Genomic DNA, 56,120 nt, shown 5'->3' with positions numbered 1-56,120 from the left:
CCAGCCCCGGGTGATCGTTGCCGGGATCCGGTCGCTATAGCGACGCACGATGGGCAACGATCACCGGGTGGGAGGGCGGAAAAGCGGCAACGATCACCGGGCGGTCACGAGACGGGTGGCTGTTCCAACATCTCGGTGACCAGGGCGGCGATCGGTGACCTTTCGGAGCGGGTCAGGGTGACGTGTGCGAACAGTGGATGTCCCTTGAGCTTCTCGACCACCGCGACGATGCCGTCGTACCGGCCGACTCGTAGATTGTCGCGCTGGCCGACATCGTGGGTGAGTACCACTCGGGAGTTGCTCCCGATCCGCGACAACACCGTCAACAAGACGTTGCGTTCCAGCGACTGGGCTTCGTCGACGATCACGAATGCGTCGTGCAGAGACCTGCCCCGGATGTGGGTCAAGGGCAACACCTCGAACATGTCGCGTTCGATGACCTCGTCGACGACGTCTTGAGTGGTCAGCGCTCCAAGAGTGTCATATACGGCCTGCCCCCACGGACTCATCTTCTCCGTCTCGCTGCCCGGGAGATAGCCGAGCTCTTGGCCGCCGACCGCGTAGAGCGGGCGGAAGACGATCACCTTCTTGTGCAGCCGCCGCTCCAGCACCGCCTCGAGCCCGGCGCAGAGCGCCAACGCCGACTTGCCAGTACCTGCCCGTCCGCCGAGTGAGACGATCCCGATCTGGTCGTCGAGCAGCAGATCGAGTGCGATGCGCTGCTCCGCCGACCGCCCATGTAGGCCGAACGCCTCACGGTCGCCCCGAACCAGCTGAACGGATTTGTCCGCGGTGACCCGGCCCAAACCACTGCCTCGCTCGCTGTGCAACACCACCCCGGTGTGACAGGGCAGCTCACGGGCCGCTTGGAGGTCGACGGTGCCGCCCTGGTACAGCTCGTCCAGGACCGACCCACCGACGTCGATCTCGGCCATGCCGGTCCACCCGGACTCGACGACGGCCTCCGCACGGTACTCCTCCGCCTGCAAACCGACCGACGATGCTTTGACGCGCATCGGCAGATCTTTGGAGACGAGTACGACGTGCCGGCCGTCCGCGGCGAGGTTCAGTGCCACGGCCAGAATGCGGGAGTCGTTGTCGCCAAGCCGGAAGCCGGCCGGCAGCACCTCTGGATCGGAGTGGTTGAGTTCGACGCGCACCGAGCCGCCGTCGGCTCCGACCGGCAACGGCTCGTCGAGCCGTCCATGCTCGATGCGAAGCTCGTCGAGCAGCCGTAACGCGCTGCGCGCGAAGTAGCCCAGCTCCGAATGGTGTCGCTTACCCTCCAACTCGGTGATGACGACGATCGGAAGCACGACCTCGTGCTCGGCGAAGCGCAGGATCGCGTACGGGTCGGCCAGCAACACGCTGGTGTCGAGAACGTACGTCGTGCGCTGGCTGGATGGGACCGGGTGATGACGAGTGTGAGTCCTGGAAGCGGCCACGTCCGTCTCCCTCGTGCCTGAGCGCACCCGACTCAGACTTCCTAGTCGCGTGAAGAGCCGGGACCGGGCCACGAGGGCCGGGTGCCGGCCCTCCCATCGCGCCGTGGTAGCAGCACGTTGGACGAGCCTCCCGAACGGCTGGTTCACTCCCCAACCGTCACTGACCAGGGTACATGGGATGGTGCCGGGTGCGCCCGGACACGCCAGAACGGGTGGTGAACATTGCTGTCCGCTGGTGAACACTCCGTAGCGGGTGGTGCGGGGTACCGGGGTTGTGCTCGGTCCGTGGCGCCCGTCCCTGGATCTGGATGAGGAACGACGACGAACCTGGATGAGGAACGACGACGAACCTGGATGAGGAACGACGACGAACCTGGATCAGGTACGACGACGGACTCGACCGTCCGCGCTGCCACGTCCTCAGTGGCCGAAGCGGCGCTCCCGCTCGCTATACGAACGCAACGCACGGAGGAAGTCGACGTGACGGAAGTCCGGCCACAGGGCCTCGCAGAAGTAGTACTCGGAGTTCGCGCTCTGCCAGAGCAGGAAACCGGACTGCCGCTGCTCGCCGCTAGCCCGGATGACCAAGTCCGGGTCGGGCTGGCCCTTGGTGTACAGGTGCTGGGCGATGTCTTCGGCGGTGATAGACGTGGCGAGTTCTTCCAGCGAGGTACCGCGCTCGGAGTGTTCCAGCAGCAGCGCCCGAACCGCGTCGGCGATCTCGCGCCGGCCGCCGTATCCGACGGCGACGTTGACGTGCATCCCGACGACGTCGCGGGTGGTGTCGGCGGCCTCCTTCAACACGGTCGCGGTGCGGTCGGGCAGCAGGTCGAGTGCGCCTACTGGGTGTACCCGCCAACGGCGGGCTCCGGCGAGTTTGTCGATGAGGCCTTCGATAATCCCCAGCAGGGGTACAAGCTCACCCTCCGGCCGGTCGAGGTTGTCAGTGGAGAGCAGCCACAACGTCACCACCGGGATGCGCAGTTCGTCGCACCAAGTGAGGAACTCTTGGGCTTTCTCGGCTCCAGCCTGGTGGCCACTGGCGGTGGGAGCACCGAACGCTCGCGCCCAGCGCCGGTTGCCGTCGAGGATAACCGCCACATGTTCGGGAAGCCGGGCCGGCTCCAGTTGCCGTTGCAAGGTGCGTGCATAGACCCGGTAGACCACCTCGGACAGGCCCATGACCACCTCCTTCCGCCGCCGGTGCGTACCGCTCCGGCGAGAAGACTACCCCGTTCACATCTTGGACGGTTGAGCCCGCGGTTTGGTTGTCCGGTGGCCGCCACGGGTGTTGGGCGGACGGTCGGTGTTGTGGTTTACCGTGGAAGCATGCCGATCGACGCGCAGGTTCGCGATGCTCTAGCCGCGGTCCGTCCCAAGCTGCGCGGATGGCTGCACGCTGCGACGTTCCCGGTGGCGGTCGTGGCCGGGCTCACGCTTGTCATCCTGGCACCGACGGCGATGGTTCGGGCCAGTGCGGCGCTCTACACGTTGACCGCCGCGCTGCTCTTCGGTATCAGTGCCCTCTACCATCGGGGGCACTGGTCGCCTCGGGTAGCGGCGTCGCTCAAGCGGCTTGACCACGCCAACATCTTTCTGATCATCGCAGGCACTTATACGCCGTTCACGCTGCTGATCTTGCCGTCGGAGTCGGCCCGCGTGCTGCTCTCACTGGTCTGGATCGGTGCCTTGCTGGGCGTCGGATTCCGGGTGTTCTGGCTGAGTGCGCCGCGGTGGTTGTACGTCCCGATCTACATCGCGCTGGGCTGGGCCGCGGTGTTCTGGCTGCCACAGTTCGCAGCCCACGGGGGTGCCGCGGTGGTGGCGTTGATCATCGCCGGCGGGCTTCTCTACACCGCGGGAGCGGTGGTGTACGGGGTGAAGCGTCCTAATCCATGGCCGCGCTGGTTCGGCTTCCACGAGGTGTTCCACGCCTTTACCCTTGCCGGCTTCGCCAGCCACCACGTCGGTATCTGGCTCGCGGCATTCGGTGTGGGAGCCGTCGCGGCACACTAGCGTCGCTAGGGCGCTGGACGTCCGGCACGGCGGCGGGCGAGATAGACGTAGTACTCGATCTGTCGCCCCTCCCGGCGGACCGACCGGACGAGCTCGGTGACCTCTCCAACTACGTCGGCTAGGGCTGAAGCGAGGTAGGGCGCAGGCGCGGCCGCCCAGATGGCCAGTATCCCGTCCGGGGCTAACGCGTCTGCTGCCGCTCCGAGTGACGGCGGCTCGTAGACGGCGGCGTTCGTCTCTCGGACCAGGAATCCTGGACCGTTGTCGACATCAAGAAGGATGCCGTCGAAGCCAGCGGGCGGTGCCGTCCGCAGGACGTCATTGATATCGCCCGTTGTGGTCACGACACGTGGATCAGCAACGACGTGCTCCGTCCCAGGTACTAGGCCGGCCCTGATCCAATCGATCAGTAGTGGTTCGATCTCCACCACGTTGATCCGGTCGACACGTGCGTCGGCCAATAGTGAAGCCAGGGTGAAGCCGAGCCCAAGGCCCCCGACGAGTACCCGGCGAGGTGCCGGGTGACGCTCGAGGAACGCATCCGCGAGCAGTTGTTCAGTGGAGGTCTCGGCGGTGTCCATCAAGAACGTGCCGTTGATGATGAGCTCGTGGACGAGTCCGGACGACGCGATTCGGCGACGCAGCACGACCTCTCCAGAGTTTCCGTCGCCACGGGCGATGACCTCGGGAAGTTCGTGCACCAGTCCACCGTATGCCGAGTCGGTTCAGGCTTGACATCTGGGCAGCGCGGCGGACGAAACCGGTCGTAGCACAACGAGTTGTCGAGTGTCGTGACTACCACTGTGATGTTGCTTGCGCGAAACGCTTGGCCAACGTTCGGCTGTGGCGTAATGTGCCTCACACGTCGCCCGGAGCCGTGGTGACACAGCTAAACCCGGGAGTGACGTGAAGATCGCTTCAGGGAGGTAAGCGTGGGTCGAAGAAGCGTCGCCGTGGGCGCGGTCATCGCCATGACAACCGCCCTCGTCGCATGTGGAAGCGACGACGGGCCACCCACACTCACCTGGTACATCAACCCCGACGACGGTGGACAAGCTGCGATTGCCGCGCGGTGTACCGACGAGGCCGACGGCCAGTACCGCGTCGTCACCTCCTTGTTACCGCGTGAGGCATCAGCCCAGCGTGAACAGCTCGCCAGGCGGCTAGCGGCCAAAGACAGCTCCATCGATTTGATGAGTCTGGATCCGCCGTTCATCCCAGAGTTCGCCGAGGCCGGTTTTCTCGCCGAGATCCCCGACGATGTCGCAGCGGCGGTCACCGAAGACGTCGTGCAAGGTGCCATCGACGGCGCCACCTGGAAAGACGAACTCGTCGCCATTCCGTTCTGGGCCAACACCCAGATCCTGTGGTACCGCAAGTCGGTTGCCGAGGCGGCTGGACTCGACCCGGAGAACGAGCCGGTCACCTGGGACGACGTCATCGATGCCGCCCGCGACCAAGACAAATACATCGGCGCCCAAGGGGTCCGGGCCGAGGCGTTGACGGTGTGGATCAACGCGCTGGTCGAGTCGGCAGGTGGGCAGATCATCGAGAACCCGGACGAGCCGGTCGAGGACATCCGTCTCGGTATCGAGTCCGACGCGGGCCGGGCGGCAGCGGACATCATGAGCACCATCGGCCGCGAGGGACTGGGTGGGCCCGGTTTCTCGAATCAGGACGAAGGCCTCTCGATGTTCCAGTTCCAGAGCGACCGGGGTTCGTTTATGGTCAACTGGCCATTCGTCTGGGCCGCTACCAATGCCGCCGTCGACGAGGGCAACGTGGACCAAGAGGTGCTCGACGACATCGGTTGGGCTCTGTACCCAGCGATGAGTTCCGATCAGCCGGCTCGACCCCCGTACGGCGGCATCAATATCGGCATCGGCACCCATACCGATCACCTTGATGAAGCGTTGGCGGCGGTCCAATGCCTCGTCTCGCCGGAGAATCAGGCGTTCTACTTCGTGAACGATGGCAACCCGGCGGCGCACACCGCGGCCTACGAAGACCCGGACGTGCAGGCGACGTTCCCGATGGCCGACGTGATCCGAGACTCGCTGGAGGCGGCTGCGCCGCGGCCGCAGACGCCTTACTACAACGAGGTCTCTACCGGGCTGCAGAACACGTGGCATCCACCAGGGAGTGTCCGGCCGGAATCCTCCCCTGAGACCGCGACGGATCTGATTGTCGCCGTGCTACGAGGGGAGAGGCTGCTATGACTACCACTGAGCAGCCCGTACAGACGTCGCCTCGAGGAGCGGGCCGGGCCCGGATCAGCGACCGAGCCCGATCCGAGCGTCGGCTCGGGTGGTGGCTCGCCGGTCCCGCCTTCGCCGTGATGCTGCTCGTCACCGCCTACCCGATCGGGCAGGCGGTCTACGAGTCGTTGTTCCAATACCGGCTTACCGACCCGGACGCACGCGAGTTCAACGGGCTGGGCAACTACGCGGTGATCCTGACGGACAGCGTGTGGTGGCAGGCGGTCGGAGTCACCGTGTTCATCACGGTCATCACGGTGGCCATCGAGGCCGTGCTCGGGTTCGCCTTGGCCTTGGTGATGCATCGAGCGCTGACGGTCCTGCGGCCATTGCTGCGGACCGCGATCCTGGTTCCGTACGCCATCATCACCGTCGTTTCCGCCTTCGCCTGGCTCTATGCATTCGGTAGCGGTACCGGGTTCATCAACCAGTGGTTCGGTTGGCTGCCGGGGATCAACGAAGACCTGGACTGGTTCGGAAGCTTCGGTACGTCGGTCACGGTGATCATCGCATCCGAGATCTGGAAGACCACCCCCTTCATCTCGCTCCTCTTGCTGGCCGGCCTGGCCCAGGTGCCAGAAGACCTACAAGAGGCAGCCAAGGTAGACGGCGCCACGTGGTGGCAGCGGCTGTACAAGGTGACGATCCCGAACATGAAGGCGGCCATCATGGTCGCCCTGCTGTTCCGGACGCTCGACGCGTTCCGCATCTTCGACAACGTGTTCATCATGACGCAAGGTGCACAAGGCACCGAAGTGGTGTCGTTCCTTGCCTATAGACAGACGATCAGCCGGCTGGAGATCGGCATGGGGTCGGCGGTGTCCGTCCTGCTCTTCTTGTGCGTAGTCCTTATCAGCGTCACCTTCATCAAGCTGTTCAAGGTCAATCTGGCCAGCGCGAGAGGGGAGGGCTGAGATGAACGACCAGAAGACCGGCCGGCAGGTGGCGCTGTGGTGGATCGTTGGGGCGGCGGTTGTTGTCTACGCACTGTTCCCGGTGGCCTGGATCGTGTCGTTGTCGTTCAAGAGCGCGGCTGATCTCAGCAATCAGCAGTTCCTGCCGACCACCTTCGTCTGGTCCAATTACGAGGACATCCTGGTTGGCGACGCACAGGATCTCTTCCTTTCGGCGCTGCGGAACTCGATCGGCATCTGCCTGATCGCCACGTTCATCGCGGTCCTGTTGTCTACCTTCTGCGCCTATGCGATCGCGCGGCTGGACTTTCCCGGCAAGAGGGTGATCCTCACCACTGCTCTGGCGGTCGCCATCTTCCCGGTGATCTCCATCGTCACACCGCTGTTCAATCTCTGGCGCAACATCGGCCTGTACGACACCTGGCCAGGCGTGATCATCCCCTACCTGTCCCTGACCTTGCCGATCTCCATCTGGACCCTGTCGGCGTTCTTCCGTCAGATTCCTTGGGAGCTCGAACAGGCCGCCCAGGTGGACGGAGCCACCACCTGGCAGGCGTTCCGCCGGGTGATCGTTCCACTTGCTACTCCGGGTGTATTCACGACGGCGATCATCTCGTTCTTCATCGCCTGGAACGACTTCGTCTACGGCATCTCGCTGACCTCGACTGAGGCGGCGCGGCCGGTGCCGGCGGCGCTGGCCTTCTTCACCGGTGCTTCGCAGTTCGAGCAACCGGCTGGGGGAATCGCGGCGGCAGCCGTGATCGTCACCATTCCCGTTGTCATCCTCGTCCTTCTGTTCCAGCGGCGCATCGTCTCTGGACTCACCCAGGGTGCTGTCAAGGGCTGACTCGTTTAGGAGAAATATCCATGGCTGCCATCACAATGAAGAACATCGTCAAGCAGTACGGCGACGGATTTCCAGCGGTCAACGACGTCAGCCTCGACATCGCCGACGGTGAGTTCATGATCCTGGTCGGTCCATCCGGCTGCGGTAAGTCGACGCTCTTGCGGATGATCGTCGGGCTTGAGGACATCACCAGCGGTGACATGCTCATCGGGGACGAACGAGTCAACGAGAAGGCGCCGCGAGACCGCAACCTCTCGATGGTGTTCCAGAACTACGCCCTGTACCCGCACCTGACGGTGTTCGAGAACATCGCCTTCCCGCTGCGGTTGCACAAGGTGTCCGACACCCAGGTGAAAGAACGTGTACAGAAGGCTGCCGCGCTGCTAGAACTGACCGAACACCTCGACCGCAAGCCGGCCAATCTCTCCGGCGGTCAGCGCCAGCGGGTGGCGATGGGCCGGGCTATCGTGCGGGAGGCCCAGGCGTTCCTCTTCGACGAGCCTCTGTCCAACCTCGACGCTAAGCTCCGTGGGCAGATGCGCACGGAGATCTCCAGGCTCCAGAAGCGACTCGGGATCACCACGGTGTACGTCACCCATGACCAAGTCGAGGCCATGACGCTCGGCGACCGGGTGGCAGTTCTCCGCAAGGGTGTGCTCCAGCAGGTAGCCTCGCCTCGCACACTGTACGAAGAGCCCGTCAACCTGTTCGTCGCCGGGTTCATTGGGTCGCCGCCGATGAATTTCATTCCGGCGGCGGTCGCCGACGGCGAACTCAGAACTCCGTTCGGGCCGATGCGGCTACCGCAGACCCGATCAGTTGACCTGTCCGGCCGGGAGATGGTGCTCGTGGGGGCGAGGCCAGAGGCGTTCGAGGACGCAGCCGTCGTCTCCGACACCGTACGAGACCACGGCATGACGTTCGACGCGAATGTGGACGTCATCGAATGGCTAGGCAACGAACAATATGCCTACGTTCCTTACGAAGCCCCGGACGACATCCGCAAACGGCTCGCTGAGCTGGAACGTGAGCTCGATAGCGAAGCGATGCGTACCCAGTTGGTGGTCTCATTGGACGCCACCAGTCGGCTCGCCGAAGGTAGCGCCGCACCCTTGTGGCTCGACCTCCGCACCGTACATATCTTTGATCCAGCCAGCGGTGACAACCTGACCGTCAGCCCGACGCGGGGTGTCGAGGCCCCGGCCCGCCAGTCTGGCCAATCCACCGCCGACCGGGGCAGCGAGGCCGGCGCCTCAGACGAGGACAGCCGCCCGCAGACACCACAAGCAGGCGCCGGGGAAGGTACCGCAAGCGGGTGATCTTCTCCTACCCAGGGAGGGGCCTAGGCATTGTAGGGTCGCATGTGTGAGTGACAGCCGAGATCAACGAGGGCTGCGCGCATCCGACGCTGATCGTGATCAGGTGGCGGAGCGGCTGCGAGAAGCAGCCGCGGAAGGCCGGTTGACCCTGAGCGAGCTGGATGACCGCATCGAGGCGTTGTATGCCGCCAAAACATATGGCGATCTGGAGATCGTCGTCGACGATCTGCCGGGTGTCCTGGAGCACCGGCCGGTCGTAGCGCCCGCACGGCATATAGACGTCGCGCAGGTGAGCGGTGAGCCGAGAGTAGGCGGAACCGCTGGTGCCCGCTCCACCAAGGTCGTGTTCAGCGGAGCCCAGCGGCGGGGCCGTTGGGTGGTGCCCAACCAGTACCGGGTCATGGCCGTCTTCGGTGGTGCCGAACTGGACCTGACCGATGCACAGCTGGAGAGCCGCGACGTCGACATCGAGATCAAAGCGGTGTTCGGCGGTGCTGTAGTGATCGTCCCACCCGATGTGCGTGTCGTCGTAGAGGGCAACGGAGTCTTCGGCGGATTTGCCGACGAGGCCAGCACTCATCAGCCACCGCCGGGCGCCCCGGTCGTTCGGATCGGCGGTAAAGCCGTCTTCGGTGGGGTAGCGGTCAAACGCACGCCGGTGGAGCGGCCATGAGCCCCGACACCCCTGACCGGCCAGCGGAGAACGTGCCGCATGTCGACAGCCCGGCAGACCTGCGCTGCTCAGACGTCGACCGGGAGCGGGTCGCCGAAGCGTTACGGGAAGCCGCCGGTGAAGGACGGTTGACGCTGACCGAGTTGGAGGAACGTCTCGACGCGGCGTTCAAGGCGCGGACCTACGGAGACCTGCAGCCGATCACCCGCGACCTGCCCCAAGGCCCATATCCGGTCCCGGGTGCCACGACGGAACCCCAGTGGGCTGGACGTTCGGCGCACCCACCATCGGCTGCGGCTCCATCACCACCGGCGGACAACTCCCGCGCACCAGTGCGGAAAGAACAGATCAACGCCATCCTCAGCGAGGAGAAGCGCTCCGGTCGGTGGGAGGTGCCCGCGCGAGTTGACGTCACCTCCATCCTCGGCAGTGTGGAGTTGGACTTCACCGAGGCCATCGTCCGGGCGCCGGAGGTGGACATCCGGCTCGGAGTGGTCCTGGGGAGCGCGACGATCATCGTGCCCGAAGGCATCGATGTCCGAATGGACTCCATCACCAACGTGCTGGGCGACCGAAAGATGAAACTGGAGACCACGGTGACTCCGGGGGCACCGATCCTGCGCATCGGTGGGTTCATGCTGCTCGGCGAGGTAACGGTACGGGCCCCCAAGCGTCGCCGCCGCTAACCCCGTTGTGCACCTGATCTCCGTTTTGTCACCTGATCTTTTCCGTGGGAGCGATCAGGTGTGCTGAAGGCGGCAATGGCCGACCGTGGTGCATCTGATCTCGTCTCACAATGTGAGCGTAAAATGATCAGATGCATAAGTGGCCGCTGTGAGCCGATTCATGCATCTGATCGTCGGGGCAGCCAGGTGGTAATCATCTGGTAGCTGCAAGCCTTTCCTTCGCCGCCACGATGACGGCGCCGCCGGTCCCCGGCCCGCTGCTTCCGGTCACACACCCATCGGCAGCGTTGCACATCGATCGAGCTCACAGCGGTGGTTCAGTTGAATGGGCACGAGACGACTCGAGCCGCATCCAACTGCCCGGAGCCACGGAGAACTGCGCGCCGTTCGACACAACTGCGCCTCGAGCCCGACGATCAGATGCATAAGTGGCCGCTGTGAGCCGATTCATGCATCTGATCATTTTACGCTCACATTGTGAGACGAGATCAGATGCACCACGGTCGGCCATTGCCGCCTTCAGCACACCTGATCGCTCCCACGGAAAAGATCAGGTGACAAAACGGAGATCAGGTGCACAACGGGGTGGAGTGAACCTGCCGTGTTCGGGCCATCGGGCGCCTGGGAAGATAACCCATATGGCCGGGAGAGCACGAGGCAACGCGAGCACCGGCGACATGGTGCGAGCCATGGCCGTGTTGGTCGGACTATTGGCCTTGGTGGCTGGATTTTTCGCCATCAATCGGCCGGAGCGGTCGCTGCCCGATCCAGTGGACTACGAGGGTGTGCTCGCCGTCGTCCGGGAGCAGTACCCGTACCACGTCGAGGCGCCCGAGTCGGTGCCATCCGAGTGGCGGGCCACTAGTGTGCATCACACTCTGGATACTGCCGGACACCAGTGGCGGATTGGCTTCTTGATCGACGGAGAGCAGTTCGTTGGCCTCGAGCAGGCTGACGGTGAGGTCGCCGCGTACGTCCGTGACCGACTCGGAGACTTCGAGGAGGACGGAAACGTCGACGTGGCTGGGGAGCGGTGGGAGCGGCTCGCCCAACGCGGCGGCGCTGATCGTGCCCTGGTGCGTACTGCCGACGATGTCGTCACCATCGTCCGTGGAACGGGACCCTACTCGATGTTGGAAGAGTTCGTTACCTGGTTGCGGTGATCAACACAGGGGACGCATCACTCGTCCGGCCGGCTCATGTGGGTCAGCCATTGGCGTGGGCGTCGTTGGTACTCGTGTTGGTGACGGCGTCCAGCTTGCTGCGGGCCCCCTCGAGATAACGCTCGCACAACGCTGCCAACTCCTCGCCGCGTTGCCATAAGGTGAGCGACTGTTCCAGCGTGGTGCCGCCGGCCTCCAGTTTCGCGACGATCTGGACGAGCTCGTCGCGGGCCTGTTCATAGGTGGGCTCGGTGGTCGAGCCAGAACCGGCCGGTTGCGCCGCGGCTGGCTCGGTGGCGTTGGCCTCGCTCATAGCCCGTCAACCTATCAGGACACTCTCGGCTACTCCTGGTCCGCGGTGGCGGTGAAGGCACCACCAGCGACGTGGATACGTAGCCGCTCCCCGGCGGCGACGTCGTCTGGGGTGCGAATGACCGCGCCGTCGGTGGCCGTCACATGTTGAACCACGGCATAGCCGCGCTCCAGTGTGGCGGCGGGGGACAGAGCGCGGATCCGGGCGCGGGTGTGCTCGACGTCGACGGCGGCGCGCTCCAAGGTGTGCCGCAGGCTACGACGAGACCGCTCGCGCAGCATGGCGAGGTCCTCCGCGCGGATCCGGATGCTGTGGGCGGCGTCGGCGAGCGCCGGGCGCGACGTGGTGGCGTCCAGCCCGGCCTGCTCGTGGTCGATCCACTGGCGTAGCCGTGCCCGTAGTCGTTGCCTGGCCTGCGTCACCCGGGTGAGTTCGTCGAGGACGTCGGGCACGGCACGCTTCGCGGCGTCGGTGGGGGTGGAGGCCCGGACGTCGGCGACGAGGTCTAGCAGCGGGCTGTCCCCCTCGTGGCCGATGGCGCTGATCACGGGGGTGATCGTGGCTGCCACCGCCCGCAGGACGGCCTCGTCGGAGAACGGTAGTAGGTCTTCGACCGAACCGCCGCCGCGGGCGATGATGACGACGTCGACGTCGGGATCGCGGTCTAGCGCACGTAGCGCCTCCATCACCTGGCCAGCCGCGGACGTGCCCTGCACCGCGACGTTCTCCACCCGGAACCGCACACCGGGCCAGCGTCGCCGGGCGTTTTCTAGGACGTCGTGTTCGGCCTTGGAGTCGCGGCCGCAGATGAGCCCGATGGTCCGGGGCAGGAACGGCAGCCGGCGTTTACGGTCGGCGGCGAACAGACCCTCGGCGGTCAAGATCTTGCGCAGCCGCTCTAGACGGGCCAGCAGCTGCCCGAGTCCGACCGGGCGGATGTCGTCGGCGGCCAGCGATAGGGTGCCGCGGGTGAAGTACCAGGAAGGTTTGGCGTGTACGACGATGCGGGTGCCTTCGGTGAGTGGCGCCTCGAGTCCGTCGAGCACCCGAACCGGGCAGGTGACCTGGAGGGACACCTCGGCGGCCGGATCACGCAGGGTGAGGAACGCGGTCTGGGTGCCCGGGCGGCGCGAGAGTTGTGTCACCTGGCCCTCCACCCAGACGGCACCGAGCCGGTTGACCCACTGGCCGATGGCCTGCGTGATGACCCGGACCGGAGCGGGTTTCTCCGGTGAGGTGTCGAGCGCCATAGTCGCCAACCGTACCGGGCGTTCGGCGGCGCCGGGGTCAGGCACCTACGATGGAGGCCATGACGGCTGAAGGACGGGTACTGCTCGCCGCGCCCCGCGGGTACTGCGCTGGGGTCGATCGCGCGGTGGTCACCGTCGAGAAGGCGCTCGACCGCTACGGGCCCCCGGTTTACGTCCGCAAACAGATTGTGCACAACCTCCACGTGGTGCAGACGCTGGAGAAGCGTGGTGCCATCTTCGTCGAGGAACTGGAGGAAGTACCCGAGGGGGCGCTGGTGGTGTTCTCGGCCCACGGGGTGTCTCCCATGGTGCACGCCGAGGCGGCCGAACGTGGGCTGCGCACCATCGACGCTACCTGTCCGCTGGTCACCAAGGTCCACAACGAGGCTCGACGGTTCGCCAAGGAAGACCTCGACATCGTGCTCATCGGCCATGAGGGCCATGAAGAGGTCGAAGGTACGTCGGGCGAGGCGCCGGAGCACATTCAACTGGTTCAGAGTCCCGATGACGTCGCCGATGTCGCCGTCCGAGACCCGTCCCGGGTGGTGTGGTTGTCGCAGACCACCTTGTCGGTGGATGAGACGTATGAGACGGTCAACCGATTGCGTGAGCGGTTCCCCGACCTCATGAGTCCACCGAGCGACGACATCTGCTACGCCACGCAGAACCGCCAGGTGGCCATCAAGGAAGTCGCCGCCCAGTCGGAGCTGGTGCTGGTGGTGGGATCGGCCAACTCGTCCAACTCGGTGCGGTTGGTGGAGGTAGCCCTGGAGGCCGGCGCCACGGCCGCCTACCGGGTGGACAACGCTTCCGAGATCGACGAGGCGTGGCTGGAGGGTGTCACCACCGTGGGGCTGACCAGCGGCGCCTCGGTGCCCGAAGAGCTGGTGAGTGGTGTGGTGCACTGGCTGGCCGAACGTGGCTTCCCCACCGTCGACGAGCACCGCACGACGGAGGAGTCGCTGATCTTCTCGCTACCCCGGGAGCTCCGCAAAGATCTCAAGGGCCAAACCGACGGGTGACGCCCCAGTAGGTCGACATTGGTAGTCGGCTCACCACCGGTAGTGGTAGTCGTCGTCGTCTTCCTCGTCGTCTCCTTCATCCTCGGCCTCATCGTCGCTGCTGCTGGAGCCGAAGATGCCAGCGACGATCAACACGATCGCCCAGATCCCGATGGGAACCGCGGGCCAGAAGTGGATCAGCTCACCCCTGACGACGCTGATCACCGCCCAGATGCCGACCATGATGGCGGCGCCACCCAGCCAGTGCTGCCACTCGCCGATGTACTCCGCCAGGTCGCGGCGTTTGCGTTCAGCCTCTTCCGCCGCGTGCCGCTCGGCCTGTTGACGTTGGATCCGCTCGATCGGAGGGGGGAGATCAGCCGTCAAGCGATCCAACTCTCCGTAGGTGCGGGCCTGCCAGACGGCGTCCAATCGTTGCCGGTACTCCTCAGCGGTGAGTCGCCCTTCACCGAACGCTTCGCGTAGATCCTCGGCTACTGTGTCACGATCATGGTCGGCGGCCCGCTGTTCGCGGCGCTCGGGTAGGTCTGGCTCAGCCACCTACGCCAGCCCGAGACGTCTGGCTAGACGCCCGACGTTCACCGACCATCCGATGCCGAAGACATGTGGGGTGAACAGGCGCTCGTCGTCTGGCGCCCACAGCCGCTCGCGCAGCCGGTTGGCGGTAGGCGGGCGCAGGTCATACGGGATGAGCCCACCCAGTGCGCCTTCCCATGTGCGCTCGTCCGCCGGCTTGCGTAGCTCGGTGGTGACAACTGCGGTGACCAGTCCGGCAGCGACCAGCCCGGCAACGGTCTTGGCCTTGCTCATGCTGGCACTCTAGGCGAAGCTCAGCCGGCGGTGCCATCTCGGAGCGTGGTGTCGTCCGTGGACTGCTCGTTGCCGTCGACGTCCACGCCGTAGCGGCTGTCGATGTCTTCAATGGCGACGAGTGCATCGTCGACGGCGGCGACCAACTCAGGGGCCTGAACCTGCCTAGCGGCCCGCTCGACCTGCGCCGGAGACTCGAGTTCATCGTCGACGACCTTCAGGTCCGCCATCTTTCGAGCGCTGACCAGCACCCGGCTCTCCAATGAACTGACCGTGCTGTTATACGAGCTGACGGCGCTGTCGAGCTGGCGACCGAGCTTGGAGATGTGCCGTCCCATGGTGGCGAGCCGCGAATGGAGCTCGCGGGCGAGGTTGAGCACCTGCTGGGCGTTCTTGGCTAGCGCATCCTGCCGCCATGTGTAGCCGACCGTGCGCAAGAGAGCGACCAGGTTGGCCGGTGTGGCCAGCACGACGTTGCGTTCGAAGGCGTATTCGTAGAGAGTCGGCTCCTGCTCGATGGCGGCGCTGAGGAACACCTCCGAGGGCACGAACATCACGACGAACTCCGGTGTCGGCGCGAACTGCTCCCAATACTCCTTGTTGGCCAGGGAATCGATGTGATCGCGGACATGGCGGGCATGCGCGGCCAGCCGTGCGGCGCGGGTGGTGTCGTCCCGCGCCTCCTCGGCCTCCAAAAACCCACTGAACGACACCTTGGCATCCACGACGACGTTCTTGCCACCGGCGAGTGTGACCACTAGATCCGGCCGCAACCGACCATCGGCGGTTTCGGCGGTGGCCTGCTCGGTGAAGTCGACGTGTTCCACCATGCCCGAGGCCTCGACCACCCGACGCAGCTGGAGCTCACCCCAGCGACCTCGGACCTGCGGCGCCCGTAGCGCTGTGACCAGCTGTTTGGTCTCGGTGCGTAGCTGCTCCGAACTCTTACCCATCGCTTCGATCTGGGTGCGCAGCTCCACGTAGGCCTTGCTACGGGCCTGCTCCAACGTGCTGACGTGCTCGCTCACCTTGCCCAGCTGCTCGTTCAGCGGCTTCACCAGAGCTTCGACCGCGGTACGGCGCTGGTCCAGCTCGACCTTGACCCGATCCTCGGACCCCTTGAGCCGCTCCTGGGCGAGCTGCAGGAACTCGTCCCGATTCTGCCGCAGCGCCGCCGCCGCCAGCCGCTCGAACTCCTGCCCCAGCCGCTCCTGCTGCTGGCGAAGGAACTCCAGCCGCTGCTCGGCATCGGACGTGGCATGGGCGAGCTCGGATTCGAGCTTGGCCCGGGCAGCCTCCGCAGTTTGGAGCTGGCGCGCGGTGTCGTCGTACTTGGCCATGAGAGCGGCCCGCTCGGCGCGTACCGCGTCTCGTTCGGTCCGCGCGGCGTCCCGTTCGGCGACGACCGTGGCGGTAGTGCCGACGGTGCGTGCGCGCACCAGCAGCGCCCCGAGCGCCAAGCCGACGAGCAGGGCGAGGAGTGCGACGAGAACGGCGGTTCCATCCATAGCCCTTACTCTGCCGGATAGCACAGACAATGTTGCGCAGACGCGGCGAACGCACGCCCTGTTCGTGCCGCCCGGCCGGTGTGCGGACCGTCGGATTACGTGCCAGGCAGCACCCGCACGTACTCTTGTGCATCGTGAGTCTCACCATCGGCATCGTCGGGCTACCCAACGTCGGCAAATCCACGCTTTTCAACGCGTTGACCAAGAACGACATCTTGGCGGCCAACTACCCCTTCGCGACGATCGAGCCCAACGTCGGCGTCGTCGGCGTGCCGGATCCTCGGATCGAGACGTTGGCGACGATCTTCGGCTCCGCGCGGCAGCTGCCAGCCACGGTGGATTTCGTCGACATCGCGGGCATCGTCAAAGGTGCCTCCGAAGGGCAGGGATTGGGTAATCAGTTCCTGGCCAACATCCGTGAGGCGGATGCCATCTGCCAGGTCATCCGGGTCTTCAACGATCCCGACGTGGTGCATGTCGACGGTCGGATCTCACCGAAGGACGACATCGAGATCATCGAGACCGAGCTGATCCTGGCCGATCTGCAGACCATCGAGAAGGCGCTGCCGCGGCTGGCCCGCGAGGCCCGGGTGGCGAAGGAGAAGCAGGCCGCGGTCGATGCCGTCGAGCAGGCCAAGGCGGTCCTGGAGGATGGCCGCACGGTGTTCGCCGCCGGCCTCGACATGGAGCCGTTGCGTGAGCTGCATTTGCTGACCGCGAAACCTTTCCTCTACGTGTTCAACATGGACGACGACGAGCTCACCAACGACGCGCTCCGCGTAGAGCTGCAGGAGCTGGTCGCGCCGGCCGAGGCGATCTTCCTCGACGCGAAGATCGAATCAGAGCTGGTGGAGTTGGACGACGCCGAAGCTCTCGAACTGCTCCAGTCGATCGGACAAGAGGAGTCCGGCCTGGACATGCTGGCCCGGGTCGGCTTCGACACCCTCGGCTTGCAGACCTACCTAACCGCTGGGCCGAAGGAAGCCCGCGCCTGGACGATACCCAAGGGTGCGACGGCGCCCGAGGCCGCCGGCGTCATCCATACCGACTTCCAGCGGGGATTCATCAAGGCCGAAGTGGTCTCCTTCGACGACCTCGTGGCCGTCGGTTCGATGGCCGAAGCCAAGGCCAAGGGTGTGCTCCGGGTGGAGGGCAAGGACTACGTCATGCAGGACGGCGACGTGGTCGAGTTCCGCTTCAACGTCTGACGAAGGCTGAGACGATGACTCATCGCTTCGTGCACTTCGGCCGGCCGCACCGGACGTGTTCCACCTTCTAGGCTGACGTCATGCACATCGAACAAGTCCACATCAAGCGCCTTTTGGGCTTCGAGGTGCTGTCGCTTGACGTGGACCCGGACCTTCAACTCATCGCAGGACCGAACAACGCAGGCAAGTCGTCGTTCATCCGTGTGCTCGAGACCTTCTTCTCGGACCCGACCGCGGACGATTTTCAGGTGGCTGAAGCCGCTGAATTGACTACTACGTCGATGGCGGCCCCAGGATGCTGTCGAGCATCAAGGTCCACTTCGGTGGACTCACCGAAGCCGAGACCGACGAGCTGGACGGCACGCTCGGCCGCGACGGGACGTTCTGGGTCCAGATCACCTGCTCGAGGAAGGGCAAGATCAGCTACCGCACGTGGAGGGGCACCGATGTACGATCTCGCGAGATCTACGAGTGGGCGCTCCAGTCGTTCGACTTCGTGAAGATCCCCTCCATCAGGGTGAGCGGTGCCGACCAGGGTGATGCAGACCAGTCGTTGACGCGGCTCCACGACACCCTGGAAGGCGTGCTAGTCCGCTCGGGTAACTCCCGCTCTACGCAGCTCCAGAAGGACTTCGCCAAGGCGATGGCTCCTGTCGAGAATCTCGTGGGGGAGGTCCTCAGCGAGCCAGTGAAGTCGGTGGCGGCCGAACTCCCGTTCCAGGATCCGGTTCTCGGAGCCGCCCTGCCTGCGCCCCAGCACGCGCTGCGCGGAATGCTCAGAGAAGCCGTGATCACCAGTCACGACGACGTCGTGGTCCCGATCGCCGAACGCGGCACCGGATTCCAGTCCGCCCTGGTGCTCGGAATCCTTCGCTACGTCTCGTCGAAGAGCAGGCAGGCAGGCACCAACGTCATCTTCGCCATCGAAGAGCCGGAGGCGTTTCTCCACCCGCAGACGCAGCGAGCCATGGCCAAGATCCTGAAGGACATCTCGGAGGAGGCCCAGCTGCTCGTGACGACCCACAGCCCGGTGCTCGTCGACTCGTTCTCGGTCACGAGGATCGCGCGACTTCCCCTCAGTCCGGAAGGCATGACGTACTCGGCGTGGAAGCCGGAACTGGCTGTTGACGAAGAGGGGCGGTTGACTCGCTACTGCGACGCGACCAACAGCGAGCTCGTATTTGCCAGCTCGGTGATCCTGGTCGAGGGTCACGGCGACAAGCTCGTCGTCGACTACCTACTGGAGAGCATCACCGGTGGTCCGGGTGGACACTATGCCCTCGGCATCGCCGTCATCGAGGCGTCCGGGATCACAACGATTTCGCACCTGCTTCGGCTCGCTCAGCTCTTCGGCGTCCGCGCCTATGTGCTCACTGACAAGGACGGCATCCATAAGAGCGGCGACAGCAAGCGTGCGTTGGTCGAGATTCTAAAGAGCAAGGATCCGAAGCCATCCACGCTCTCCCTCAATAGTCTGCGCGATCTGGCGGACAGACGGGTGACGACCCTCAAGGATGCACTCAAGCACCAGGAGGAGCTCAACACGATGCTGCAGCCTTGGGATGCGTTCGTGCTGAGTTCCGATCTCGAAGGTATGCTCCTCGACGTGGTCGGGCAGGAGAAGCTGGCGAGAATGCTCGGCCCTGACGAGACGGGGGAAGTGAGCAAGGAGACCGCGGAGGAGTTCGCGAAGGGTGTCTCCGGTCGCGAGGCGATGGCTGCCCACCTCGGCGCGAAGGGATGGAACTCCGACCGCAAGAAGTGCGGCAAGGCGAAACCACACATTCCGTCGGGTTGCTGCGACAACACCTCGGCTCGGCGTCGGGCCAGCATCGCGCCATCAAGCCGCTGACGAAGTGGCTGAGCGAGATCGTGGACGCGCACAAGCGCGCGCCGCTCTGATTCTTCCCGCTGACACGAGCTCGAGCTTCGGTCCTCTGTACGTCACAGGTTGGTATGTACCGGAACTCGGTGGAATTTCGTTTCGCGCTTTAACCTCTGGCGACCGGCATTGCACGTCTTGTCCCGCTTGCACTTCTGTCGGGTGATGGTCGTTGACTATGCGGCCAGAGATGGGAGCCGCCGCCCACCAAGCCTTTCTAAGGACGTTCGCTTCGCCAGGACGAATCGTGCGTTCATGATCCGACTCGGGTCGTGTCGGGAGCCGAGTATCCATCCGGCAACGCTGAACAGAGGTACTTGAGTGCCTCGTCGATCAGGTCTCGGACGTCGACGGCGTCGACCCGGTTGGACTGGATTTGGCCCGATGCCTCGAACCGGAGGACCCCGTCACCGACGAACCCCGGGTTCACGGATCTCCTAGTCGTATTTTTGAGACCATGCTCGACTACCGGGAGCCAGATCTCGTCGTTCGGGTCGCTCCGACCGCCGCCACCGCGGAAGGTGATGAACTCGCCGAGGTCTGGCCGGACCTGCCTGAGGTGGACACCGAAGGCATCGATACGGATAGCGGTGTCCATGTTCTTCGCGAGAGCCCACGATTCGTAGCGCGTCTCTCGGGTTTCGCCCAAGTCCGAGAAGTCAACGCCCAGCCGGAAGTTGATCTGTTGCAGCCCTTCAACCCAGCGAGCTTCGGCGACTAGGCAACGGGCCTCGTCGCCGTTGAGTGCCGCGAACCCCTGGACCAGTGCGAGTCCGCTCGACCCGGAGGAGACCCCGGCGAGGGACAGCCACCCGTGCTCATTCAGATCGTGCTTGAGCCGACGGGAGACGAGGATCGCCATAATATTCTCCTGGAGTTCGCTGAGCTTGGCTGCTCCGGTAGCCGGGCGGAAGACGGAGCCGACGAGGCTGTCCCATCTCCGCATCGACTGCGCCGCCATTCGTGCAAGCAGCGCTGCATGCTCGTCGCAAGACCCCGACCATGCGTTGAAGACATCGGCGAGGGAATGGAAACTCCATCGAGGGTAGCCGTTGACCAGCGTGCTGTCTGCGGCCATGCCGAGTAGGACTCGGTTGCCGTCGCTCGAGGCCTCATAGCGCTGACGCTGGTCCTCTGAGAATTGGTGAGCGACCTTGACCTCGATCGCGACCTGATCGCCTTCAGAAGACGTGAGCAGAAGGTCAATGGACCCTCGTACCGGATTCTTCCCCTTCAGCCTCGCGAACGGGCGTTCGCGGTCAGCGGCGACGGGGACCATACCGATGACTCGGCCCCACGGCGTCGGATCGCGGTCGGTGAGCTCCTGGAGAAGATTGGATACGTGGACCTCGGTCGTCAGAATCCTCTCGAATCCCCTGAGCTCACTTCCCTGCGACACCGTGCTTCACCGTCCTTGAGTATGCGTCGTACGGTATAAGCCCATTGATGTGTGATGATCGTCCGGCTCGTCAGGGTGGACAGACCGAGTCCGATGGGGCGCGCGTCGAGAGGGGGACTCAGGCCTTCGCGGGTTCTCAGTGCAGAGGTTGCTCTGTGCCGGAACTCGGTGGAGTTCCGGTTCAACAACTAGTCGGTCTCGGCCGCACGGAAGAACTCCCGGCACAGCTTCACAGGGACACCGGAGAATTCACCTGCGGAACGTCAGAGGTGTGAGAGATGGCCGGTGTCGCTCACGCTCGCGACTGCCCACTCGCCATACGGGCGCGACTGGAGTTCGGTGATGCTCGCGTTCGCGATCGGGAGTCTCAGCCAGGCAGCGGCCGGAGCGCCGAGCGCGTGACCGACGAACGAACCGACGACGAACGCGTGCGTGACGGCGATGAGCACCTGATCCGTGCTCAACTCGGTGAGCTGACGCCACGCGGCGGCGATGCCGGCACCATTGATGTCTCGCTCCTCGACGGGCGTCTCGTGGAGGAAATCCCTGCGGTGTAGCGGGTAGTCACCTAGTCGCTCGGGTGAGGGATGGGGTGTTCGGTCACCCAGAAGGCCTGTCTGCTGCACCGGACAGCCGAGCCGACTGCCCAATACTTCGGCAGTCTGATGCGCCCGGCGACGGGGCCCGTGCAGAATGGCATCAGCGCGGGAGTTCCCGAGCCGCGCGGCCAGGCAAGAGGCCTGTCGTCGCCCCGTGACACTCAACGGCGGGTCCGCCGTCTCGTGCCCCGCGGCCTGCGCATGTCGGATCAGGATGATTGTCGACATCAGGTCATGGTAGCGAGGCAGTTCGTGTGAACGCCCGAAAGAGCTCGAATCGTACGTCGAGATGCCTGTCACTGACGCGATGCGGTGGAGTTTAGATTCAACGTGTAGTCGCATTCCCGTTCAATGTGGATTGCAGGTGTTGGCGAGCGCCTGCAGCCTGCTCAGGCGGAGCGACGCTCTTGGCGGAGCCCGATGGCAATCCCCGCGTCGATGACGAACAGTACGTACATCGCGACGGCGTTGTGTCGGCGATTGCTTCGCAAGTACTCGCGCGCGAACAGCAGGTGGAGCAGGGCTCGTGCCGCCACGGCACGCCACCGCCGAGGTGACGATCGGCCGGCAATGATCGCGATGCCGAGGACTAGGTCCGCCACTCCTAGGAGGCGTCGATGTGTGATATCGGTGTTCGTAAGGCCGAGTCGTCGGCCACCCGTGAGCGGTGCGATGGTCAGGAAACCTCCGAGGCTCGCAGAGACCGCCCCGACACCATCGGCGGCGACGGTGAGGGTGGCGTTCTTGGAGGCCGGCATGGGGAGACTCTAGCTGAGACGGCGCGACGGGGAGGGCGGGCTCCACGCCATAGCTGTAGCCACAGGTTGTCGGTGCCGGAACTCGGTGGAGTTCCGGTTCAATGTGTGACCGAGGGCGTCCTACCCGGGATAGACGGATGCAAGCTCGGTCGACGACCTGTGGCGGAGTCCGCCGATGCGGTTGAAGTGCTTGCATCGTGACCCGCTCGCCGCTGCGCAGGACGCGGCACCGTGCGCACCCTTGAGTGACACCGGGTGGGCAGCCTCTTGAAGCTGGCGACGCAGCTCGTGGGTCGTATGAGGTGGTTGCGGCTCGGCGCAGATGGTCAATCTGTGACTCCTGCCCGCCCGGCGTTTGAGTGATATCGTGATGTCAGCGATGTGTGGAGGTGGTTGCCATGACGAACGTGCTGATTCGTGGGCTCAGTGACGAGACGGTTGCCCGGATCGACCGGAGTGCTGAGGAACTGGGGCTGTCCCGAAACGAATACCTGCGTCGTCGGCTTGAGGGTGACGCTCCTCGGCCGGTGACGAAGACGACCGAGGAGGACTGGAAGCGTTCCGGTGAGATTTTCGCCGATCTCGCTGACCCTGATGTCATGGCCGACGCATGGCGGTGACGAACTGGCTCATCGACAAGTCGGCTCTGGTCCGCCTTCAGTTCGACCAGGTGTCTGATGCTGAGAGCTGGCGTACCAGGGTCGATCGTGGACTCGTCCGGATGTCGACGATCACCCGCCTGGAGCTCGGGTACTCGGTACGGACCGGTGCTGAGGGGCGCGAAGGCTTTCGGCGGCCGCCGCTCGCCCTGATGCCTATCGAGCGGATCACACCGGCAATCGAGGACCGGGCCGAGGAAGTGCAGATGCTGCTCGCGGACCGTGGTCAGCACCGGGCTCCATCGATCCCAGACCTGCTGATCGCTGCGACAGCGGAGAAGGTCGGGCTGACGGTACTGGCTATGGATAAGGACTTCGATCTGATCGCTGACATCACGGGACAGCCGGTGGAGACGCTCGAGCTGCGCTGATCGCGCAAGGCCTCTGCGTCAGACTGTCCTAAGTGTGGGCACGTGGTCGAGTTCCGCTTCAACGTCTGAGCCACCGCGACCCCGGAGTCGCACGCCGCCCCGGTCGCCTCGTCAGGAGGTGGTCGGGGCGGTGCCGTATTGGAGGAGCGCCACAGCCTCTGGTGCGGTCCGTGCGGGCGACGCTATCATGGTTGATAGCAGGGGAGGTGAGAGCCCGATGTCATCCATCATCGTTCGCGGTCTCGATGACGCGGTGAAGCAACAGCTCGCCACGCAGGCGAAGAAGCACGGTCGCTCTATGGAGGCAGAGGTTCGCGACATCCTGACCAAGGCGGCGCGGCGGCCCCACATCGGTATGGCGCTACTGTCCGCTGCGCAGGAGGTCGGCGGCGTCGAAGACCTGCCGATCCCGGCGCGTGACGACGTCGCGCGGGCGGTGGACTTCGAGTGATCGTCCTCGACACGAACGTCATCTCGGAGATCTTCCGGCCGTCGCCGGAGGCTCGCGTGGTCGATTGGCTCGAGTCGCTCGCGGGTGATGTCGCGATCGCATCCGTCACGCTCGCGGAGTTATTGACGGGTGTGCGGCGGCTCCCGGACGTTCGGCGCAAGGAAGCATTGACGAGGCGCATCGAGGCCGCGCTGGGGCCGTATCGGGGAAGCCGCTCGGTGCTGCCGTTCGACGACCTCGCGGCCGACCGCTATGCCGACGTGCTCGTGGCCCGTGAGTCGGCAGGAGCCGCGATCAGCACGGCCGACGCGCAGATTGCCGCGATCTGCCTGGCGCACGACGCGATCTGCGCGACACGCAACGTCAAGGACTTCGCGCACACCGGCGTCGAGCTGGTCGACCCGTGGAGTGTTGAGACATGAGCCGGATGGTGGGCGCATATGCGCCCACCATCGACACGCCGATGCGCGGCTGCGCTTGCCGCTTTCGCCTCGAGCGCCGATATGCAGCGGCAAAGGTGATGTCGCGACGATCCAGGATGCGGCACGCTACGTGTCGCCCCATGAGGGTCTCCCTATTCGGGGCGGAGGTCGGCCGAGCGGGTAGCGCAACGGCGTCACGCGTTCTCGGCGCGCGGGTGCGCTTGCACCTGTGGAGGCGTGGTTCGTGGTCGCGCGTCGCGTCGTGCCGCGGCGCGACACACTAGCCGCGCAGCGGGCGCAGGAACTCGCGGATGTCGTGGAGCAGGGCTTCGGGCTCCTCGAGGGCTGCGAAGTGTCCGCCGCGATTCTCGATATCGGTCCAGCGGACGATCGTGTTGTCCGGTTCGTCGACGAACCGCAGTCCGACGTCGTGCGCGAAGGCGATCACCGCCGTGGGCACACCCGAGTTCTGTTTCTGCTCTCCCCAACCACCTTCTTGCGCATAGACGACCGAGGCCGATGATCCGGCCGTTGCGGTGAACCAATACAGCGAGGCGTTATCCAGCACGAACTGTTCGCCGAGCACGTCCGTCGCGGCGGCTTCGGCCGGGTGGGTCCATGCCTGGAGCTTGTCGAGGATCCAGGTGAGCTGAGCCAGAGGGCTGTCAGATGCCATCGCGCCGATGACACCCGGTCGGGTGGACTGGATGGCGATGTAGCCGAACTCGGATTCCATGAACTGACCGATGCGCGCGATCCGGTCCTGCTCCAGGGGCGTCAGCGCGGCAGCGGTCTGCTCGTCCATCTGCCCGTCGAAGAAGCCGATCCCGCCGTTGACGTGCACGCCGATCACCCGTTCGGGCGCCATGCGCGCGATCTCGGGTGCGATGCTCGCGCCGTGATCGCCGCCCTGCACAGCGAACCGCTCGTATCCCAGCCGAGACATCAACTCCAGGTAGACGGCCGCGTGCCGTTCGACATTCCAGGGCCCGGCCGCCAGCGGAGTCGAGAACCCGAACCCGGGATGCGAGACGATCACCACATCGAAGGCATCCGCCGGGTCGCCGCCGTGGGCTGCCGGGTCGGTCAGCGGGCCGATGAGGTGCTCGAACTCCAGGAACGAGCCCGGCCAGCCGTGCATGAGTAGTAACGGGATCGCGCCCGGATGCTCCGACCGCACGTGCACCGCATGGATGGGCTGTTCATCGATCGTGGTCAGGATCTGTGGCAGCGCGTTCAGACGTGCTTCGGTCGCGCTCCAGTCGTGCTCGGCCCATCGGTCGACGAGTTTGCGCAGCGTCGTACCGGGCACGCCGGTGCTCCAGTCATCCGCGGGAAGTGGTGTGGGAAAGCGAGTGCCGCGCAGGCGCTGGCGAAGGTCGTTGACCTCTGAAGAGGCGATCTGGATGCGGAATGGAAGGACGAGGTTTTCGGTGTTCTGTGTGTTCATGGCCCTACCGTCCCGCACTAAGCGGCCAGAATGTGACCACTTATCAAATATGCTGGCGATATGGCTCGTACCACCGGACGCTCCCTCGCCCTGCTCGCATTGCTGCAGGCACGTCGGGACTGGTCCGGCGTCGAGCTTTGTGAGCGTCTCGAAGTCAGTCCGCGTACGCTCCGCCGAGACATCGACGACCTGCGCGAGCTCGGTTACGGGATCGAGGCGACCCGGGGCCGCCACGGCGGATACCGGCTGGGCGCCGGGGCGTCGGTTCCGCCGCTGACGCTGACCGTGGATGAGTCGGTCGCGATCGCGGTCGGGCTACGCGCCGCCGCAGCGGGGGTGATCACCGGGATCGAGGAATCGTCCGCGCGAGCGCTCGCGAAACTCGAGCAGTCGCTATCAACGGCGGCCAGACGGCAGATCGTCGACGTCGAGCAGGCGATGGTGCCGCTGCGCGGCGCGCAGGACGACATTGACATGGACGTCGTGACGACCGCGGCGAGAGCGATCGCCGAACGGCGTTTGTTGCGTGTCGACTACACCCGACACGACGGCACCGGATCGCGTCGCATCATCGAGCCGCACCGCATCGTGCACACCGAACGGCGCTGGTATCTGATCGCACGAGACACCGAACGTAGAGCCTGGCGCACCCTGCGCCTCGACCGCATCCAACAGCCAAGAATCCAACCCGAGACCTTCACTCGACGGGTCATCCCCGATGACGCGCTGCGCACCTTCACCACCCGCAGCATCACCACGTCGCCCTACCGGTGCCGGGCGAAACTGCGGATCCACGCCCCAGCGTCCGCCGTATCGGGCGCCTTCGGCCCGACGGTCGCCGAGGTGACCGCCGAGACCGAACACACCAGCATCCTCACGGCCGGAGCGAACACCCCAGAAGAATTCGCCAGCTACCTCGGTGCCTCCGGCTTCGAATTCGAGGTCATCGAAGGCGACGAACTCCGCACCACACTGACCGCAATGGCACAGCGGTTCCGTCGTGCGGCTGGAACATGAGCGGCTCCTCGACCCGCGGCATCCAAGTCGCGGTTCCTTCTCTGGCCGGCCGGGGGCACTTGACCGATCTATAGGCCTCGCGGCCGATCTATAGGCCTCGCGTCGGCCGCTGCTGTTAGATTTATCTTGATGTCGAGATAAATTGGAGGCGGAGATGAGGCTCCACCATGTTCAGATTTCCATGCCTCGCGGCGAGGAGGATGAGGCGCGTCGTTTCTATGGCGAAGCCCTTGGGCTGCAGGAGGTCCAGAAGCCGCCATCCCTGGTCGGTCGCGGTGGCTGCTGGTTCCGCGCCTACGACGGCGAAACCATCGTTGCGGAGATCCACCTCGGAATCGACGATCCGTTCAGCCCTGCTAGGAAGGCCCACCCGGGCCTCGTCTGTGAGTCCCTGCGCGAACTGGAAGCGACGGCTGAGCGCATCGGGCGCGGAGGTTACGAGCTCTCGTGGGCGGAGCGGGACACGTTCGAGAGATATATCCGCTTCCATGCGCGCGACGGTTTCGGGAATCGTGTCGAGGTGATGACGCCCACCGCGCGAAAGTAGAACGCCGTCGAGGAGCCTCGCGCCAGAGATTGTTATGCGCCGAACTCGGTCGAATATAGATTCAATGTGTCGTCGCGTTCCGTTTCAACGTCACGATCTGTCACGACGCCAGAACGTTGGCCGCCACCAATAGAGGGCAGTGAGGTCCTTGGGCCAGTCGGCTTCACGAATTCCAGGCTCTTCGAACGAGTCCACGTCGACGTCGATCGGCCGCCAGCTCGCGTCGAGTGGTTCGTCGGCCTGTGCGGTGCGAACGAGGCGAATGAACCGGCGCTCGATTGCTCCGTCCGCGGCGTACACGCGCTGTGAGTCGATCAAACTCGGTCGGTTTGCGCCGCCTTCGTAGGTCGGCCAGCGAAGCTGTACCGCGTCGTCTTCCCAGAAACAGACCGGGCAGATCTCGTACGACCCAGGTGGTTCGTCGAAGGTCAGGTAGCCGCAGCAAGGACATGGGTGACCGGTTGAGACGAGGACGAGCTCGACTGCGAACCGTCGGGGGTCGTCCGGCCACTGCTCGATCGCTCTGAGCGCAATGGATGCGTTCGTTCGTGGGTCGCGCGGGGAGACAGCCGACAGATCGAGGATGTGTTCGCGGCTCGGCCGATGACCGTCGGAGTCCAGCCAGAAGCCCGCTGCTCCCAGACAGATCTGCCGTGCCTCGGCGGCGTTGCGGAGAATCGCCACCGAGTCAGCGACTGGCAAGAGATCTGTGGCGGGCACAGGACGAGACTAGGTGTTCTGCGTAACACGTTCTGCCGACACCGCGCCGCGTCCTGATAACCTGGCGCAAGCGTCGCGTGCCGGTGGCAGATCGTGTCAGGCATGGAGGCGTGGGACCCGAAGGAGGACGACGATGAACGCGTCTGCCCCTTCGCCCTCGTGTGTCTGAGGGCGAGAAGACCAGGCTGGTGGCCTGGAGTCATGAATTACGCAGCGTCCATGAGCGGTTGCGGGCGGCCTTGTCGATCGTGCAGGACGCGCTGGCCTCCGGTGAGCCCGCGCAGGCTGCGAGCCGTGACCTGTTGCTTTTCTGCCACGGCTTCTGCACCGCGCTGACGGGACACCACGAGGGTGAGGATCGCGAACTGTTCCCTGTGATCGCGGCTGCCCACCCAGAGCTGCGGGAGACTCTGCGGAAGCTCGAGCAGGATCACTCGATGATCGCGCATTTGATCGCGGGTCTGCAGGCGGCAGTATCGGCCTCCGAGCCACCGGCCAGACTGGCCAACCACTTGGAGGGTATCGCCGCGATCATGGAGAGCCACTTCCGCTACGAGGAGCGGCAGTTGCTCTCAGTGCTGGAGACCCTCGCACTCGACGCCGAGCCGAGCCAGGTGCTCGGACCCCTCTGAAACAGGTTGCCCAGCTGCGACGTAAAGCGGCCCAACTCAGGTGATCCGTCCGGCCGCAGATGTACGAGCGGGCCGCGTCCACCGACAAGAAGCTCCTCGAGGTCGACGGTGCTTCACACTCTGACCCTGATCGTCGTGCACTCCGCTACCGCCAGATGGTGTTAAGACCCGAATTCGGGTCTTAACACCATCTGGCGGTAGCGGAGTGCCCATTTTGACGCCGGGATCCGGTGCTCCAGGGCCGGGGCACTGGAGCGGGCTCAGGCGGAATCGCGTGCCACAGGAGCATTCCAGCGCCGCCAGAGTGCCAGCAGACGCACTGCCACGACGGTGGTGGCCGCGACCGCGGTGACTGGTCCCTCGGGCAGGCCGAGCACGTGGCCGAGCCCCACCATGCTGGCACCGAGCAGCGCAGCCAGGGCGTAGATTTCCTTCCGCAGGACGAGCGGTATAGAGCGCAGCAGCAGATCGCGGATCACGCCGCCGCCGATGCCCGTTGTCATACCAATGAGGCAGGCCGTGTAGACCGGGGCGTCGAGTTGTAGCGCCACAGCGGTTCCCGCGGTGGCGAACACCCCCAGACCGACGGCGTCGGCCACGAGAACGGCCTTGTGTAGCCGGGCGACATGGGGATGGAAAGCGAAGACGATCAGCGCCGTCGCGGCCCCGGCCGACAGGTAGTACCAGGTCTGCAACGTGGTCGGGGGCTGAACGCCCAGCAGGACGTCGCGGATGATGCCACCACCGAGCGCGGTGGCCAGTCCGACGACGACGACGCCGAAGATGTCGAGCCGGGCGCGCACACCGGCCAGGGCCCCCGAGGCGGCGAAAGCCACGAGCCCGACCAGCTCCAGGACGTTGAGCACCATTGTGCAGCGAGGTTACCGTGGGGCCGGGGAGCGTCGGATCGCCACCACTCCGCGCCAATGGGGGTCGGTGCCAAGGGCGGGCGCCGTTGTTCCATGCCGTGCCAGTAGTGAAACTGCCTCGTGGAAAACTGATCGGCATGCGAGGCAGGCTTAGGTTGCGTGGAGTAGTTGTTGCGGCTGCGGTGTTGGTTGCAGCCGGGTGTGGAGGCGACGACGAAGATCCGGTCGAGGACTTCGGGGCGACGACCGGGCCGGAGACGCCCACGCCGGAGACGCCCACACCAACGGCGGAACCGACCGAACCCGCCGAACCGACCGAGGCTCCAACGCAGTCCGCGGAGCCGACCGAGGTCGCCGAGCCTGACGAGTCAGGTGACGGTATCCTCAGCATCGACCTCGCCTGCATCGAGGTAGATGCCGTCTTCACCGTGCGCGGCCCTGGTCTCGACCCGGAGAGAACATACTGGCTGGCCTACGAAACCAATCCCGCACCCGGCCAGATTGAAGACGTCGCGCCGTTCGACGTGGACGACGACGGGGTGGGTGAAGTTGCCGCCGTCATTTCTGAAGGTGCCGGCGCGGAGTTCGGCCGCTACGGCATCCAGTTGTTCCAGGAAGGGCGCGACGAGCCGCTCGACACGGTCGAGTTCGAGCTGGTCGAGTCCTGCTGACGGACGAGCGGCCGGAGGTACTAACACCAGCGCACGTATCGTTGAGCCGTTCGGCCGTCGGCTAGCGGCGGGCGAGAATTTGCTCGACCAGAATGTCGCCATGTCCGGCGTGTCTGGCGAACTCGGCGATCATGTGGCCGTAGATGAAGCGCAGCGTCACCGGCCCCTGATGCCACGGGAACTGCTCGTCGAGGTCATGAGCGGCGGCCACTTGCCGGGAGTGCTCGCAGGCGTCGAGGAAGGCCTGACGGACCGTGTCGATCGTGTCGGCCGGCTCGAGGATGAAGCTGTCGTCGACGGCGTCCGGTAGACCGAGCGAGGTGCGGGACACTCCGGCGACCCGTGAGTGGAACCACACCTTCTCGACGAAGATAGCGTGTTTGACGAGGCTTAACGGGGTGGTGCGGGAGGGGACCAGGCGTAGGCGGGACTCCGCGTCGTCGATGTTGTCGAGAATTCCCGCGATCTGGGCCCGTTGAATATCGAGCATGCCCATGAGCAGCGTCCGCTCGTCGGCAGTATGAACGTCCATGAGAAGAACAGTAGAGAGGGAGCCCGGGGCGCCGCCGTCCGGCCCTGCTTCAATATGTCGAGGTCGCGGGATCTTCCGCCGGGAGAGCGTTCGACGTGGCCCGCGACCCGTGCAGCCGAGCGGAGGGATACCTGTCATGATCGAACGACGACATGTCCAGAGTTTGGATGGCGCCCGTCAAGCGCAGGTCGTGGCTACCGACGAGTTGATCTTCTTCTCGGGTATACATCCGGAGTCCCCCGATGGTGACGTGAAGGAGCAGACCCGGTCGGCGTTAGCCCGCGTCGATGCGCTCCTCGCTGAGATGGGGGAGAGCCAAGCGTCGATCCTCATGGTGCACGTCTGGTTGAAAGACATGCGCTACTTCGGGGCCATGAACGCAGCCTGGAACCACTGGGCCGACCCCGACGATCCGCCGGCCCGGACGTGTGTGTCCGGTGAGTTGTACCGGCCCGACCTGCTGGTGGAGTTCGTCGTCACAGCGTGCCGGACCACCCGGGAGCAGGCGTGAACATCACGAAGATCGGCCGGGTCAGTGGGCCGCCGGCGCCCAACATCCACCTTGGTGCCGCGGGTCCGACGATGGTGTCGGTCTGCCTGACCGCACCCGACAAGTCCGGCACGCTCGGCGAGCAGACACGGGAGATCCTGGAGATCATCGACGGTTACCTGCACAGTGCCGATTCGTCGCGACAGCAGATGCTGATGGCGCAGGTCTGGTTGGCTCACATCGACGAATTCCCGGCCTTTCGGGATGTGTGGAACAAGTGGATCGACCCTGAGCACGTACCGGCCCTGTCGGTGGTCGAGGCGGCTGCCTCACGGCGCGACTCACTGGTGGAGATCCGCGTCTACGCGGCCCGCTAGTGTTCGTGACACCACTGTCCGTGGCGCTAGCTTCACTTGCGGGAGCGGTTCGGGCCGGCGACGGGTTGCACGCTGGCGCCGACGTGGGTGTCCATCCACTGCTTGAGGGGCTCGGCTGCCCGCCAGATGCCGCGGATCGTGTCGAGTGCTTGTCGGGTGTACATCCAGTCCGCTCGGTCGTACTCCTTGACCATGGCCGCCCCCTTCCACCGCAGGTGCTCGATCCGGGGATGGGTCTTCGGATAACCCGGCGGTGAGGTCTTCAACGGAGGTTCGGCGCCGAAGGTGACGGGCAACGACGCCGTGGCGAGCTGGGTGGTCAGCTCCTCGAACTGGCGGCCGCTATGGTCATCGTCGATCGCCGCACGGAAGCGTCGCAGCTGATCGCGGGCCAGCACCATCGACCCGTAGCCGGTCGCGAGGCCGGATTCGTCGACCCGGAGGTAGTAGCCCGTGCCCCCGATGGCGCGGGATTCGCTCGTCGCCCCGACCCATAGTTTGTACGGCGACTTGTCTTTGGAGAAACGCACGTCGCGGTGTGGCCGAAACATCCGCATGGGCGGGAACTCACCGGCGAGTTCGGCGAGGAGTGCCTCAAATGGGTCGTGGACCATCGTCACCCAGGTGCTCTTGTTGGCGTCCCAAAACTCCCTCGAATTATCCTGCCGCAATCGCTCGAAGAAGGTGAACAGTTCGGGCGGCAATCCGTCGAAGCCGCTCATCGCGTCGTCCTTTTTCGGCTGTCTTTTGCGCGGGCATCTTTCTCGTTGAATTCCAGGGCCACGCCGAGCCAGAAGTCGAATTCCTGCTCAGCCGCGATGGCTTCTGGACTGACCGCGATCCAGCCGTTTTTCATTGGACGCCCAGCGCCCATTTCGGCTGGTTCCGCCCCCTCCAACGTGAGTAGCTCGGGAGCCCGTTCAGGATCGGCGCGTACCAGTAGAGCGCCATCTCGCATGACACTCACGACCATTTTCTCGTTCGCCATAAAAGAAAGGCCGCCGAACATCTTGACCTCACGGACCGACGCGTGGGGTGCCAATGCATCCCTGATGCGGTCCGCAAGTTCTGTGTTCTCGTCCACCGCCGTAGATCCTTTCTGTGTCGTGTTGGCCGTGCCTCCTGCTGCTCCACGCGGAACAGCAGGAGGCACGGGCTGATTCTTACTGCTCCGCTGGGGGTGCGTACGAGAGCCGATCGAAGGCCAGCAGGTTCTCGACGATGAGCCCGTCACGGATCGTGAAGTGCTCGCCGGCAGGCGCGGTGCTGGTTGTTGGCGTCTGCGGGTAGTAGAAGAGCACCGCGTGCTCGTCGTCGCCGAAGGCCGCGACATCGGCCACGCCGGAGAACACGTTCAGGAAGTTCTCCAGATAACCGCGGTAGGCATCCTTTCCTTTGAGGTCGCCATCGGGCACCCGCCAGAAGACGTCATCCGCGACGTAGGTCATCGCCGCGTCGAGGTCTCGACTGGTCCACGCCCGGTGGTAGGCGAGGGCGATCGCGAGGGCAGGGCTCGGGTTGTTGTCAGTCACGTCGTTCCCTTCTTGTGAAGTGGTCTACATCTAGTAAGACACCGGCGACCGGGGAAACGGAACGGTCGCGGCAGGACGGCCTGGTTCGTATGAGACGATGTCGCGGTGAGCAAGGCCGTATTCGACCGGGCCCGCGCTGGCGACGAGCAGGCGTTTCGGGAGCTCACAGAGCCCTTCCGGAGCGAACTCCAGCTGCACTGCTACCGGATGCTCGGCTCGCTGGCCGACGCCGAGGACATGCTGCAGGAAACGCTGCTCTCGGCATGGCGCAACCTCGACAGTGTCACCAACGAGGGGTCCTTGCGGGCCTGGTTGTATCGCATCGCCACTAACCGCTGTCTCAACGAGCTACGGGCCGCCAAGCGTCGACGACCACCTGAGCCCGTCCCACCGTTCACCCCACCTGAGCCCACGTACCGCACCGACATCACCTGGTTGCAGCCCTACCCCGACACGCTGCTCGCCGGGGTAGCCGAGACCGTACCCGGCCCCGAGGAGATGTACGACACCAAAGAGACCGTTCGGCTGGCGTTCATCGCCAGCCTGCAACATCTTCCTCCTCGGCAGGCCGCCGTCTTGGTGCTCCGTGACGTACTCGGGTTCACGCTTTCCGAGGTGGCGGCGATGCTGGACGTAACCACCACAGCCGCCAAGGGTGCCTTGCAGCGGGCGCGGGCGACGCTGAGCCGTCGGAACCGGTCCGTTGACCTCGAGCTATCGCCGCACCATGAGCAGGAACACGACGTCAGCCAGCGGTTCGCCGAAGCGTTCTCCCGAGACGACGTCGACGGCGTGGTTGCCCTGCTCAGCGACCGCGCGTGGTTGGCGATGCCGCCCGCACCACACCAGTACTACGGGGTCGCGGCCATCAGCGAGTTCCTCCGCGCCAGTGCGGCATGGCGCGCTGGCCGCCATTTCGTTCTGGTGCCGACCCGAGCGAACCAGCAGCCGGCGTTCGGCTCCTACCTCCCACGGCTCGACGAGAACATCGCAGACGCCGTGGGTGTTGTCGTGCTCACCACCGCCGGAGGCCGGATCGACGGCATCACCCATTTCCTCGACGCCGATCTGCAGGCCCGCTTCGGGCTGCCCGCGACGGTGTCGCATGGCGGACCTACAGTGGACCTATGACGCAGCCGACGCGTTGGGTGACCGACACCAAAGACGGGCATTCGCACTGGTACATCGACCGGTTCCGCCGAATGGCGGCTGACGGGGAAGACTTGGCCGGCGAAGCCCGGCTGGTCGACGCGATGCTTCCGCGGGCCGCGCGAGTGCTGGACGCGGGCTGTGGAACCGGACGGGTCGCGGCGGAGCTACATGCCCGCGGGCACGTCGTCGTTGGTGTCGACGCCGACCCAGAGCTCATCGATGCCGCTCGAGCCGACCACCCAGGTCCAGCGTGGGTGGTCGGTGATCTCAGCGAACTCGAACTCGCCGACCTAACACCGGAGCAGGGGCCAGCTGAACTGTTCGACGCGGCGGTGTTGGCCGGTAACGTCATGGTGTTCGTCGCTCCCGGCACCGAGGCGGAAGTTCTGCGTCGGGTGGGCCGCTGCGTAGTGCCGGACGGGTTCGTCGTCGTCGGATTCCACGTGAACCGGCACCTCGCGTTGGACGATTTCGATCAGGCCGTCGGGGAAGCCGCCCTGCGCGTCGAGCATCGGTTCGCCACCTGGGATCTGAAGGCGTGGCACGACGACGCCGACTTCGCCGTCACCGTCCTGCGGCACCGTTAGCCGGCGCTGATCAGGCATTGTCCCGCCGGAAGGTGCGGGCGCCGGCGACAGCCAACAAAACTGCGACCACAACCGTCACAGCTGACCCGACGGCGACCTCCGAGGCGGCGAACTCGCCCGCGAACAGGGCACGGATCGCGTCGACGGTATATGACAGTGGGTTGGCGCGGGATATACCTTCCAACCAGCCGGGCGCCAGCGTCATCGGCAGCAGGATGCCGGAAAGGAGCAGCAGCGGCACGGTGATGGAGTTGAGCACCGAAGCCATGCCGCCCTCCGACCGGGTACGCAAGGCCAGCATGTACGACGCCGAGGCGAAACCCGCACCAACAAGGGCGATGAGCAACAATGTCAGAGCCAGACCCGCGGGGCTGGGGCGTACCCCGAAAGCGAGCACTGCGATGGCGACGAGCAGCAGAGATTGCATGAGGAGAACGAGCACGTCTTTGGCCACCCGGCCGAGCAGCAGTGCGGTACGGCTAGCCGGGGTCACCCGTTCGCGCTCGATGACGCCGGATCGTAGCTCGACGACCATGCCGAAACCCGCGAACGCCGAGCCGAAGATGGCGATCATCAAGATCATGCCCGGGGTGAACACCAGCCACGGATCTACGCCCCCGGCATAGGCGGCACCGAGATTCTCGAGCAGCGGACCGAAGAGCACCAAGTAGAGCAGCGGCTGTACCACCAAGATAATGACCCACGTCGGGTTGCGGAGGTTCTGCCGGACGTGGTTGTGGAAGATGAGGCCGGTGTCGCGGACGGCGTTCATGTCGAGGTGGTCCTTTCGTCATTGCGTTCATGTTCAGCGCATGTTCGGCAATCCCCGGTCACCTGAGCGACCGGGGGTTGTCGAACAGGTACTCGGCGGGTAAGAGTGTTATGCGGCGGCGGGAGCGACATCCTGTTCCGCGTCACTCAGGCTGCGACCGGTGACCGTGAGGAAGACGTCGTCGAGACTAGGACGTTTCATCGTGATGGCGGCGATGTTGATGCCAGCGGCGTCGAGAGCCCGTAGCAGCGGGATGATCGATTGATCGCCGCGGTCGACGGTGACATGGATCCGGTGGTGCTCGACCAGCGTCGACCTAACGTCGACGGCGGCCCGGGCCACCTGCACCACGTCGTCGGTACGGGAGTGCAGTTTCGGCCGCCCCGGCTGGGCACCTTCGTCGAAGGTGTCGTCGTGAAGGGTGTGCTCGTCGTGGAGGTCGACGTGCTCGGTGCCGGCCAACTCGATGGTGACGATGTCGCCGGTGATCCGTTGTTTCAACTCGTCCGGTGAACCCTCGGCGACGATGGTGCCCTGATCCATCACTAGAACGCGATCACACAACGCGTCGGCCTCGTCGAGGTAATGCGTGGTGAGCACTATGGTGACGCCGCCTGCGCGGAGCTTGCGGATGTGCTCCCAGAGGTTGGTGCGGCTCTGCGGGTCGAGGCCTGTCGTGGGCTCGTCGAGAAAGATCAGCCGCGGCCGATGCACCAAACCGAGGCTGATGTCGACCCTCCGGCGCTGGCCACCTGAGAGCTGCTTGCACGCTCGCTGCCGAAGGTCGCGGAGCCCGAACGTAGTCACCAATTCCTCGGCGTTGACCAAGGCGGCTGTTTTGGAGAGCCCGAACAGACGGGCCTGAAGTACGAGTTCTTCGATCACGACCGCCTCGTCGAGTGATGCGCCCCCTTGGGCGACGTATCCGATGCTGGACCGCACACCGCGGGGATCGCGTCGCAGGTCGTGGCCGGCGACGGTGGCTTCTCCACCAGTGGCGCCGAGGAGGGTGGTGAGCATCCGCAACGTGGTCGTCTTTCCTGCGCCATTTGGCCCGAGCAGCCCGACGATCTCGCCTTCGGCGACGTCGATGTCGACACCGCGCACGGCCTCGACTGGTCCGGATCTAGTAGTGAATGTGCGGGCTAGGTTGCGTGCAGTGATCATATTCAATCTCCTTTCGAGGGCTAAGAATATTCAAGCTTGAGTAAATTGGTCAAGCTTGAGTATTGCGATGGTGTGCCTGGCGACCTGCCTCACCACCCGTTCAAGGCGGGGCCGACGTCGGCGAGGGCCGCACTGTGGCGAGGTTGAGCCGGACGAGGGCCAGATCCCGCTGCGACATTGCGCACTTCGCTACCGCGAGATGGCGTTAAAGCCCGAATCCGGCGCTTAACGCCATCTCGCGGTAGCGAAGTCCGGGACAGGGCAGCCCGGTCCTCACCACAAGGGAACCGTGTTGATTGCCAGGACGACCACAAGGAGGCTTACTGCGGTCTCCGCCCCGGACACAAGGACGCTTACTGTCACCAGGGCAACAACAAGGAGGCTTACTGCACACGGCAGCGTGCCGTAAGGAAGCTTGTGGCAGCCAGCGCCACGGATGGGTGTCGCCACCATGTATGCCGACACCAACAGGGCACGGCGAACGCGATGAACGCGCTCGCATCGGGCCCCAAGGCAGACGCCAGACCTCAGACCGGCTGCCGCTTGCCACCGTGACGGCCGGGCGGCTCTCGCAAATGGTGAAGCTCGTCCACAGATGGCGACCAGACCCGGCACGGTGACGCTCTGACGATCAGATGCACGCGTCGACATCTACGGTCGGATAGCGCATCTGATCGTTTTGCTGTTCACATCGCGAGATGCATCCAGGCGACGCTGCAACGCGTTGACCAGCAGCGTCGCCATCACGTCTGCATCTGATCGTCGCCACGAAAACGATCAGGTGACAAAACGGAGATCAGGTGCTGTCAGGCTGGTCGGGCTTTTGGGCCTGGAGTTGCTCTTGGACCGGATTCGACTGGCTCCAGATGTCGACGTCGCCAGACTCGATGCGCTGCATCAAGCTGCGCGTCCAGGTCAATTCTGCCTCGGCCAGCCCACGGTGCAGGCGGGACATCTCCGCGACATGATGTGGCACGTGGTGCCGAGGATCTCCACTACCGGCCTCGACACGTTCGATGTCTCGTTCGATGAGGGTGAGATCGCTCTCCAGGCGGTGGGCGCGGGCCTTGAGGGCGGCCAGAACGTCGTCACGGTCGGTGAAGGGCAGTTGGACAACCGCCGGCAGCAGCGGGTGTGGCGGGGCCTTGGCGTCCCACCACACTTCCCGGAGCATGGAGTGGTATTCCTTCTCGCCCTCATCGGTCACCCGGTACGTGGTGCGAGCCGGGCGGGTGCCCCGACGCTCGGTGTCGACGACCGCGATCAAGCCGTCGTGCTCCAGCGTTTTCAACGCGCCATAGATGGAACCTGGCGCGATGTTAGCCCAGTCTTCCGCCCGCCACGAGATCAGCTCGCGACGGACGTCGTACCCATGCACCGGCTGAAGCAGTCGCACGATAGCGAGGACGAGTTGCCTGGTGGGCGGGGGTGCCATGCCCACCAGGATAGAGGCTTAGAGGTGGCCACCCATACCGGAGCGATCCTTACTGGTTCTCTGAGCCGACGCCGCGGCCGTTGACGATGGCATCGATGGTCCGTGCGAGGTCGACGTCGGCGCTGGTGACTCCGCCCGCCGAGTGTGTCGACAGGCTAAACGTCAGCGTCGAGTACCTGATGTCGATGTCGGGGTGGTGGTTGGCTTCTTCCGCCGCGTCGGCCACGTCGTTGACGATGGCGATGGCCGTGCGGAAGTCGGGTGCCTGGACAGTGCGGTGGATCGCCCGGGTATCGCCGGACCACTGGGGGATGCCGGCGAGCATGGCGTGCAGAGCGTCGTCGTCGAACACGGTCATCGAGATGGTCCCTTCCGGCTGGACACTTGTGACCCGTTGCCTGGATCGTTTAGTCGTCGGCGGACCGGCGGAAGATCTTCGAGCCCAGCCATACCAGCGGGTCGTACGATCGGTCGACCACCCGCTCCTTGACCGGGATGATCGCGTTGTCGGTGATCTTGATGCTCTCCGGGCAGACCTCGGTGCAGCACTTGGTGATGTTGCACAAGCCCACACCGGCCTCCGCCTTGGCCGCTTCACGGTGGTCCTTGGTCTCCAACGGATGCATCTCGAGTTCTGCGTAGCGCAAGAACAGCCGCGGCCCGGAGAACGCCTCTTTGTTGTCTTCATGGTCGCGAATGACGTGGCACACCGATTGGCACAGGAAGCACTCGATGCACTTGCGGAACTCCTGCCCGCGTTCCACGTCTTCTTGTTGCATCCGGTAGGTGCCATCGGCCTGGCGTGGCTCAGGTGACAGCGGCGGGACCTTCTTCGCCTTCTCGTAGTTGTACGAGACGTCGGTGACGAGGTCCCGGATGACCGGGAAGGTCCGCAGCGGCGTGACCGTGACCGTCTCGCCCGGCTCGAAGACGGACAGTCGTGTCATGCAGGTGAGCCGTGGCTTGCCGTTGATCTCGGCGCTACAGGAGCCGCACTTGCCGGCCTTGCAGTTCCAGCGCACGGCGAGGTCGCCGGCCTGCGTGGCCTGGAGCCGATGCAGCGCGTCGAGTACGACCTCGCCCTCTTCTACCGGCACGACGTAGTCGGTGAGTTCACCACCGGACTCGTCGCCGCGCCAGACCTTCATATTCAGGTCGTAACCCATATGCCTACTTCTCCTCGGATCGTGCGGGGACGATCCGCCGTGCCCTGCGCCGCGAGCGGTGAAGTCGACCGTGGGCGGGGCACAACGGATCTCACTTCTCCTCGAACAGCTCGCGCAACTCGTCGGGCATCTCCGGCAGTGTCTCGCGGCGCACGGAGACCGCGTCGTCGTCGAGGACACAATGCAGGTTCACCGTGCCCCAATCGTCTTCCGTGGCGGGGTAGTCGTCACGAGTGTGCCCGCCTCGGCTTTCCGTTCGCTCCAACGCCGCCTTGGCGATGCACTCCGATACCCGCAGCATGTTGTGCAGGTCCAAAGCCAGATGCCAGCCGGGGTTGTACTGCCGGTGTCCTTCGACGCTGAGCTGGGCGCTGCGCTCCTTGAGCTGCTCCAGCTCACTCAGCGCCTGTTGCATCTCGTCGGCGCGGCGGATGATACCGACCAGGCGGTGCATGATGTCCTGCAAGTCTTGCTGGACGCTGTAGGGGTTTTCGCCGCCCTGCCGTTCGAACGGGGCGAGGGCGGCGTCGGCCGCGGCGGTGACGTCGTCGTCGGAGATCGACACCCGTTCACTCGGGGCGGCGGTGGCCGCGGCCGCGGCGGCGATGCCTGCCCGGCGACCGAAGACCAGCAGGTCGGAGAGGGAATTTCCGCCCAGCCGGTTAGCGCCGTGCATGCCGCCGGCGACCTCGCCCGCAGCGTAGAGCCCAGTGACGGTGGACTCTTCGGTGTCGGGATCGACGGCGACACCGCCCATCACGTAGTGGCAGGTGGGGCCGACCTCCATCGGCTCCGCGGTGATGTCGACGTCGGCCAGTTCCTTGAACTGGTGGTACATCGACGGTAGCCGGCGCTGGATGTACTCCGCCGACCGGCGCGAGGCGATGTCGAGGAACACGCCACCGTGCGGTGAACCGCGCCCCGCCTTAACCTCGGCGTTGATGGCGCGCGCGACCTCGTCCCGGGGCAGCAGCTCAGGAGGACGGCGATTGTTGGTCTTGTCGTCGTACCAGCGGTCGGCTTCGGCTTCGTTGTCGGCGGTCTCGGATTTGAAGAACTCGGGTATGTAGTCGAACATGAACCGGCGTCCCTCGCTGTTGCGCAGCACGCCGCCGTCTCCACGGACGGATTCGGTGACCAGGATGCCTTTCACCGACGGTGGCCACACCATGCCGGTGGGGTGGAACTGGACGAACTCCATGTTGACCAGCGACGCACCGGCTTCGAGGGCCAACGCGTGGCCGTCGCCGGTGTACTCCCAGGAGTTGGACGTGACCTTGTAGGACTTGCCGATACCGCCGGTGGCGAGCACAACCGTGGGTGCCTCGAAGACGATGAACCGTCCGCTCTCCCGCCAGTAGCCGAATGCGCCGGTGATCCGGCCGCCTTCCTGGAACAGTTTCGTGACGGTGCACTCCATGTACACGTCGATGCCGAGTGCCACGGCCCGCTGCTGCAAGGTTCGGATGAGTTCTAAACCGGTGCGGTCGCCGACGTGGGCCAGCCGTGCGTAACGATGCCCACCGAAGTCGCGCTGGGAGATCAGGCCATCAGGGGTGCGATCGAACAACGCGCCCCAGTCTTCCAGCTCGTGGATCCGGTCGGGTGCCTCTTGGGCGTGTAGCTGTGCCATCCGCCAGTGGTTCAGCATCTTGCCGCCACGCATGGTGTCGCGGAAATGCACCCGCCAGTTGTCTTCGGAGTACACGTTGCCCATCGCGGCGGCGGCGCCGCCCTCGGCCATCACGGTGTGTGCTTTGCCGAGTAGCGACTTGCAGATGATGGCGACCTTGGCGCCAGCGTCGTGTGCGGCGATCGCGGCGCGTAGCCCCGCACCGCCAGCGCCTACGACGAGGACGTCGTAGCTGTGGCGTTCGATGGTGCTGGGGTCGGTCATGGCCGGTCGGCTCCTTCTGCTGTGGGTGAGGTGGTCGGGGTATAGGTGTTAGCGCTTGATCGGCAGGGAATGACGCTCGGCTGGAACCTGCCGGCGGGTGGCTCGGGCAGATGTCTGATGCACGCCACTAGAGGAACCTCAGGTCGTCGAACCACCCCGCCGCGACGCCCATGATGTAGAAGTCGACCAGGGCGAGGGTGCCCAAGGACATCCACGCGTACAGCATGTGTCGCGTATTGAGCTTCGAGACGAAGGTCCACCATCGGTAGCGCAGCGGATGTCGGGAGAAGTGTCTCAGCCTTCCGCCGGTGACATGTCGGCATGAGTGGCAGGACAACGTGTAGAGCCACAACATCACCACGTTGAAGATCAGGATCAGGTTGCCGAGTCCGATGCCGAATCCTTCGTCGCCACCGAAGGCGAGGATCATGTCCCACGTGTTGATCAAGACGATAGCCGCGGCGAGGTAGAAGGTGTACCGGTGCAGGTTCTGCAGGATGAGCGGGAAGCGGGTCTCGCCCGTGTAGCGCTTGTGTCCGTCCGGTACCGCACACGCCGGCGGTGACAGCCAGAAGCTGCGGTAGTACGCCTTGCGGTAGTAGTAGCAGGTCAGCCTGAACACGAGCAGGAGCGGCAGGCTGAGCACGGCGAACGGGATGAGCGCGTGGTTGGGGGTGAAGCGGCCGAAGTGCGCCGCCTCCTCGACGCAGCCGGTGGAGGTGCACGGCGAGTAGAACGGCGTGAGGTAGTGGTGCTCGTCGACGTAGTAGTAGTCCTGCATGAACACTCGGACCACGCCATAGGTGAGCCAGGCGACGAGAACGATGACGGTGATCGCCGGCGTCACCCAGTAGCGGTCCTTCCGCAGGGTTTTCTCGCCGATGTCGGCCCGGGTGGGCTCGTGAACGCCACCCGCGAGTGGACCGCTGGGTGCCGCTGCAGTAGCCGTTCCGGTGCCGCCGGACTGGCGTTCGGGATCGGGTTGTTCGGGACCAGGGGTAGTCATCAGGGTGCGTGCCGATCTGGTGCGCCGAGACCTTCGTCCTCGGCCCCTACCCACATATCGGGATCGTATGGGGTGTCGGGGACGGTCTCGAGGGGGCCGTCAGGGGGAATCGTACGGCCCGGCGAAGGATCGCCGAGCTCGTCGAGGTCATCACGCAACCGGGCGACGTCGCTGGTCAGTCGTCGGACCCCGAGGGTGTCCCCGTGGGTACGACGAAGGCCGGCCACGGCCGACTCCAACGTAGTCAGGGCAGCCGCCACTGCCTGCCTGCTCTGAGCTGCGCTCATGGCGTTCATGCAGCCTCCCGCGAACGTCGACGGTCGCTGGCCCGCAGCTTCGCACGGAGCGGCCGCGGAAATCCAGAGGGTACAGGCATTTGGCCGCGATTCGTGGGACATGCCACACCGCCGTCGTCGCCGGTGGGCGGGCCGCTCGATGTGTGGCATCATGAGCTAGTTTGATCGACGTTCCCGTCAAGCAGGTTCGGTTTGAGAAGACCTTGCTGGCGGGAGGGTAGGTATCCGGGTCCGCGGCGACGGATGAGCCTGCGGTTCCGACGGGCGAACGTGGCCGGCGCCGACGTGTCGGCTCGCCGTGCGGCGATGGGCGTTTGCATGACAGCGCGTTCACACCGCCGGCCGACAGAGGGTCACGTCGTAGATCTCACTATGTAGACGTCGAATGACCGAATTCTGAGCACTATCACGCGGATTGACGATGTCGTCAGGTCATAACATCAGTTTATGAGGGCCCTCAGATAGCTCTGCTGTATCTCCCTGAGGTTGCAGCAGGATTTACGTGTACACCGTGCTCCAAGCGTTATATTTTGAGCGAAATGGAGACACTTGGGTTGCAGGTCAGTAACTTCTGTTGCCGTCTCTTGTGCCTTGACCATCACGGATGTTGGGCTAAGTCAACTCTTTTTTTGGGACCTGTGTGGGTCCAAAACGTACGGAGGAGTCCCATCTTGACTATCAAGCGCAGAGGTGTGGCGTTCATGGCCGTTACCGCGGCCAGCGCTCTCGTGCTCGCCGCCTGTGGTGGCGACGACGACGGCACAACAGACGACAACGGTGCTCCGGACGACAACGGCGCGGCGGAAGACCCCGACCCAGATGCCGACCCCGGTGACGAACCCAGTGACGTTGTGGTGACCTACGCATCCGAGCAGGAGTTCACCAACTACGCGAACAACACGTCAGAGGGCAACCTGCTGGCCAACCAGCACGTCGTCAACCAGGTGAAAGGGAGCTTCTGGAGATACGGCCCGGACGGCCTGGCCCACCCGGACGAGGAGTTCGGCACGTACGACGTGGTGTCCGAAGACCCGCTGATGGTCGAGTTCAATCTGCACCCCGAGTCGGTGTGGTCCGACGGCGAACCGATCGAATGTCTGGACTGGATCTTCGGTTGGGCGGCCCGGTCCGGCTACTTCCAGCATCCGACCGATACCAACGACGAAGGCGATCCGCTGCCGCTGTTCTCCACCTCGGGTGTCACCGGGTACGAGGACTGGGTGAAACCGGACTGCGAACTGGGTGACAAGACGTTCACCGCGGAGTATGAAACGCCCAACGCCAACTGGGTCCTCTATGCTGCCGTCGACATGCCGGCGCACGTGGTGGCCCGTGAGGCTGGCATGAGCAACGAGGAGTTGCTGCAGGCGATCCGGGATGAAGACGTCGATGCCCTCCTCCCGGCAGCCGAGTTCTACAACACCGGCTGGGTCATGGCCCCCGGTGAGCTGCTGCCCGAAGAGCTGATTCCCTCGTCGGGACGGTACAAGCTCACCGATTGGCAGGCCGGTCAGTCGATCACCGCCGAGTGGAACGAGAACTACTGGGGTACACCGCCTGCGGCGAAGACCATCGTCTTCCGTTTCCTGGATCAGGACCAGCAGACGCAGGCCTTGGACAACCTGGACGTCGACATCATCGACCCGCAGCCCAGTCCGGACCTGGTCAACCAGCTGCAAGGGCTGCAGGGTGTCAACGTGCACATCGCCGACTCCTTCACCTACGAGCACGTCGACTTCAACATGCGTCCTGGGCACTATTTCGAGGACCGCGACCTGCGTGAAGCGTTCGCCAAGTGCCTGCCCAGGGAGCTGATCGTCGAGAACCTGATCCACCCGGTCAACCCGGACGCCCAGGTGCTCAACGCCCGCCTGACCTACGCCTTCCAGCCGGACTACGACTACCAGATCGAAGGTAGCGGTGCGGACGCCTACGCCGAGCAGGACATCGACGGCGCCCGGGCGATTCTCGAGGACAAGGACATGGTCGGCACCGAGGTGCGCATCGTCTACACCGAGGCCAACGTCCGCCGGCAGGACCAGGTGGCGCTGATCCGCGACGCCTGCAACGAGGCCGGCTGGGACGTCGTCGACGCCGGCTCCTCCGACCCGTTCGGGGTGGAGATCCCGGATGGCAACTTCGACATCGCGATGTTCGCCTGGATCGGCTCCGGCTACGTCGCCGGCACCGCCTCCACGTTCATGACGCCGCAGGCGTGCACGGCGGAAGGTACGGGCAACAACAACGTCTGCTACTCGAACGAGACGGTGGACAGCCTCTACCGCGAGCTGCTCCAGGAGGTCGACATCGACGCCCAGCGTGAGCTGGTCAAGCAGATCGAGGCGCAGCTGTGGGAGGACCTACCGACCATTCCGCTCTTCAACCACGAATACCTGCTGGCCTGGGCTGACGACGTCGAAGGTGTGACGCCCAACCCGACTCAGCACGGTGTCACCGCCACCAAGCACGAGTGGGAGCGTGCGCTGTAGCTCCATCGAGCATTGCTGATCGGTGGCATGCGGCCGGCGGGTTCAGTGAACCGCCGGCCGACGGCCGAGATGCGTGACGGGGAACGGGGCCAGGAGCCCGAGGCTCCTGGCCCCGTTCCCTGGCACCAACCAGGCGAGATGTCCCGGTTGTCCCACTTGTTGGTTGAATCCGTTCCGACGAACTCGGAGGTGAGGCGTGGCCGCCTTCATGGTTCGGAGACTGGTCATCTCCGTCTTCACTCTGCTTGCAGCGTCATTCATCGTGTTCTGGGGTACTTCGATCGCTGGAGACCCCATGTCCGACCTGCGCGGTATTCAAGACGAAGGAGATGCCCAGCAGCAGATCGATGCCCGAAGCCGGCGGATGCGGCTCGGCGACCCCATCTTCGTCCGCTACCTGGCGTGGCTCGGCGCTCTGCTCACCGGTGACCTCGGGGAGAACAAGTTCGGCCAGTCGGTCAGCGGGATCCTGGGGCCCGCCGTATCCGCGACCATGCAGCTGGTGGTGGCCGCCACCGTGCTCGCCATCGTTCTTGGCGTCACGATCGGCATCGTCTCCGCATTGCGGCAATACAGCGGTTTCGACTACTCGCTCACTTTCGCGGCTTTCCTGTTCTTCTCGCTCCCCGTGTTCTGGGTCGCGGTGATGCTCAAGCAGTACGCCGCGATCGACTTCAACAACTGGCTGCGAGATCCCGAGATCGCAGTCCCGGTGATCGTGGTGCTAGGTCTGGTCAGCGGCCTGGCCTGGATGGCCATCGTCGGAGGAGACCGGCAGCGCCGGCTTACCTCGTTCGGGGTCGCCGCTGTGGTGACGGCGCTCGGATTGTGGGCGTTGTCGGCCAGCGGCTGGTTCACCGATCCCGGCTTGGGGCTCATCGCCGTGGTGATCCTCTCGCTCGGCGGTGCGGTGGGGGCGACGTTCCTGCTCGCGGGCTTCCGCTACCGGCAGCCGCTGACGGCGGCTTTGGTTACGGCCGGCATCGGCATCGTGTTCTACCTGTTCTCCGAGCCGGTTCTCGAAGACCCGAACTGGCTGATGATCCTGCTTCTCGCCGTCATCGCCGTCGGAGTGGGACTCGTCGTCGGTCGTTACGTCGGGGGCATCCACCGCCGACAGGCCATGCCAGCGGCGGCGCTTTCCGCCTTCTTCACCGGCGGCGTCATCTTCATCGACTACCTGCTCCAGGCGTACTCGACCTACCTGAGCCGGGTCCGTGGCCGGCCCATCTCCACCATCGGAGCCGGGACACCGAACTTCCAGGGTGACTTCTGGGAGTCGGGTCTGGACTCGATCGGTCACTTGATCCTTCCGACCACGGCGCTGCTGCTCATCTCGTTCGCGGTCTACACCCGATACAGCAGAGCCAGCATGCTCGAAGTGATGAACCAGGACTACGTGCGTACGGCGCGGTCCAAGGGGCTAACCGAGCGCACCGTGGTCACCAAACACGCGTTCCGCAACGCGCTCATCCCGATCACCACCTTGATGGCGTTCGACTTCGGTGCGGTGATCGGTGGCGCGGTCATCACCGAGCGGGTCTTTGGCTGGCAGGGCATGGGCCACATGTTCATCAAGGGGCTACAGGAGGTCGATCCACCTCCGGTGATGGCGTTCTTCCTCGTCGCCGGCGGATCGATCGTGGTCTTCAACATGCTGGCCGACATCGCCTACGCCTACCTCGACCCGCGGATCCGGGTCGGGTGATGGTGGCGATGTCGAGCTCTGATGTGAGAGGGGAGCAGCTGTGAGCGCGCAGACCGATCGATCGGCGACGTCTGGTCGGCAGTCCGCCGACGCGGCCGAAGGGATGACCGTCGTCGCCCGTACTCAGGCCGAGATCATCCGAAGGCGGTTCTTCCGGCACCGAGCAGCCATGGCTGGGCTGGTCACCTTGCTGTTCGTCATCGTGCTGGCGTACTCGTCGATCGGTGTCGGCCCCATCCCCGGCTGGTGGGACAAGACCTACATGTCCACCGCGTCGGTGTTGGATGGTGGCCGCCCCACGCTGAGCCTGGTGCCTGGATTCCTCGGCGGCGACGGCATCCGCCTCGGCGAGCACCCGTTCGGCCAGGACAACGTCGGCATCGACTACTTCGCCCTGGTTATGCGCGGAACCCAACAGTCGCTGACCGTGGCTTTCCTGATCGGTTTCGTCTCGACCGTCATCGGTGCGACCGTCGGAGCTACCTCCGGGTACTTCCGCGGCCGGACCGAGGCGGTGCTGATGCGATTCACCGACGTGATGATCGCCATCCCGGTGTTGGTCTTCGCCGCGATCCTGGCCGCCGCCGCGGGCCGGGCCGGCATCGTCGCTCTCGGTGTCGCGATCGGAGCGGTGACGTGGACCGGCCTGGCCAGACTGGTCCGTGGCGAGTTCCTGTCGCTGCGAGAAAAGGAGTTCGTGGAGGCGGCCCGGGCAGCTGGCACCAGGTCGACCCGCATCATCTTCAAACACATCATGCCGAACACGGTGGGTGTGATCATCGTGAGTGCGACGTTGGCGATCGCGGCCGGGATCCTGCTGGAGACCGCGCTGTCCTACCTCGACCTCGGTGTACGGGCTCCGGACGTCTCGTTGGGTTCCCTGATCAGCCGATACGAAACGGCGATGCAGACCCGGCCGTGGCTGTTCTGGTGGCCAGGTGTGTTCATCGTCGCCATCGCGTTGTCGGTGAACTTCATCGGCGATGGCCTGCGTGATGCCTTCGATCCTCGACAGACCCGGGTGCGTGACTGATGACCATTCCTTCCAACCCATCCGCCCAGCCGCAGCCGGGTATCCAACCAGGTCCGTCCGAAGCCGCGCTGGCAGCCACCCCCGACGTGGCCGCCGCCACCGGGGGAGCGCGAGTGGCCAGTGGTATTGCCGCCGCCAAGCCGCCGAGCCGCGAAGAGGTCCTCAAGGTCGAGAACCTGACGGTCGGTTTCCCCACCGACGACGGATTGGTCAAAGCGGTCCGTGGAGTGTCGTACACGGTGCACGAGCGAGAGGTGCTCGGCATCGTCGGTGAGTCGGGTTCGGGCAAGTCGGTCTCCTCGATGGCGATCATGGGCCTGCTGCCGAAGAACGCGAGGATCAGCGGCACCATCCGCTACCGCGGTGAGGACATTCTGAAGATGTCCAAGAAGGCACAACGATCGTTGCGTGGCCGCCGGATCGGCATGATCTTCCAAGATCCGATGACCGCGCTGAACCCCGTATACACGATCGGTGACCAGTTGGCCGAGGCGGTGCTGTCACACGAGACGGTGTCGCGTAAGCAGGCGCTGGCGCGGGCCGAGGAGATGCTGGCGCTCGTGGGTATCCCCCAGCCGAAGCAGCGGTTGCGTGCCTACCCGCACGAGTTCTCCGGTGGGATGCGACAGCGGGCCATGATCGCGATGGCGGTCATCAACAACCCCGACGTGATCATCGCCGACGAGCCCACGACCGCACTCGACGTCACCGTCCAGGCCCAGATCCTGGAGACCCTCCTGGACGTGAAAGATCAGGTGAACTCCGCGATCATCCTGATCACCCATGACCTCGGCGTGGTCGCCGGCACGGTACACCGGGTACTGGTGATGTATGCCGGCCGGCCGGTTGAACTCGGCGAAACCGACGAGGTGTTCTACCGGCCGCGGATGCCATATACCGCCGGCCTCCTCGGCTCCATCCCCGCCTTGGACACGGCGAGTGGGGAGAAGCTGCGGCCGATCAAGGGCACCCCGCCGTCGTTGATCACTCTTCCGCCCGGTTGCCCCTTCGCGCCGCGGTGTCCCCTGGTCACTGACATCTGTGACGACGAAGAACCTGAGCTGGCCAGCACGGATGGCCTAGAACACTGGGCCGCGTGCCATCACTGGACCCGGCTGGCCGAGGCGGAGGATCCGACGAAGTTCTTCCGCGCCGAGAGCGAGGTGCGCCGATGAGCACGGCGGTTGTTGACCCCACCCCTGGCCAGGCACCATCCCGGCAGGCGCAACATCTGCTGGACGTCCAAGACCTGGTGATGAACTTCCCGGTCCGTGGTGGCGGGCTGTTTCGCCGGGTGGTGGGCCAGGTGCAGGCGGTCAGCGGCGTATCACTCCACGTCGACGCTGGTGAGACGTTGGGTTTGGTGGGGGAATCCGGGTGCGGTAAATCCACCACGGGCCGCGCCATCTTGCAGCTGCACAAACCCACGTCCGGCTCGGTGATCTTCGACGGCAAGGAACTGACGACGCTCGGCCCGACCGAGATGCGGGCCGTACGGCGTGACCTGCAGATCGTCTTCCAGGATCCGTACGCCTCGCTGAACCCCAAGATGCCGGTGAACGACATCATCGCCGAGCCGCTCAAGGTTCATGGCAAGTTCAGGGACGGCGGCAAGAGCCGGGTCGCCGAGATGCTCGAGCTGGTCGGGTTGAACCCGGAGCACGGCAACCGGTATCCACACGAGTTCTCCGGTGGCCAGCGGCAGCGGATCGGCATCGCGCGGGCGCTCGTGCTGTCGCCACGGGCGATGATTCTCGACGAGCCGGTATCCGCGCTCGACGTCTCCGTACAGGCCGGTGTGGTGAACCTCCTCGACGAGTTGCAGGAAGAGCTCGACCTGGCCTACGTGTTCGTCGCCCACGACCTATCCGTGGTGCGGCACATTTCCGACCGGGTGGCGGTGATGTACCTCGGCAAGATCGTGGAGACCGGCACGCGGGACGAGGTTTACGACCAGCCCGCTCATCCGTACACCCAGGCGTTGCTCTCGGCGGCGCCGGCGGCGGATCCGCAACAGGAACGTACCCGGGAGCGCATCCTGTTGGCCGGCGACGTGCCGAGTCCACTCGATCCGCCGAGCGGGTGCCGGTTCCGGACGCGGTGCTGGAAAGCACAAGACATCTGCGCGGTGGAGGAGCCGCTGCTGATCGACCGAGGGCAGAACCACCCGGTGGCGTGTCACTTCGCCGAGGCGAACGCCCGGGTCATCTGATCTCCGCCGGCGAGCATGAGAACGCGCGGGTTCTGAGCTTGCTGGCTCAGAATTGCGGATAGACGGCGTCTGAGGCGGCCTATCCGCAATTCTGAGCCAGCAAGCTCACACTGACGTCGTGAGCGGGCGCTGCCCCGTGACCGCCACAGGCCTGTCGCCTAGGTGACAAACGCGCCTCGCTGGCGTCACGATTCGGCACCGTCGAGGTCGCCGATCCAGTCCGTGCAGGTCAAAGCTCCAGTCACGAGCATCTTGGGCAGTGAAGATGGCATGTTGCGCTTGACGGCACGCGTTTATCCCGCAACGGTAGTACGGCACTGAGGTCCGGCCGGCTTTCACCTGGTTCGTGTGCATCGCCAGTTACGGTGGGCGTGCCGCCTCGTGCGTCGGAGTTGTCGACCACGGAAGGGCGATCATGAGTTCCCCGCCAGATGTGACGAAACCGAGCCGATCGTCAAACCTATCGAGATATCAGCCGCGGATGGCCGCCGGTGGCGTGACCCCGTGGGTGTTCTATCCGGCCATCACGGTCATCGGGCTCGCCGTGGTGGTGACGATGGTCTGGCCCGACGACGCTGGGCGTGCCTTGAGCAACATCCAGGAGAACATCGTTGGTGGGTTCGGCTGGTACTACGTGCTCATCGTCGCGGTCTTCGTGGTGTTCGCGTTGTGGATGGGCTTGAGCCGGTTCGGCGACATCAAGCTGGGCAAGGATGACGATCCTCCGGACTTCAGCCTCATGGCCTGGTTCGCGATGCTGTTCGCCGCGGGCATGGGGATCGGGCTGGTGTTCTGGGGGGCGGCCGAGCCTCTGATGCACTACGACACGCCGAAGCCCGGGACCGACGGCGGCGGTGCTATCGGCCCTGATGGTCACGGCCTTGAGGGCATTGGTGCCGACGGCGCCGAGTTGGCTGGCCAGGCGATGGCGACCACCTTCTTGCACTGGGGTTTCCATGCGTGGGCCATCTACGTGGTCGTGGGTCTGGCGCTGGCATACGCGATCCACCGCAAGGGACGTCCGGTGTCGATCCGGTGGGCGTTGGAGCCGCTACTGGGGGCCGAGCGAGTCAAGGGCTGGCTGGGTGATCTGATCGACACCGTCGCCGTGATCGGTACGGTGTTCGGCGTCGCTACCTCCCTCGGTCTCGGTGTGAGCCAGATCGGAGCCGGGCTGGTCTCGATGGGCGTGGTCGACGAGGCCACGAACACCGTGATGGTCATTTTGATCATCATCATTACGGCCATCGCGACGGTGTCCGTGGTGTCCGGCATCGGCAAGGGCATCAAGTGGTTGTCCAACTTCAATCTCGGGCTCGCGGCCATCTTCCTTGTCGTCCTGCTCATCATCGGCCCGTCCCTGTTCTTCCTCCGTGACTTCGTGCAGTCTTTCGGTACCTATCTGCAGGAGGTCCTTCCGGCCACGTTCGATACCAGTGCCTACACCGAGGATGCCGGACAGTCCTGGCAGGGCGCCTGGACGACGTTCTACTGGGGCTGGTGGATCTCCTGGGCGCCCTTCGTCGGCGTGTTCATCGCGCGGATCTCCAAGGGCCGCACCATCCGCGAGTTCGTCGCCGGCGTCCTGATCGTCCCGACCTCGGTCACTTTCCTTTGGTTCGCCGTGCTCGGTGGCGGGGCGCTGCACCGGCAGCTCTATGGTGACGGTGGATTGGTCGACCGGGACGAGGAGAGTCCGTTCTCCCGGGTTGTCTCGGAGAACGTGCTCTTCAATTTCCTGGATGATCTGCCGCTCAGTGGCATTTTGACGGTCACCGTCGTCGTGCTGGTGGCGATCTTCTTCATCACGTCGTCCGACTCGGGATCGCTTGTGGTCGACATGTTGGCCTCGGGTGGTAACCCCGAACCGCCGATATGGAGCCGAGTGCTGTTCTGCGTCCTCGAAGGCGCGGTTGCGGCCGGGCTGCTGCTGGCCGGCGGGCTGGGTGCGTTGCAGACCGGTGCGATCATCATGGCGCTTCCGTTCAGCATCGTGATGTTGGCGATGTGCGTGGCCACCTACCGATCGCTCAAGGCCGAGTACCGCGTCCTGCAGGCCGCAGAGCGTCGTTCCCGCCGTGAGGAGCTACAACGACAGGTCAGTGAGCACGTCACCGACGATCTCACGGAGAACTTCGACGACCACTTCGGCGAGCAGGTCGACGAGCGAATCGACAGCGCCCTCGAGGAGATCGGGGTCGCTGGCAACGGTGAACCCGGGGCCAAAGACCACGGTGGTCGCCCGACGAAGGGTTCGCGCGAGTAGGAGGACGCCCCCTCGCGTCCACGCGAGTATCGAGTCGTCCGGCTCGCCGGACGTTGTCAGTTGGCAGCCGCCGGCTTGGTCTCTAGTGACCAGGCCGGCGGCTTGTCGCTCCTGGCCGGGACACTGCGCTGGCTGACGCGCGGAGTGTGCGTACCATAGGGCGTCTGCGATCCCCAAAATGGAAACGAGCCCTCCCGCATGCCTGTGCGCAGCCGTGACGACCTCCGCAACGTCGCCATCGTGGCCCATGTCGACCATGGCAAGACCACGTTGGTGGATGCCATGCTCTGGCAGTCAGGCGCATTCCGCGCCAACCAGGACGTAGCCGAACGGGTCCTCGACTCCGGTGATCTCGAGCGCGAGAAGGGCATCACCATCCTCGCCAAGAACACGGCGGTGCGGTGGGGCGAGACCACCATCAACATCATCGACACCCCGGGCCACGCGGACTTCGGTGGAGAGGTCGAGCGTGGCCTGTCGATGGTTGACGGCGTCGTGTTGCTGGTCGACGCGAGTGAGGGGCCGCTGCCCCAGACCCGGTTCGTGCTGCGGAAGGCATTAGCGGCTGGCCTGCCGATCGTCCTCGTCGTGAACAAGACGGATCGGCCCGACGCGCGTATCGCGGAGGTGGTCGACGAGACGTACGACCTCGTGCTCGACCTCGCCGAGGATGTCGCGGGCGACGCACTGGACACCGCACTCGACTTTCCGGTCGTTTATGCATGCGCCCGCGACGGACAGGCCTCCCTTGACCGCCCGGCCGATGGTGCGCCGCCTGAGTCTCCCGATCTGCAGCCGCTGGTCCGGGTGATCCTCGACACCATCCCGCCGCCCACCTATACCGATGGTGCGCCGTTGCAGGCACACGTCACCAATCTGGACGCCTCACCTTTCCTCGGCCGGCTCGCACTGTGCCGGGTCCGGGAAGGAAAGATCACCAAGGGCACTCAGGTTGCCTGGTGCCGCAAGGACGGCACGGTGGAGCGGGTGAAGATCACCGAACTGCTGGTCACAGAGGCGTTGGGTCGAGTGCCCGCCGCCGAGGCCGGTCCGGGAGACATCATCGCGGTGGCGGGTATCCCGGACATCACCATCGGCGAGACGCTGGCCGATCCGGACGATCCGCGCCCGTTGCCGCTGATCACCGTCGACGAGCCTGCGCTCTCGATGACCATCGGTGCCAACACCTCACCATTGGTGGGACGCGACCGATCCGCCAAGGTCACCGCCCGGCTGGTCAAAGAGCGGCTGGAGGCGGAGCTGATTGGCAACGTTTCGCTGCGTGTGCTGCCCACGGACCGGCCCGACACGTGGGAAGTCCAGGGGCGAGGCGAACTGGCGTTGGCCGTCCTCGTGGAGACCATGCGCCGTGAGGGGTACGAGTTGACGGTCGGCAAACCCCAGGTGGTGACCCGGGAGGTCGACGGCGCGATCCACGAGCCGGTCGAGCGTCTGACCATCGACTGCCCCGAGGAGTACCTCGGTGCGGTGACCCAGCTGCTGGCGGTCCGCCGAGGGCGTATGGAGCAAATGACCAACCACGGTTCCGGCTGGATCCGGATGGAGTTCCTAGTGCCGGCCCGCGGCCTGATCGGCTTCCGTACCGACTTTCTGACCGAGACACGCGGCACTGGAATCGCACATCACGTGTTCGACCGATACGAGCCGTGGTTCGGTGAGTTGCGTACCCGGCGTTCGGGGTCGTTGGTCGCTGATCGGCCGGGCGCGGCGACGTCGTATGCGATGTTCAATCTTCAGGAGCGTGGGACGCTGTTCGTCGAGCCTGGAACCGAGGTCTACGAGGGGATGATCGTCGGGGAGAATTCCCGCCCGGACGATATGGACGTCAATATCACCAAAGAGAAGAAATTGACGAATATCCGGTCGTCGACCGCTGAGGAACTCGAGCGTTTGATACCACCCCGCCGACTTTCTCTAGAACAGGCTCTGGAATTCTGTCGGGATGACGAATGCGTGGAAGTGACGTCCAGCGCTGTCCGTCTGCGCAAGGTGGCGCTCGACGCTACCGAGCGGGCGCGGTCGGCGGCACGTCGCAAACATGCGTCGGGTAGGTGACAGCTCCGCGAACGATGCGTCTCGGCCTTCGCCCGTCCCGTAACGTGCGGGTAGAAAGGCTGGGGGCGAGAGACGAGGAGGATCACGATGGGCTGGTCCGGTCGGGGTGTGGCGCTGGTGCTCGTCGCCGGCGTTGCGGTTGCCGCTTGCGGTGAACCTGACGGTCCCGCGGATGCGGCGCCCAGCTCCGTCGCGGTTCGTGGGTGTGATCCAGAGAGTCCGCTCGTCCCGGCCCACACCGGCGAGTCATGTGGTGGCCAGGTGGTGGATCAGCTGTTCTCCAAGCTGATCCGGTATGACCCGGATACCGCCGAGCCGGTCTTCGAGATCGCCGAGTCGATCGAGTCGGACGACAATCAGACGTGGGTCATCACACTTCGGCCGGGATGGACGTTCCATGACGGACAGGAAATTACCGCACATAGTTTCGTGGACGCGTGGAATTGGGCCGCATATGCCCCGAATGGCGCCATGAATTCACGTTTCTTCCAGCCCATCGAGGGATATGCCGACCTGCAGCCGGACGGTGCCCGTAGAGGCACCGAGATCACCCCCGACATGGTTTCCCGTACCGAGATGTCCGGCCTGCGGGTCGACGATGACCTGACCTTCACGGTGACCCTGGCGCAGCCCGAGGCGGCCTTCCCGTTGCGCCTCGGATACGCGGCCTTCTCGCCGCTGCCGCAACGGTTCTTCGATGATCCGGAGAGCTTCGGTGACGCACCGGTGGGGTCTGGTCCGTTCGAGTTCGTCGAATGGGTACGCGGATCCGCGATCACCCTGCGGGCCTACGACGGCTACCGTGGCGACACACAACCACAGATCGACGAGGTGATCTTCAAGATCTACCAGGACGACACCGCCGCATACAGTGACCTTCAGGCCGACAACCTGGACATCATGCCGTACCTGCCGTCATCGGCGCTGGCCGACGGAGCCTACATCAGCGATCTCGGCGATCGCTTCGTGCAGCGTGACTCCCTCGTCGTCAGCAAGGTGACCTTCGCCCCCGAAGAGGTGGACCCGTCGGTCGCCGATCCGCGGCTACGCCAGGCGATCTCTATGGCCATCGACCGAGAGGCGATCATCGCCAGCATCTTCCACGGCACCCGAGAGCCGGCCACCGGATGGGTCGCTCCCGGTGTCGAGGGGTACCAGACCAACGCCTGTGGTGAGTACTGCACATTCCAGCCGGAACAGGCCCGTGCCCTGCTGGCCGCGGCGGGCGGATACGACGAGACCCTCACCTTGACCTACAACGCCGACGGTGAGAACAAGCCGTGGGTGGACGCCACCTGCAACAGCATCAGCAACACCCTGGGGGTGGAGTGTGTCGGGGTCCCGGTTCCAGACTTCGGCGCCTTCCGTTCCAAGATCAATGCCCGCAAGGTCGGCGGTATGTTCCGTAACGTCTGGCAGGCGGACTACCCCAGCATCGAGAGCTTCCTCGGCCCGGTCTATGGCACCGGCGCCACGTACAACGATGCCGACTACAGCGATCCTGAGTTCGACCGGCTGATCGACGAGGCAGCCGGATCGAAGGGCGACGATGCCATCGCCGCCTACCAGCACGCCGAACAATCGTTAGCTCAGGGGATGCCGTCAATCCCGCTGTGGTACATGAGCACGGTCGCCGGATACTCGACCAGAATCAGCGACGTGAAGATCACGCCGTTCCAGACGGTCGACCTGCTCAGCGTGACGCTGCGCTGAGCCGGTCCAGGGGTGAACAGGGCGATGCGGAGATACGTCGTCCGGCGCCTGGCCCAAGCGGTGCCGGTGGTCGTGGGGGCGACGTTTCTCGTCTACGCCATGATGTGGTCCCTGCCGGGTGATCCACTGGCCGGCCGGTGCGACGGACCATGCCCGGAGGCTTATGTCGACCGCATGACCGCGGCGTACAACCTCGCCGATCCGTTGATCGTGCAGTACGGCAAGTACATGGCCAACCTCGTCACCGGAGACTTCGGCGTGACCTTCGCCGGAGCTCCCGTCGCCGACGAGTTGCTGCAGCGATTGCCGGTAACGCTGCAACTGGCCGCGCTCGC

General features: G+C 64.9%; 58 protein-coding genes and 1 pseudogene (1 of these 59 only partly in view). 33 read left to right on the top strand and 26 right to left on the bottom strand.

All coding sequences use genetic code 11. The annotated features are described in order from the left end of the window. Positions 1-104: 104 nt before the first annotated feature. Both phoH2 and G8760_RS07325 read right to left on the bottom strand, forming a co-directional pair. Entirely contained in the window at positions 105-1,445 is a 1,341-nt protein-coding gene (phoH2, locus tag G8760_RS07330; RefSeq protein ID WP_166349080.1) for an RNA 5'-3' helicase PhoH2, read from the bottom strand. A gap of 420 nt (positions 1,446-1,865) precedes the next feature. After that, positions 1,866-2,627 (bottom strand): isoprenyl transferase, encoded by a 762-nt coding sequence (locus tag G8760_RS07325; protein ID WP_166349077.1) that lies wholly within the window; start codon positions 2,625-2,627, stop codon positions 1,866-1,868. Between the two features lie 147 nt (positions 2,628-2,774). Between G8760_RS07325 and trhA the strand changes: the two genes are divergently transcribed. Next, positions 2,775-3,461, top strand: coding sequence for a PAQR family membrane homeostasis protein TrhA (trhA, locus tag G8760_RS07320; protein WP_166349037.1), 687 nt, complete (start codon positions 2,775-2,777; stop codon positions 3,459-3,461). Positions 3,462-3,466: 5 nt separating this feature from the next. Here trhA and G8760_RS07315 read toward each other — a convergent pair whose 3' ends face one another. Then, entirely contained in the window at positions 3,467-4,162 is a 696-nt protein-coding gene (locus G8760_RS07315; RefSeq protein WP_207782113.1) for a spermine/spermidine synthase domain-containing protein, read from the bottom strand. Positions 4,163-4,393: 231 nt separating this feature from the next. Here G8760_RS07315 and G8760_RS07310 point away from each other — a divergent pair, with 231 nt between their 5' ends. The 7 genes from G8760_RS07310 to G8760_RS07280 all read left to right on the top strand — a co-directional run bounded on the left by G8760_RS07310 (position 4,394) and on the right by G8760_RS07280 (position 11,321). Then, complete coding sequence (locus tag G8760_RS07310) at positions 4,394-5,680, top strand: extracellular solute-binding protein (protein WP_207782112.1); 1,287 nt, start codon at positions 4,394-4,396, stop codon at positions 5,678-5,680. Then, positions 5,677-6,633 (top strand): carbohydrate ABC transporter permease, encoded by a 957-nt coding sequence (locus G8760_RS07305; protein ID WP_166349032.1) that lies wholly within the window; start codon positions 5,677-5,679, stop codon positions 6,631-6,633. Before G8760_RS07310 ends, G8760_RS07305 begins: the two co-directional genes overlap by 4 nt. A gap of 1 nt (position 6,634) precedes the next feature. Further along, positions 6,635-7,480: a carbohydrate ABC transporter permease gene (locus G8760_RS07300; protein ID WP_166349029.1), complete on the top strand. Its 846-nt coding sequence runs from the start codon at positions 6,635-6,637 to the stop codon at positions 7,478-7,480. Between the two features lie 20 nt (positions 7,481-7,500). After that, positions 7,501-8,799 (top strand): ABC transporter ATP-binding protein, encoded by a 1,299-nt coding sequence (locus G8760_RS07295; RefSeq protein ID WP_166349025.1) that lies wholly within the window; start codon positions 7,501-7,503, stop codon positions 8,797-8,799. A gap of 46 nt (positions 8,800-8,845) precedes the next feature. Beyond that, complete coding sequence (locus G8760_RS07290; protein WP_166349021.1) at positions 8,846-9,472, top strand: DUF1707 SHOCT-like domain-containing protein; 627 nt, start codon at positions 8,846-8,848, stop codon at positions 9,470-9,472. Beyond that, positions 9,469-10,158: a DUF1707 SHOCT-like domain-containing protein gene (locus tag G8760_RS07285; protein WP_166349018.1), complete on the top strand. Its 690-nt coding sequence runs from the start codon at positions 9,469-9,471 to the stop codon at positions 10,156-10,158. Before G8760_RS07290 ends, G8760_RS07285 begins: the two co-directional genes overlap by 4 nt. A gap of 638 nt (positions 10,159-10,796) precedes the next feature. Continuing rightward, positions 10,797-11,321 carry a DUF4245 domain-containing protein gene (locus G8760_RS07280; protein WP_166349015.1) on the top strand — a complete coding sequence of 175 codons (525 nt, stop codon included), beginning with the start codon at positions 10,797-10,799 and terminating at the stop codon, positions 11,319-11,321. Positions 11,322-11,364: 43 nt separating this feature from the next. Here G8760_RS07280 and G8760_RS07275 read toward each other — a convergent pair whose 3' ends face one another. Both G8760_RS07275 and xseA read right to left on the bottom strand, forming a co-directional pair. Beyond that, a complete protein-coding gene (locus G8760_RS07275) occupies positions 11,365-11,634 on the bottom strand; it encodes an exodeoxyribonuclease VII small subunit (RefSeq protein WP_166349012.1) in 270 nt (89 codons plus the stop codon). 29 nt (positions 11,635-11,663) lie between these two features. Next, positions 11,664-12,884: an exodeoxyribonuclease VII large subunit gene (gene xseA / locus G8760_RS07270; RefSeq protein WP_166349009.1), complete on the bottom strand. Its 1,221-nt coding sequence runs from the start codon at positions 12,882-12,884 to the stop codon at positions 11,664-11,666. Positions 12,885-12,934: 50 nt separating this feature from the next. Between xseA and G8760_RS07265 the strand changes: the two genes are divergently transcribed. Then, positions 12,935-13,906 carry a 4-hydroxy-3-methylbut-2-enyl diphosphate reductase gene (locus G8760_RS07265; RefSeq protein ID WP_166349006.1) on the top strand — a complete coding sequence of 324 codons (972 nt, stop codon included), beginning with the start codon at positions 12,935-12,937 and terminating at the stop codon, positions 13,904-13,906. A 30-nt stretch (positions 13,907-13,936) separates the two neighbouring features. Here the strand turns inward: G8760_RS07265 and G8760_RS07260 are convergent, their stop codons facing one another. Genes G8760_RS07260 through G8760_RS07250 form a run of 3 tightly spaced genes read right to left on the bottom strand, consistent with a single transcriptional unit; the run spans position 13,937 to position 16,224 of the window. Next, a complete protein-coding gene (locus G8760_RS07260) occupies positions 13,937-14,446 on the bottom strand; it encodes a DUF1707 SHOCT-like domain-containing protein (RefSeq protein ID WP_166349003.1) in 510 nt (169 codons plus the stop codon). Further along, positions 14,447-14,716, bottom strand: a complete 270-nt coding sequence (locus G8760_RS07255) for a DUF5808 domain-containing protein (RefSeq protein WP_166349000.1) — start codon at positions 14,714-14,716, stop codon at positions 14,447-14,449. Positions 14,717-14,736: 20 nt separating this feature from the next. Continuing rightward, positions 14,737-16,224 carry a DNA recombination protein RmuC gene (locus G8760_RS07250; RefSeq protein ID WP_207782110.1) on the bottom strand — a complete coding sequence of 496 codons (1,488 nt, stop codon included), beginning with the start codon at positions 16,222-16,224 and terminating at the stop codon, positions 14,737-14,739. A gap of 134 nt (positions 16,225-16,358) precedes the next feature. On the opposite strand from G8760_RS07250, the gene ychF reads away from it, so the two are divergent. The 3 genes and pseudogenes from ychF (at position 16,359) to G8760_RS07235 (ending at position 19,284) form a co-directional block, all read left to right on the top strand. Then, positions 16,359-17,432 (top strand): redox-regulated ATPase YchF, encoded by a 1,074-nt coding sequence (gene ychF, locus G8760_RS07245; protein WP_166348997.1) that lies wholly within the window; start codon positions 16,359-16,361, stop codon positions 17,430-17,432. 80 nt (positions 17,433-17,512) lie between these two features. Then, positions 17,513-17,650 (top strand): annotated as a pseudogene (locus G8760_RS31075) (AAA family ATPase); the annotation flags it as partial. A 77-nt stretch (positions 17,651-17,727) separates the two neighbouring features. Further along, complete coding sequence (locus G8760_RS07235) at positions 17,728-19,284, top strand: ATP-dependent nuclease (protein WP_246222466.1); 1,557 nt, start codon at positions 17,728-17,730, stop codon at positions 19,282-19,284. 283 nt (positions 19,285-19,567) lie between these two features. Here the strand turns inward: G8760_RS07235 and G8760_RS07230 are convergent, their stop codons facing one another. The 3 genes from G8760_RS07230 to G8760_RS07220 form a co-directional block, all read right to left on the bottom strand. Next, positions 19,568-20,713 carry a hypothetical protein gene (locus G8760_RS07230; RefSeq protein WP_166348988.1) on the bottom strand — a complete coding sequence of 382 codons (1,146 nt, stop codon included), beginning with the start codon at positions 20,711-20,713 and terminating at the stop codon, positions 19,568-19,570. A 263-nt stretch (positions 20,714-20,976) separates the two neighbouring features. Beyond that, on the bottom strand, positions 20,977-21,540 hold the full coding sequence (locus tag G8760_RS07225; protein ID WP_166348985.1) for a histidine phosphatase family protein: 564 nt from the start codon (positions 21,538-21,540) through the stop codon (positions 20,977-20,979). A 161-nt stretch (positions 21,541-21,701) separates the two neighbouring features. Next, the gene (locus G8760_RS07220; RefSeq protein ID WP_166348982.1) at positions 21,702-22,070 is read right to left on the bottom strand and encodes a hypothetical protein; all 369 of its coding nucleotides are present in this window, start codon (positions 22,068-22,070) and stop codon (positions 21,702-21,704) included. Between the two features lie 398 nt (positions 22,071-22,468). On the opposite strand from G8760_RS07220, the gene vapB reads away from it, so the two are divergent. The 4 genes from vapB to G8760_RS07200 all read left to right on the top strand — a co-directional run bounded on the left by vapB (position 22,469) and on the right by G8760_RS07200 (position 23,973). Further along, a complete protein-coding gene (gene vapB, locus G8760_RS07215; RefSeq protein WP_166348979.1) occupies positions 22,469-22,690 on the top strand; it encodes a type II toxin-antitoxin system VapB family antitoxin in 222 nt (73 codons plus the stop codon). Continuing rightward, a complete protein-coding gene (locus G8760_RS07210; protein ID WP_166348976.1) occupies positions 22,681-23,100 on the top strand; it encodes a PIN domain nuclease in 420 nt (139 codons plus the stop codon). Before vapB ends, G8760_RS07210 begins: the two co-directional genes overlap by 10 nt. Before the next feature lie 217 nt (positions 23,101-23,317). After that, positions 23,318-23,551 (top strand): FitA-like ribbon-helix-helix domain-containing protein, encoded by a 234-nt coding sequence (locus G8760_RS07205; protein ID WP_166348973.1) that lies wholly within the window; start codon positions 23,318-23,320, stop codon positions 23,549-23,551. Further along, the gene (locus G8760_RS07200) at positions 23,548-23,973 is read left to right on the top strand and encodes a type II toxin-antitoxin system VapC family toxin (protein WP_166348970.1); all 426 of its coding nucleotides are present in this window, start codon (positions 23,548-23,550) and stop codon (positions 23,971-23,973) included. The genes G8760_RS07205 and G8760_RS07200 overlap by 4 nt, the downstream gene beginning before the upstream one ends. 280 nt (positions 23,974-24,253) lie before the next feature. On the opposite strand, the gene G8760_RS07195 is transcribed toward G8760_RS07200, so the two are convergent. Further along, entirely contained in the window at positions 24,254-25,423 is a 1,170-nt protein-coding gene (locus G8760_RS07195) for an epoxide hydrolase family protein (RefSeq protein WP_166348967.1), read from the bottom strand. Between the two features lie 60 nt (positions 25,424-25,483). On the opposite strand from G8760_RS07195, the gene G8760_RS07190 reads away from it, so the two are divergent. Continuing rightward, entirely contained in the window at positions 25,484-26,440 is a 957-nt protein-coding gene (locus G8760_RS07190) for a helix-turn-helix transcriptional regulator (RefSeq protein ID WP_166348964.1), read from the top strand. 154 nt (positions 26,441-26,594) lie between these two features. After that, positions 26,595-26,987: a VOC family protein gene (locus G8760_RS07185; protein ID WP_166348961.1), complete on the top strand. Its 393-nt coding sequence runs from the start codon at positions 26,595-26,597 to the stop codon at positions 26,985-26,987. A gap of 90 nt (positions 26,988-27,077) precedes the next feature. On the opposite strand, the gene G8760_RS07180 is transcribed toward G8760_RS07185, so the two are convergent. Then, the gene (locus tag G8760_RS07180) at positions 27,078-27,707 is read right to left on the bottom strand and encodes a CPCC family cysteine-rich protein (RefSeq protein WP_207782108.1); all 630 of its coding nucleotides are present in this window, start codon (positions 27,705-27,707) and stop codon (positions 27,078-27,080) included. 161 nt (positions 27,708-27,868) lie between these two features. On the opposite strand from G8760_RS07180, the gene G8760_RS07175 reads away from it, so the two are divergent. Further along, positions 27,869-28,339: a hemerythrin domain-containing protein gene (locus G8760_RS07175; protein ID WP_166348958.1), complete on the top strand. Its 471-nt coding sequence runs from the start codon at positions 27,869-27,871 to the stop codon at positions 28,337-28,339. A 260-nt stretch (positions 28,340-28,599) separates the two neighbouring features. Here the strand turns inward: G8760_RS07175 and G8760_RS07170 are convergent, their stop codons facing one another. Then, positions 28,600-29,208 (bottom strand): trimeric intracellular cation channel family protein, encoded by a 609-nt coding sequence (locus G8760_RS07170; RefSeq protein ID WP_166348955.1) that lies wholly within the window; start codon positions 29,206-29,208, stop codon positions 28,600-28,602. A gap of 137 nt (positions 29,209-29,345) precedes the next feature. On the opposite strand from G8760_RS07170, the gene G8760_RS07165 reads away from it, so the two are divergent. Continuing rightward, positions 29,346-29,879: a hypothetical protein gene (locus G8760_RS07165; RefSeq protein ID WP_166348952.1), complete on the top strand. Its 534-nt coding sequence runs from the start codon at positions 29,346-29,348 to the stop codon at positions 29,877-29,879. A 61-nt stretch (positions 29,880-29,940) separates the two neighbouring features. Here the strand turns inward: G8760_RS07165 and G8760_RS07160 are convergent, their stop codons facing one another. Then, a complete protein-coding gene (locus tag G8760_RS07160) occupies positions 29,941-30,411 on the bottom strand; it encodes a DinB family protein (protein ID WP_166348949.1) in 471 nt (156 codons plus the stop codon). 136 nt (positions 30,412-30,547) lie between these two features. Between G8760_RS07160 and G8760_RS07155 the strand changes: the two genes are divergently transcribed. Both G8760_RS07155 and G8760_RS07150 read left to right on the top strand, forming a co-directional pair. Continuing rightward, positions 30,548-30,922: a RidA family protein gene (locus G8760_RS07155; RefSeq protein ID WP_166348946.1), complete on the top strand. Its 375-nt coding sequence runs from the start codon at positions 30,548-30,550 to the stop codon at positions 30,920-30,922. Further along, on the top strand, positions 30,919-31,278 hold the full coding sequence (locus tag G8760_RS07150; RefSeq protein ID WP_207782106.1) for a Rid family hydrolase: 360 nt from the start codon (positions 30,919-30,921) through the stop codon (positions 31,276-31,278). The genes G8760_RS07155 and G8760_RS07150 overlap by 4 nt, the downstream gene beginning before the upstream one ends. A gap of 32 nt (positions 31,279-31,310) precedes the next feature. On the opposite strand, the gene G8760_RS07145 is transcribed toward G8760_RS07150, so the two are convergent. The 3 genes from G8760_RS07145 to G8760_RS07135 form a co-directional block, all read right to left on the bottom strand. After that, positions 31,311-32,000: a DUF2461 domain-containing protein gene (locus G8760_RS07145; protein ID WP_166348943.1), complete on the bottom strand. Its 690-nt coding sequence runs from the start codon at positions 31,998-32,000 to the stop codon at positions 31,311-31,313. After that, positions 31,997-32,362, bottom strand: a complete 366-nt coding sequence (locus G8760_RS07140) for a TfoX/Sxy family protein (protein WP_166348940.1) — start codon at positions 32,360-32,362, stop codon at positions 31,997-31,999. Before G8760_RS07140 ends, G8760_RS07145 begins: the two co-directional genes overlap by 4 nt. 79 nt (positions 32,363-32,441) lie before the next feature. Next, complete coding sequence (locus tag G8760_RS07135) at positions 32,442-32,810, bottom strand: nuclear transport factor 2 family protein (protein WP_207782105.1); 369 nt, start codon at positions 32,808-32,810, stop codon at positions 32,442-32,444. A 105-nt stretch (positions 32,811-32,915) separates the two neighbouring features. Here G8760_RS07135 and G8760_RS07130 point away from each other — a divergent pair, with 105 nt between their 5' ends. Together G8760_RS07130 and G8760_RS07125 are read left to right on the top strand one after the other, a co-directional pair. Then, positions 32,916-33,941, top strand: a complete 1,026-nt coding sequence (locus G8760_RS07130; RefSeq protein ID WP_166348937.1) for an RNA polymerase subunit sigma-70 — start codon at positions 32,916-32,918, stop codon at positions 33,939-33,941. Next, positions 33,938-34,549: a class I SAM-dependent methyltransferase gene (locus G8760_RS07125; protein ID WP_166348934.1), complete on the top strand. Its 612-nt coding sequence runs from the start codon at positions 33,938-33,940 to the stop codon at positions 34,547-34,549. Before G8760_RS07130 ends, G8760_RS07125 begins: the two co-directional genes overlap by 4 nt. 10 nt (positions 34,550-34,559) lie before the next feature. Here the strand turns inward: G8760_RS07125 and G8760_RS07120 are convergent, their stop codons facing one another. From G8760_RS07120 to G8760_RS07085, 8 genes are all read right to left on the bottom strand, one after another. Then, on the bottom strand, positions 34,560-35,321 hold the full coding sequence (locus G8760_RS07120; protein ID WP_166348931.1) for an ABC transporter permease: 762 nt from the start codon (positions 35,319-35,321) through the stop codon (positions 34,560-34,562). A 108-nt stretch (positions 35,322-35,429) separates the two neighbouring features. Further along, complete coding sequence (locus G8760_RS07115; RefSeq protein WP_166348928.1) at positions 35,430-36,488, bottom strand: ATP-binding cassette domain-containing protein; 1,059 nt, start codon at positions 36,486-36,488, stop codon at positions 35,430-35,432. 796 nt (positions 36,489-37,284) lie between these two features. Next, positions 37,285-37,923, bottom strand: a complete 639-nt coding sequence (locus G8760_RS07110) for a PadR family transcriptional regulator (RefSeq protein ID WP_166348925.1) — start codon at positions 37,921-37,923, stop codon at positions 37,285-37,287. 49 nt (positions 37,924-37,972) lie between these two features. Continuing rightward, positions 37,973-38,281 (bottom strand): 4a-hydroxytetrahydrobiopterin dehydratase, encoded by a 309-nt coding sequence (locus G8760_RS07105; RefSeq protein WP_166348922.1) that lies wholly within the window; start codon positions 38,279-38,281, stop codon positions 37,973-37,975. 49 nt (positions 38,282-38,330) lie between these two features. Continuing rightward, entirely contained in the window at positions 38,331-39,089 is a 759-nt protein-coding gene (locus G8760_RS07100; protein ID WP_166348919.1) for a succinate dehydrogenase/fumarate reductase iron-sulfur subunit, read from the bottom strand. Between the two features lie 91 nt (positions 39,090-39,180). Next, entirely contained in the window at positions 39,181-40,986 is a 1,806-nt protein-coding gene (locus G8760_RS07095; protein ID WP_166348916.1) for a fumarate reductase/succinate dehydrogenase flavoprotein subunit, read from the bottom strand. 127 nt (positions 40,987-41,113) lie between these two features. After that, a complete protein-coding gene (locus tag G8760_RS07090; RefSeq protein ID WP_246222465.1) occupies positions 41,114-41,992 on the bottom strand; it encodes a hypothetical protein in 879 nt (292 codons plus the stop codon). Further along, entirely contained in the window at positions 41,992-42,288 is a 297-nt protein-coding gene (locus G8760_RS07085) for a hypothetical protein (protein WP_207782104.1), read from the bottom strand. Before G8760_RS07085 ends, G8760_RS07090 begins: the two co-directional genes overlap by 1 nt. 671 nt (positions 42,289-42,959) lie before the next feature. On the opposite strand from G8760_RS07085, the gene G8760_RS07080 reads away from it, so the two are divergent. The 9 genes from G8760_RS07080 to G8760_RS07040 form a co-directional block, all read left to right on the top strand. After that, positions 42,960-44,777 (top strand): ABC transporter substrate-binding protein, encoded by a 1,818-nt coding sequence (locus G8760_RS07080; protein WP_166348913.1) that lies wholly within the window; start codon positions 42,960-42,962, stop codon positions 44,775-44,777. 196 nt (positions 44,778-44,973) lie between these two features. Then, positions 44,974-46,485, top strand: a complete 1,512-nt coding sequence (locus G8760_RS07075; RefSeq protein ID WP_166348910.1) for an ABC transporter permease subunit — start codon at positions 44,974-44,976, stop codon at positions 46,483-46,485. Positions 46,486-46,588: 103 nt separating this feature from the next. Then, a complete protein-coding gene (locus G8760_RS07070) occupies positions 46,589-47,518 on the top strand; it encodes an ABC transporter permease subunit (RefSeq protein ID WP_166349972.1) in 930 nt (309 codons plus the stop codon). Continuing rightward, on the top strand, positions 47,518-48,693 hold the full coding sequence (locus G8760_RS07065) for an ABC transporter ATP-binding protein (protein ID WP_166348906.1): 1,176 nt from the start codon (positions 47,518-47,520) through the stop codon (positions 48,691-48,693). The genes G8760_RS07070 and G8760_RS07065 overlap by 1 nt, the downstream gene beginning before the upstream one ends. After that, positions 48,690-49,730, top strand: coding sequence for an ABC transporter ATP-binding protein (locus tag G8760_RS07060; RefSeq protein ID WP_166348903.1), 1,041 nt, complete (start codon positions 48,690-48,692; stop codon positions 49,728-49,730). The genes G8760_RS07065 and G8760_RS07060 overlap by 4 nt, the downstream gene beginning before the upstream one ends. Positions 49,731-50,211: 481 nt before the next feature. Continuing rightward, the gene (locus G8760_RS07055) at positions 50,212-51,996 is read left to right on the top strand and encodes a BCCT family transporter (protein ID WP_207782101.1); all 1,785 of its coding nucleotides are present in this window, start codon (positions 50,212-50,214) and stop codon (positions 51,994-51,996) included. Between the two features lie 204 nt (positions 51,997-52,200). Next, positions 52,201-54,072 carry a translational GTPase TypA gene (typA, locus tag G8760_RS07050; RefSeq protein WP_207782175.1) on the top strand — a complete coding sequence of 624 codons (1,872 nt, stop codon included), beginning with the start codon at positions 52,201-52,203 and terminating at the stop codon, positions 54,070-54,072. An 87-nt stretch (positions 54,073-54,159) separates the two neighbouring features. Beyond that, positions 54,160-55,785 (top strand): peptide ABC transporter substrate-binding protein, encoded by a 1,626-nt coding sequence (locus tag G8760_RS07045; RefSeq protein WP_166348894.1) that lies wholly within the window; start codon positions 54,160-54,162, stop codon positions 55,783-55,785. A 24-nt stretch (positions 55,786-55,809) separates the two neighbouring features. Then, positions 55,810-56,120, top strand: the 5' end (the start) of a protein-coding gene (locus G8760_RS07040) for an ABC transporter permease (RefSeq protein ID WP_166348891.1). 607 nt of this gene lie beyond the right edge of the window; the window shows 311 of its 918 coding nt (coding positions 1-311); it begins with the start codon at positions 55,810-55,812; the stop codon falls past the right edge of the window.

The organism is Phytoactinopolyspora limicola (assembly GCF_011320225.1).
GTDB lineage: Bacteria > Actinomycetota > Actinomycetes > Jiangellales > Jiangellaceae > Phytoactinopolyspora > Phytoactinopolyspora limicola.
This window is presented reverse-complemented; position numbering and strand designations above follow the sequence as displayed.

What these genes read in the sequence shown, in the direction of transcription:
- G8760_RS07250 (WP_207782110.1), bottom strand. Translation starts at nt 16,224, where the DNA reads ATGGATGGAACCGCCGTTCTCGTCGCACTCCTCGCCCTGCTCGTCGGC.
- G8760_RS07160 (WP_166348949.1), bottom strand. Translation starts at nt 30,411, where the DNA reads ATGGACGTTCATACTGCCGACGAGCGGACGCTGCTCATGGGCATGCTC.
- G8760_RS07195 (WP_166348967.1), bottom strand. Translation starts at nt 25,423, where the DNA reads ATGAACACACAGAACACCGAAAACCTCGTCCTTCCATTCCGCATCCAG.
- G8760_RS07265 (WP_166349006.1), top strand. Translation starts at nt 12,935, where the DNA reads ATGGAGGCCATGACGGCTGAAGGACGGGTACTGCTCGCCGCGCCCCGC.
- G8760_RS07085 (WP_207782104.1), bottom strand. Translation starts at nt 42,288, where the DNA reads ATGAACGCCATGAGCGCAGCTCAGAGCAGGCAGGCAGTGGCGGCTGCC.
- G8760_RS07105 (WP_166348922.1), bottom strand. Translation starts at nt 38,281, where the DNA reads ATGACCGTGTTCGACGACGACGCTCTGCACGCCATGCTCGCCGGCATC.
- G8760_RS07220 (WP_166348982.1), bottom strand. Translation starts at nt 22,070, where the DNA reads ATGCCGGCCTCCAAGAACGCCACCCTCACCGTCGCCGCCGATGGTGTC.
- G8760_RS07235 (WP_246222466.1), top strand. Translation starts at nt 17,728, where the DNA reads ATGCTGTCGAGCATCAAGGTCCACTTCGGTGGACTCACCGAAGCCGAG.
- G8760_RS07095 (WP_166348916.1), bottom strand. Translation starts at nt 40,986, where the DNA reads ATGACCGACCCCAGCACCATCGAACGCCACAGCTACGACGTCCTCGTC.
- G8760_RS07055 (WP_207782101.1), top strand. Translation starts at nt 50,212, where the DNA reads ATGGCCGCCGGTGGCGTGACCCCGTGGGTGTTCTATCCGGCCATCACG.
- G8760_RS07165 (WP_166348952.1), top strand. Translation starts at nt 29,346, where the DNA reads ATGCGAGGCAGGCTTAGGTTGCGTGGAGTAGTTGTTGCGGCTGCGGTG.
- G8760_RS07065 (WP_166348906.1), top strand. Translation starts at nt 47,518, where the DNA reads ATGACCATTCCTTCCAACCCATCCGCCCAGCCGCAGCCGGGTATCCAA.
- G8760_RS07090 (WP_246222465.1), bottom strand. Translation starts at nt 41,992, where the DNA reads ATGACTACCCCTGGTCCCGAACAACCCGATCCCGAACGCCAGTCCGGC.
- G8760_RS07210 (WP_166348976.1), top strand. Translation starts at nt 22,681, where the DNA reads ATGGCGGTGACGAACTGGCTCATCGACAAGTCGGCTCTGGTCCGCCTT.
- G8760_RS07060 (WP_166348903.1), top strand. Translation starts at nt 48,690, where the DNA reads ATGAGCACGGCGGTTGTTGACCCCACCCCTGGCCAGGCACCATCCCGG.
- G8760_RS07070 (WP_166349972.1), top strand. Translation starts at nt 46,589, where the DNA reads ATGACCGTCGTCGCCCGTACTCAGGCCGAGATCATCCGAAGGCGGTTC.
- G8760_RS07275 (WP_166349012.1), bottom strand. Translation starts at nt 11,634, where the DNA reads ATGAGCGAGGCCAACGCCACCGAGCCAGCCGCGGCGCAACCGGCCGGT.
- G8760_RS07225 (WP_166348985.1), bottom strand. Translation starts at nt 21,540, where the DNA reads ATGTCGACAATCATCCTGATCCGACATGCGCAGGCCGCGGGGCACGAG.
- G8760_RS07285 (WP_166349018.1), top strand. Translation starts at nt 9,469, where the DNA reads ATGAGCCCCGACACCCCTGACCGGCCAGCGGAGAACGTGCCGCATGTC.
- G8760_RS07155 (WP_166348946.1), top strand. Translation starts at nt 30,548, where the DNA reads ATGATCGAACGACGACATGTCCAGAGTTTGGATGGCGCCCGTCAAGCG.
- G8760_RS07205 (WP_166348973.1), top strand. Translation starts at nt 23,318, where the DNA reads ATGTCATCCATCATCGTTCGCGGTCTCGATGACGCGGTGAAGCAACAG.
- trhA (WP_166349037.1), top strand. Translation starts at nt 2,775, where the DNA reads ATGCCGATCGACGCGCAGGTTCGCGATGCTCTAGCCGCGGTCCGTCCC.
- G8760_RS07170 (WP_166348955.1), bottom strand. Translation starts at nt 29,208, where the DNA reads ATGGTGCTCAACGTCCTGGAGCTGGTCGGGCTCGTGGCTTTCGCCGCC.
- G8760_RS07110 (WP_166348925.1), bottom strand. Translation starts at nt 37,923, where the DNA reads ATGGCACCCCCGCCCACCAGGCAACTCGTCCTCGCTATCGTGCGACTG.
- vapB (WP_166348979.1), top strand. Translation starts at nt 22,469, where the DNA reads ATGACGAACGTGCTGATTCGTGGGCTCAGTGACGAGACGGTTGCCCGG.
- G8760_RS07045 (WP_166348894.1), top strand. Translation starts at nt 54,160, where the DNA reads ATGGGCTGGTCCGGTCGGGGTGTGGCGCTGGTGCTCGTCGCCGGCGTT.
- G8760_RS07190 (WP_166348964.1), top strand. Translation starts at nt 25,484, where the DNA reads ATGGCTCGTACCACCGGACGCTCCCTCGCCCTGCTCGCATTGCTGCAG.
- G8760_RS07305 (WP_166349032.1), top strand. Translation starts at nt 5,677, where the DNA reads ATGACTACCACTGAGCAGCCCGTACAGACGTCGCCTCGAGGAGCGGGC.
- G8760_RS07125 (WP_166348934.1), top strand. Translation starts at nt 33,938, where the DNA reads ATGACGCAGCCGACGCGTTGGGTGACCGACACCAAAGACGGGCATTCG.
- xseA (WP_166349009.1), bottom strand. Translation starts at nt 12,884, where the DNA reads ATGGCGCTCGACACCTCACCGGAGAAACCCGCTCCGGTCCGGGTCATC.
- G8760_RS07295 (WP_166349025.1), top strand. Translation starts at nt 7,501, where the DNA reads ATGGCTGCCATCACAATGAAGAACATCGTCAAGCAGTACGGCGACGGA.
- G8760_RS07100 (WP_166348919.1), bottom strand. Translation starts at nt 39,089, where the DNA reads ATGGGTTACGACCTGAATATGAAGGTCTGGCGCGGCGACGAGTCCGGT.
- G8760_RS07325 (WP_166349077.1), bottom strand. Translation starts at nt 2,627, where the DNA reads ATGGGCCTGTCCGAGGTGGTCTACCGGGTCTATGCACGCACCTTGCAA.
- G8760_RS07280 (WP_166349015.1), top strand. Translation starts at nt 10,797, where the DNA reads ATGGCCGGGAGAGCACGAGGCAACGCGAGCACCGGCGACATGGTGCGA.
- G8760_RS07185 (WP_166348961.1), top strand. Translation starts at nt 26,595, where the DNA reads ATGAGGCTCCACCATGTTCAGATTTCCATGCCTCGCGGCGAGGAGGAT.
- G8760_RS07120 (WP_166348931.1), bottom strand. Translation starts at nt 35,321, where the DNA reads ATGAACGCCGTCCGCGACACCGGCCTCATCTTCCACAACCACGTCCGG.
- G8760_RS07255 (WP_166349000.1), bottom strand. Translation starts at nt 14,716, where the DNA reads ATGAGCAAGGCCAAGACCGTTGCCGGGCTGGTCGCTGCCGGACTGGTC.
- G8760_RS07115 (WP_166348928.1), bottom strand. Translation starts at nt 36,488, where the DNA reads ATGATCACTGCACGCAACCTAGCCCGCACATTCACTACTAGATCCGGA.
- G8760_RS07145 (WP_166348943.1), bottom strand. Translation starts at nt 32,000, where the DNA reads ATGAGCGGCTTCGACGGATTGCCGCCCGAACTGTTCACCTTCTTCGAG.
- G8760_RS07300 (WP_166349029.1), top strand. Translation starts at nt 6,635, where the DNA reads ATGAACGACCAGAAGACCGGCCGGCAGGTGGCGCTGTGGTGGATCGTT.